Source organism: Jeongeupia sp. USM3 (genome assembly GCF_001808185.1).
In the GTDB taxonomy this organism is placed as follows: domain Bacteria; phylum Pseudomonadota; class Gammaproteobacteria; order Burkholderiales; family Chitinibacteraceae; genus Jeongeupia.
Genome location: NZ_CP017668.1, coordinates 1466526 through 1522550, shown reverse-complemented (window position 1 = coordinate 1522550; position 56025 = coordinate 1466526). Strand labels below are relative to the sequence as shown.

The following is a 56025-nucleotide window of genomic DNA, read 5'->3' as shown; positions in this document are numbered from 1 at the left end:
GGCCGGTGGCGTGCTTGAAGCCGGCGGCAAACGCGGCGCGGGACATTCCGGCCTTCGCGGCCATATGCGCCAGCGTCCAGTCGTCGCCGGGGCATTCGTGGAGGGCGACCAGCGCCCTTGCCAGCCGCGGATCGGCCATCCCGGTGAACAGCCCGGGGGCGAGGCCGGCAGCATCGGGATGATCGATCAGCCAGCGCAGCAACTGGATCAGCACGACCTCGAACAGCCGGTCGGCCAGCAGGCGCGAGCCGCAGCGCCGGGTATCGGTCTCGGCGAACAGCAGCGCCAGCGCCTGCTCGAGCCCGGCAACCTGCCGCAGCGGCAGCACGACCAGCGGCGGCAGCGCCCGGACCAGCGGATTGTGCTCGTCGCCGTCGAAGCGCAGCGTCGCGCAGGAGAAGTCCGAGCCCTCGGCCGGCGGGTTGTGGAAGGCATGGGTGACCGCACGCGGATAGAACAGCAGCGTCGGCTCGTTCACGACAAGGCGCGGCGGCAGACCGTCGTCACCGTGATGGATGACCTCCATTTCGCCGCGCCGCAGCACGTGCAGGAAAGCCCGGCCCGGCTGCCGCTCGAACAGGCTGACGCCGCAGAGCGCCCCGGTGTGGAACAGCTGCGCATGCACGCGGAAGCGGTCGAGCAGGGGCGACAGGCGATCGATGGCGGAAAGGTCATTCGGCATGTCTGGACGATAGGACATGTTTTGTCGACTGTAAAACATTCACCGTATCGGCGGATCGGGCACAGTGAATACAGCCGCGGTGCGCGGCGGCGTCTCCCCCCGACTTCCTGAAGGAGTGCAACCATGCGGTTGATGAAACCGATCCTGCCCGCGCTGACGCTGGGCGTGACACCGGCCGGGGCCGCGGTTCCCGGCTACACCTACGGCCAGCCGTCCGTGGCCCGGGCGCCGTACTCGCTCGACGATCTGGCGGCACTGCAGAAGGTGCTGCTGTTCGGCGACGACGACATCCGGGCATTGCGGCAAAGCGCCCCCATCCTGGCCGACCAGACCGATGCGATTCTCGACGTCTGGTACGGCTTCGTCGCATCGACGCCCGAGCTGCTGGTGTTCTTCGGCAATGCGCGGACCGGCGAACCCGATGCCGGCTACCTGGCCGCGGTTCGCCAGCGCTTTGCCCGCTGGATTCTCGACACCGCCGGCGCGCAGTACGACCAGGCCTGGCTCGACTACCAGTACGAAATCGGCCTCAGGCACAGCAGGATCAAGAAAAACCGGACCGACGGGGTGGACAGCACCGCGCAGGTCAATTTCCGCTATATCCCGGCGCTGACGATCCCGATCACCACGACGCTCAAGCCCTTCCTCGCCAGCAAGGGTGCTTCGGTGGCCGACGTCGAGAACATGCATGCTGCATGGGTCAAGTCGGTGCTGCTGCAGGCGATCCTGTGGAGCGAACCCTATGTCCGCGACGGGGCGTTCTGACATGGCGGCGAAGCTGTTCCACGACGGCTGCGCGATCTGCCTGTCGATTGCCGCGGTGTTCGAATCGCTCGGGGCCGGCGTCGAGATCGTCGATCTCGGCCTCGACCGGCGGCGTGCCGCCGAGGCGCTTGCGCTGGGCGTGACCCGGCTGCCGTCGCTCGTCGTCGACGGCAAGGTGATGAAGATCGACGACCACTCGCCGATCGGGCACGTACTCGCCTAGCGGCGTGCCGGCGCCGTACCCGCCGGGGCAGAAAAAAACGCGGCATCGGGCCGCGTTTTTTTCTGGTGCCGGGTAGAGCGTGGACACCCGCTGCACCCGGGCAGGCGGCAGCAGCACGGTCGTGCCGCTGCCTTGCCCGGACGATCAGTTCTCCCGGCGATACGCCCACCGGTACAGTGCCGGCAGCACCAGCAGCGTCAGCAGCGTCGACGACAGGATGCCGCCGATGACGACGGTCGCCAGCGGCCGCTGGACCTCGGCACCGGTACCGGTCGCCAGCGCCATCGGCACGAAGCCCAGCGAGGCCACCAGCGCCGTCATCAGCACCGGGCGCAGCCGCGTCAGCGCGCCTTGCCGGACCGCCGTCAGCACGTCGAGGCCGTCGTCCCGGAGCTTGTTGATGAAGGTGATCATCACCAGGCCGTTGAGCACCGCGACCCCGGAGAGCGCGATGAAGCCGACCCCGGCCGAGATCGACAAGGGAATGTCGCGCAGCCACAGCGCCATCACGCCACCGGTCAGCGCGAACGGCACGCCGGTAAACACCAAGAGGCCGTCGCGCACATTGCCGAAGGTGGCGAACAGCAGGCCGAACACGAGCAGGAGCGAGATCGGTACCACGATCTGCAGCCGCTGCGAGGCCGATTGCAGCTGTTCGAACTGCCCGCCCCAGCTGGTCCAGTAGCCGCTCGGCAACTTGACCTTCTGGTCGATGGCGCCCATCGCCTCGTTGACGAAGCCACCCAGATCCCGCCCGCGGACGTTCGCGGTCACGACGATGCGGCGCTTGCCGTTTTCGCGGCTGATCTGGTTCGGCCCCTGCGAGGTCACGACGCTGGCCACTTCCGACAGCGGGACGAAGCCGGCGCCGTCCGGCAGCGGAATCGGCAGCCGGCGTACCGCTTCAACGTCGCCGCGCAGGCTTTCGGGCAGCCGGACCATGATGTCGAAGCGCCGGTCGCCTTCGAACAGCACGCCGGCCGCCTTGCCGCCGACCGCGGCTTCGACCACGTCCTGCACGGCCTGCATCGACAGGCCGTAACGCGCCAGCCGGGCACGGTCGATGTCGACGGTCAGCAAGGGCAGGCCGGTGACCTGTTCGACCTTGACGTCGGCCGAGCCCGATACGCCGCGCAAGGCGCTTGCGATGTCATTGCCGGCTGCCAGCAGCTTGTCCATGTCGTCGCCGAACACCTTGACCGCGACATCGCCGCGCACGCCGGAAATCAGCTCGTTGAAGCGCATCTGGATCGGCTGGCTGAACTCGTAGTTGCTGCCGGGAATTTCCTCGACGACCTTTTCCAGCTCCTGCTTCACCTCGGCCAGGCTGCGCTTCGGCTTGGGCCATTCGCTTTCCGGCTTGAAGATCACGAAGGTGTCGGCCACCGACGGCGGCATCGGGTCGGTGGCCACTTCCGCGGTACCGATCTTGGCGTAGACGAGCTTGACTTCGGGCACCTGCCTGATGCGCTTTTCCAGCTGCGACTGGAGCAGCAGCGACTGCGCCAGGCTGGTGCCGGGGATGCGCATCGCGTGCAGCGCCACATCGCCCTCGGACAGGCTCGGTACGAACTCGCTGCCCATGCGGCTGGCGACGACGCCGGTGAGGACGATGGACGCGGCGGCAATGCCGAACACCACGTTGCGCTTGGCCAGACTCCAGTCCAGCAGCGGCAGGTAGCCGCGGCTGGCCGCACGCATGACCGGGTTCTCCTTCTCGGCGATCTTGCCGTTCAGCAGCAGCGCAACCGCGGCCGGGACGAAAGTGACGGACAGCAGCATGGCGCCGATCAGCGCAATCACCACGGTGAAGGCCATCGGGTGGAACATCTTGCCCTCGACACCGCTGAGCGCAAAGATCGGCAGGTAGACGACCATGATGATCAGCTGGCCGTACATCAGCGCCCGGCGAGCTTCCTTCGACGCATCGAACACCGTGTGGAAGCGTTCGCTGCGGGTCAGCACCCGGCCGTGGCGCTGCTGTTCCTCGGCGAGCCGGCGGATGCAGTTCTCGACGATCACCACCGCGCCGTCGACGATGATCCCGAAGTCGAGCGCCCCCAGGCTCATCAGGTTGGCGCTGACCCTGTTGGTGTACATCCCGGTGAGCGTAAAGAGCATGGACAAGGGGATGACCAGCGCCGTGATCAGTGCCGCGCGGATGTTGCCGAGAAAGAGGAACAGGATGACGATGACCAGCACCGCGCCTTCGAGCAGGTTCTTCTTGACCGTATCGATGGCCCGGTCGACGAGCTCGGTCCGGTCGTAGACGGTCTTGGCCTCGACGCCCGGCGGCAGCGTCCTGTTGATTTCCGCCATCTTGCTGCCGACCGCGGCGGCCACGGCGCGGCTGTTCTCGCCCATCAGCATGAACACCGTGCCCAGCACGACTTCCTCGCCGTTCTCGGTCGCCGCACCGGTGCGCAGCTCCTTGCCCAGACCCACCGCGGCCACGTCGCGGATGTAAACCGGCGTGCCGTCACGCGAGCCGATCACGATGCGCTCGACGTCGTCGAGCGTGGCGACCTGGCCGGGCGCGCGGACCAGGTACTGCTCACCGTTGCGCTCGATGTAGCCGGCGCCGACATTGCCGTTGTTCTCGGCCAGCGCGGCGACGATGTGCTGGAACGTCAGGCCGTAGGCCACCAGCTTCGCCGGATCGGGGGTAACGTGCACCTCCTTGGCGTAGCCGCCGATGGTGTTGACCTCGGTGACCCCGGCCACGTTGCGCAGCTGCGGCTTGATGATCCAGTCCTGGATCGTGCGCAAGTCGGTCGCGGTATAGGCCGAACCGTCCTCCTTTTTGGCGCCGGGCTTGGGCTCGACGGTCCACATGAAGATTTCGCCCAGACCCGTCGAGATCGGGCCGAGCGTCGGCGTCAGGCCGGGGGGCAGCTTTTCCTTGGCCTCCTGCAGCCGTTCGCTGATCAACTGCCGGGCAAAGTAGATGTCGGTGCCTTCCTTGAAGATCACCGTCACCTGCGACAGGCCGTAGCGGGACAGCGAACGGGTCTGCTCCAGATTCGGCAGCCCGGCCATCACGCTCTCGAGCGGAAAGGTGACGCGCTGCTCGGCTTCGAGCGGCGAATAGCCCGGCGCCTCGGTGTTGATCTGGACCTGAACGTTGGTGATGTCGGGAACGGCGTCGATCGGCAGCTTCTGGTAGCTGTAGACCCCGAGCAGGGCCATGGCGAACACGCCGATCAGCACCACCCAGCGATGCTCGATGGCAAATCGCAATATGCGGTCAAACATGGTCGGTCCCCTTAGTGGCTGTGCTCGGCCGTCGCCTTGCCGAGTTCGGCCTTGACGACGAAGCTGTTGGCTGCGGCATAGCGCTCGCCGGGCTTGATCCCGCTGCGGACCTCGACCAGCGCGCCGGTCTGGCGACCCAGTTCCACCGGGCGCGGTTCGAAGCGTTCCCCTTCGCGGACGAAGACGACGCGCTTGCCCTCGACGGACTGGATGGCATCCGCCTTGACCACGACAGGAATACTGACGCGGCCTTCGGCGACTTCGATGTTGACGAACATCCCCGGGCGCAGCCGGCCGTCGGGGTTCGGCAGTGTCACGCGGGCCGTTGCGGTGCGGGTCTTTTCGCCGACCAGCGCGCCGATGTAGGCGACCTTGCCGGTGGCGGCAACACCGTCTTCCCCGGCCCGGACGCTCACCTGCTGGCCCAGCCGGATCTGCTCGAGGTTCTTGGGGTAGACGGCGAACTCGGCCCAGACGTCGGAGAGGTCCGCAATCTGGAACAGCGTCGCGTCTTCCTTGACCGCCTCGCCCGCGGTCAGGTGTTTCTCGACAACCGTGCCGTTCTGCGGCGCGCGCAATTCATAGCGTGCCAGCGCACGGTTTTCGGTCGGCAGGGCGGCGCCGATCGAGCTCAACCGGTCCCTGCTGCCCTGCAGGGCGATTTCCGCGTCGGCGAGGTCCTTCCGGGCCGCGAGGTAGTCCTGCTCGGCGGTCACCTTGTCCTGCCACAGCTTCTGTTCGCGCTGATAGGTGGTCCGCGCCAACTGGGCCCGCTTCTGCTGGGCCAGATAGTCGCTGCGCCATTCGGCCAGGGTCTGGCTTTCCAGCACGGCCAGCAGCTCGCCACGCTTGACGGTATCGCCAAGATTCCTGTGCACGCTGACGGCGACCGCCGCCAGCCGCGGCGTCACTTCGGTGAGCCGGTCCTGGTTGAACCGCAGCTCGCCCGGCAGCGGAATGGCGTTGCTGAGCTCGGCGGGGCCGGCGGTCTCGAGGACGATGCCGGCCTGCTTGAGGCGGGCTTCCTTCATTTCGACGCCGCCTTCCTCGTGCTCGCTTTCGCCGCCCTCGGCACCATGCGCTTCATTGCCTTCCTTGTGCTCCTTCTTGCCTTCACCTGCAGGCTCGTCCGCATGGTCACCGTGGGCTTCTTCCCCGCTGGCGGCGTGCGACGGTTCGGCCGCCGTACCGCGGAGCACATAGCCGGCCCCGCCGGCAATCGCTGCGCTGAGCAGCGCGATCAATAGGGTTTGCTTGTGTTGCATCGTGTCATTCCTGTGGCACATCCGGCGCAGGCCCGTAGCCGAACCGGATTGCATGTCTGATGTCGTGTTTGAGCGGGCGGCCTACTTGCCGGGCGCGTTGCCGCCGAGTTCGCGCTCGAATTGCGCCGACCGGTCGAGGTATTGCTGCCAGAGCCCGGTGCGCTCCGAACGGGCCGACAGCAGGCTGCGCTGCGCATCGAGCACGTCGATGAAGGCGTAGCGGCCGTAGTCGTAGCCCGTTTGCGCCGCCCGGACGGACGCTTCGGCAGCGGGGATGATTTCGCTTTGGTAAAGGCGCAGCCGTTCGGACAGATCAAGCAGTTCGGCGTGAAGCGTCTGCACCAGCAGCGCCCGTTCCCGCTGCTGTGCCTGCTGTTCGGCCTGGGCCTGCCGCAGCCGGGCTTTGGCTGCGGAAACGCCGCCGCTGTTGCGGTTGAACAGCGGAATGTCGATCGAGACGCCAAACAGGCCGCCCCGCTCGCCGGTGTCCAGCGTTTCCTTGACCCCTGCGGAGAGCTGCAGGTCCGGCCAGCGCTGTGCCCGCTGCAGCCCGAGTTCCGCCGTCGACGCATCCACGCGCAACTGCGCCAGCCGGGTTTGCGGCGACAGCGCGAGCTGCTGCTGCACTTCCGGCCACTGCGGCGGGGCGGGCGGCAATTCGGGCAGTGCGTGCTTGTCCTCCGGCAAGGCTTCCCCGATCAGCAGCTCCAGCCGCCGCTGTGCCAGCAGGTGCTGGCGCTCGGCATGCTTCAGGTCGTTGGCGGCGGCAAGCGCGGGGAGCCTGGCCTTGGTCGCATCGATCGGCGGCACCTTGCCGGCGGCGAGCTTCTTGTCCAGCGCGCGGCTGAATTGCCCCGCGATCTCGTTGCTGGCCTTGGCCTCGCTCAATCTCAACTCGGCCAGCGCAAGTTCATAGAACGCCTTGACCGCCTCGCTGCGCACGTCAACGACGGCCTGACGCATCGCCGTTTCGGCGGTCAAATACTGTGCGGTCGCAACGCGTACGCGCTGGCCCGCCTTGCCACCGAGCTCGATACGCTGGGTCAGCTGGACCGAGCGCGACTCGTCCTCGGTGCCGGTGTCGTCGAAGGTGACGCCCAGTTCAGGGTTCGGCCAGACACCGGCCAGTTCACGCTGGGCCTGGGCATCGTCGATGCCTGCACGGGCGGCAGCGGCTTTTGCCGAATGCCGTTCCGCCTTGTCGGCGATCTCGCTGGCAGGGACCGATGCATTGACATAAAGCGGCGCGGCAAAGGCGGCAAGCGCCCAGCCGATGCCCGCCGCAGTAAAACGCGGGAATTTCATGGCTCTTCTCTGGTTTTTAACAGCCCCGGGAATTGCCCCGCAGGCCTGCGCCAAGTCTTATGGGCGAGCGCAGGCAACGGCCACTGGCGTGGTCGCGGGCAATTCGGCGAATGGGTGATCAGGAAACGAGAAGAGCGGGCCAGTTGGGCTTGTCAGGCCCGGGCAAATGGGGGGGGAGATAGGAGAGGGGAGCCAGTTCCGCCAGGCGGCCCTGTGCATTCAGGAGCTGGAAGGACGCATATGCCGTCGCCTCGAGGCCGGTGTGGCAGCTGGTATGACACGGCTCGAAGAGCTCGAACAGATCAACCGCCGCCGAGGATACCGCCGGCTCATCCGAACCGGCCGGCTCGTGATGCGCATGCACCCCGGTGAACGCCGGCGCTGCCATCGACGTGCCCAATACCTCGCCCCACACCAGATGCAGTGGCAGGATCAGGACGAGCAGCATCAGCAAGCGCCGCATGATTGGCGTGGACCACCTGAAATGAAAACCGGAAAAAGCCTGAAATGACTGCGCGTTCAGGCGCTGGAACGATACCAGAAATTGCCCGAATGCCGGCGCCTGCAATAAAGATTTTTCAATATGGGCATCGGCAGGGTCAGGCAGGGCAAGACCGACATCCCCACTGATTTACGTGGTGCCAATTATCACTTCGACGACATTGGCGCGGCCACTGGCAATGCCGCTCTCAATTGCTGCGGCGATGTCTCGCGACCGCGTTACGCGCCGCGCCGGCAGGCCGAACGATTCGGCCAAAGCCATGTAATCGATCGCAGGGTTGTCGATATCCATGGCAATGAAGCGATTGCTCCTGGCCGAGAGATAGTTCGTCTGGCTCTTCATGAAGTTCTTGAGGACGTTGTACTCGCGGTTGTTCATGACCACAAAGGTGACCGGCAGCATTTCATGCGCAGCGGTCCACATTGCTTGTGGCGAATAGAGCGCGGCACCGTCGCCCACCAGGCAAACGACCGGCTGGCGGCCGAGACCCAGTGAACATCCCACTGCGGCGGGCATGCCCCAGCCCAGCCCTCCGCCACGCAAGAAGGAGTACTGGTTGGGCGAGCTGGAATTGAGAAATTTGCGTACATGACTGGATGTGGCAATAGCTTCATCCACGATGGCTATGTCGGGCCCGATGGCACGCACGGCCTCACGCGCGGCGACGAGCGGGGAAATCACCGGCGCATCCATCGCGGCATCCGCTTCTGTATCCAGCGCTCTTTGTGCGGCTGACCTCTGCCGTGCCGCGTGGTGCAGCTGTGCGGCACGGATTGTGCGTTGGGGAGAAGTGGCTGTGTCCAGCAGCGATTGGAGCATTTGCAAGGATGCCTTGATCTCGCCAACGACAGAGAGTGGTGTCTCATAGGTGCGACCGAGATCGCGCACATCTGCCGATAACTGAAACACCTGGCAGCCGCTTGGAACGGCAGGCCCCTCTGTGTAGAGAATCGTGATCAGCGACTTGCCGCCCAGCGCGAAAATTGCGTCATACGCACCGAGGGTTTCTGCGATGGCGCTGGCTTTGGTGGGCAGGTTGCCGGCCCATAGCGGATGTGAGGTGGCAAAGGGAATGCGAGAAGGCCACGACGAGCCGTATACCGGGGCGCCAAGCGTCTCCGCCAGCCTTGCCACGTCGTCGGCCGCCTGGCTGGCATAGACTTCGTCACCGGCAATGATCGCCAGTTGGCCCGGCGTAATGGCCGCCAGGTAGCCAGCAAGCTCGGGGAGCGATCCGGCAATCGCGCTGCGGTCGATGGTAGAGCATCCGCCAATGCCGACCGCGCTCATTTCCTCCATTACATCCATGGGCAACGAAAGGAACACCGGCCCGCCTGGCGCTGCATTCGCATCATGGAAGGCGCGGCGTACGAGAACCGGCAACTGGTCGGCGCTAGTTGTGAAGAGTCAAGACGTTGTTTTTCGTTGCTGAGAGACGGGACATGGGCACGTGGCAGCCGATGCCGTGATGCGGACGGTGCCAGTTGTAATAATGACTCCAATACCTCAGGACTGCGCCGCGCTCATCCGAGTGTTGATAGGTTTGGCCGTAGGCCCATTCGCGCAGCGCGGACTGGATGAAGCGCTCGGCCTTGCCGTTGGTTTGCGGTCGGTAGGCGCGGGTGAACCTCTGCTTAATGCCCAGTTCAACGCAAACGCGGCCGAAGTCATGGGAGCGGAAGGCGGGCCCGTTATCGGTGATCAGGCGCTGGAGCGGTACGCCCAGCGTTTTGAAGTAGTCGTTGGCCGCACGCAGGAAGTCGATGGCGCTGGCGCGGCGCTCGTCGGGGTAGAGTCGGGTGAAGGCGATGCGACTATGGTCGTCGATCGCCACGAACAGATATTCCCAGCCGCTGTTTCGGCTGTTCTGGCGACGATCGCCGGTGATGCGATGGCCGACCTGCTCGAAGCGGGCGAGCTTCTTGATGTCGACGTGCAGCAGTTCGCCGGGCGTTTCGCGCTCGTAGCGCTGCACAGGCTCTGCGGGCTGCAGGTCGCTTAACCGCGATAGCCCTGCGTGTCGCAGCACGCGACTGACGGTTGCTTTGGACACGCCGATATAGCTTGCGATGCGAGCCTGCAGGAACAGCTTGCGACGCAATTCGATGATCGTCAGGGCAACGCTGGGCGCAATGGCACGTGGCGAGCGCTCGGGACGCGAGGATTTGTCGAGCAAGGCAGCCGCGCCGCCGACCAGATAGCGGCCCAGCCACTTGCGGGTGGTGACCGCGCTTACGCCATGGCGTGCCGCCGCCGCCGCGGTCGACAAACCATGCTCGGTGATGTCCTGAACCATTTCCAGGCGACGCAGATACGTCAGTCGGGCATTCTTATGTGTGTTCATCCGGTGTCTTGTTCTGTGACTGGGGGTTTGGCGATTTCCAGTCTCGCAGAACTTCTCCGGGTGAACACCCGAAACAACCTATTGAACCTTCACAGCTAGTGACTTCCTTGGCCCATTTCACCGCAGGCTCGGCGATCCGAACTAGATCGCCAAAGAGCAGGGGGTCGGTGACGGTATGACGGCTGTCCTGCTGGCCGGCGGTGACGACCAGCGGCGTTTGGGAGACGTAGGCATTGATGAGGTTGCCCATTCCATGACCCAGGCCGCCAGCGGTATGAAGATTCAGGAATGCTGGACGCCTTGCCGCTTGTGCGTAGCCATCGGCCATGGCAACCGCCGAGGCTTCCTGGAGTGCCAGCACATAGTGAATGTCAGGCGTTCGCAGTAGCGCATCCATCAGCGGCAGCTCGGTTGTCCCCGGATTGCCGAAAATGTATTCAACCCCTTCGCTTGCCAGAACCTCCAACAGAACTTCGGCACCACGGCGTACTGTTGTACTCTCTACCGGATGAAATAGTTTATTCATAAAATTATTTCCATGAAGGCAGGCTTTGGGAGGGGGCCCTGTTTCCGCATTCCGGAGGCTTTTGCAACTTCCGGTATGCCCGCCTTCCCGCAACTTGGGAAGGCGGGGTAGTTCTTGCGCCTTGTGAGCACAGCAGTCGTCTTCACGCCTTGTGAGCGTAGAATTACTTTAGCTTTCAATCGTAGAAATTATTCTCTTTGTTTTTTAAAATATTTAGTATTTTTAGAAGAAAATTCTTCAAAAATTCATTTTCATGGTCGATATTTCCTTCACTTTGTTGATTGCTCAGGAGGGGGGTCGATGAAAGATGGGCGGCTGGACGAGATCGACCGCAAGATCCTGCGACTGTTGGTCAACGACGGCCGTTTGAGTAATCAAAAGCTGGCCGAACAGGTCAATCTGTCGTCGACGCCATGCTGGAATCGCGTCAAAGCACTGGAGGAGGCAGGGGTCATCAGCAACTACACAGCCATCCTCGATCAGCGTGCGTTGGGGCTGCCGGACATCGTGATCATCGAGGTCACCCTCGAACGTCACGATGACGAAATCTTCAACCGTTTCGGGGAGGCCCTGGCCCAACTTCCGGAGGTGATGGAGGCTTATCTGGTCACCGGGGCGTACGACTACCTTATTAAGGTGGCGGTGGCTGGCACCGAGGGTTACGAGTGTTTCCTCCGCCAGAAGCTGTACAAGCTCCCTGGCATACGCCACAGCCGTTCAACGTTCGCCCTGCGTTGTCTCAAGCGGACGCACTCCGTCGTAATGTGAAAAGGATGACCTGAACGGAGGGATGATGCACGTGCCACAGTCGAACGCTGGCGAGCGGATTACAACGGATTCAGACAGCACAGTTCCCTGACCTGGCCCTGAGCGAGTTCCGGCTCGCCCCCTCCCCCTTGAAGCCGGAGTTCTCCGGCAACGATCGCTAGATGGGTTGGGAGGATGGTCATTCAGGAAACAAAAAAACCGCAAGCACTGTGGCTATGCGGGCTTGCTGGACACCGTTGGAACGGTCTGGAAGTCAAGGTGGTGCCCCGAGCCGGGGTCGAACCGGCACAGCTTACGCCGAGGGATTTTAAGTCCCTTGTGTCTACCAATTTCACCATCGGGGCAGGGCGCCGATTGTAGCATGCCGCAGCAGCGCCAGCAGTCGGCAGAAAAGCAAAAAGCCCTGAATAATCAGGGCTTTTGTACTGGAGGCGGGGGTCGGAATCGAACCGGCATAGACGGATTTGCAATCCGCTGCATAACCATTTTGCTACCCCGCCGCAACTGCGACAAAAAAGGGAAAGCGTCTAACTTTCCCTTTTTCTGGAATATGGAGCGGGATAAGAGGCTCGAACTCTCGACCTATACCTTGGCAAGGTATCGCTCTACCAACTGAGCTAATCCCGCATTTCAGCGGCAATACAATCCAACAAATACGGTGAATGGAGCGGGATAAGAGGCTCGAACTCTCGACCTATACCTTGGCAAGGTATCGCTCTACCAACTGAGCTAATCCCGCTTCGCCGTTTTCGCTGCTGTGTTCTGCAACTGAGGAACGCATTATGGTTTTGGGGTTGCCGTCTGTCAACACCTTTTTGCAAAAAAACCGGTGCGGATGCGGTTGTACGGGCGTGCAGGTGTAAGATGGCGCCACTGATGACCGTGCGGCGGGACGCGCCGTGCCGGTGAAAATCCGTTACGCATCAGCATCTTGTAGCTATTGATCGATCCGTCGCGGGGCGAGCCCGGGCGTTTTGCATGGGGGAAGACCATGAGCAAGAAAGTCGTGACGCTGGCGCACTACTACTGCCAGCCCGAGATCCAGCAGATGGCCGACAAGGTCGGCGACAGTCTGGAACTGTCTCTTTATGCCAAGGAGTGCGGCGCCGACACCATCGTGTTCGCCGGCGTGCGTTTCATGGCCGAGACCGCCAAGATACTGAATCCGCACGCCGAGGTGATCCTGCCCGACGCCGGTTCGACCTGTAGCCTCGTTACCCAGACCGACGTGACCGCGCTGAAGCAGTGGCGTGAGGAACACGCGGACTACGTGCACGTCAGCTACATCAACAGCTCGGCCGAGCACAAGGCCTTGAGCGACTGGATCGTCACCAGCCGCAACGTCGACGACATCATTGCCCATCTGTACGCCGACGGCAAAAAGGTGATCTTCTCGCCGGACCGCAATATGGGCGCCTACCTGAACTTCCAGTACGGCTACGATATGCCGCTGTGGTCGGCAGTGTGCGAAGTGCACGACAAGTTCAACCAGAACGCACTCGACGAGGCCTTTGCCGCCGTCGGCGGCGCCAAGTACCTGATCGCGCACCCGGAATCGCCGCTGCCGGTCTTGCAGCAGGCCGATTACGTCGGTTCGACCAGCGGCATGCTCAACTGGGTGAAATCGTTCGACAGGGACGCCGATGCGGTGATCTTTGTCGCGACCGAAGATGGCATCCTCTACAACATGGGGCTGGCGCGGCCGGATCTGGACATCCGCCAGGCGCCGATCTACGCCGGCTGCCAGTGCAATTCGTGCCCGTACATGAAGATGAACACCATCGAGGCGGTGAAGCGGGCGCAGGCCGGCGTCGGCACCCGGATCGACTACCTGAGCCCCGAGGCGATGGACGCGGCGCGGCTGCCGATCGAGCGCATGCTCGAGTTCTCCAAGCGGTACTACGCATAAGCGCAAAGGGCGGTCGAGACCGCCCTTTTTCATCCGGGAGAACCGATGACACAACGTTTCGACTACCTGGTGTTCATCGGCCGTTTCCAGCCGGTGCACATGGGCCATCTGAAGCTGATCCATGCCGCGCTCGAACACGCCGACAAGCTGATCGTGATCTGCGGTTCGGCGCGGCAGGCGGTGAGCCCGCGCAACCCGTTCACGCTGGCCGAGCGCGAGGCGATGCTGCGCGCGGCCTTGCCGGCCGAGCTGCAGCACCGGGTGTTCATGCTCGGCTGCTCGGACCGGATGTACAACGACCAGCAATGGGTGACCGAAATCCAGAGCCTGGTCGACAAGGTCATTGCCGTCGACACCGCCAGCCTCGGCCACCGGGCGGCCGAGTTCGGCATCGGCATCGTCGGCAGCCGCGGCAGCCGCAACGCGTGGTATCTGGAGCTGTTCCCGCAGTGGCAGCGGCTCGAGGTCGACGACGAGCCCGGCATCGACGCGCAGCGCGTCCGCGATGCGCTGTTCGACGCCGGCGGATCGCGTTTCGATACCTGCGCCCCCGGGCTGCCGCCGGCGGTGTTCGACTGGCTGCAGGTCTTCCGGCGTGGCGACGTCTACGCGAGGCTGGCCGCCGAGTACCGCTATCTGCAGGACTTCCGCCGTGCGTGGGCGGTGGCGCCGTATCCGCCGACCTTCGTTACCGTCGACGCGGTGGTGATCCACTCGGGCCACATCCTGCTGGTGCGGCGGCGCGGCATGCCCGGCAAGGGCTTGTGGGCGCTGCCCGGTGGCTTCATCGAGCAGGACGAACCGATCCGCGACGCGGTGATCCGCGAGCTGAAGGAAGAAACCCGGCTCAAGGTGCCGGCGCCGGTGCTGGCCGGCTCGATCCGCGCCAGCCGGGTGTTCGACCACCCGCAGCGCTCGCTGCGCGGCCGGACGATCACCCACGGCTTCCTGATCGAACTGACGCCGACCGGCGAAGGGCTGCCGAAGGTGCGTGGCGGCGACGATGCCGACCGGGCGCAGTGGGTGCCGCTGTTCGAGTTCAACCGGATGGAAACCGAGCTGTTCGAGGATCATTTCTATATCGTCAACTGGTTCCTCGGCCAGATTTAACCGCCACCGCCACCGCCACCGCCACCGCCACCGCCACCGCCACCGCCACCGCCACCGCCACCGCCACCGCCACCGCCACCAACACCTGACCGCGCCGGCGTCTCCTTGGACCAGTCGGCTTGGTAACTGATCAGCCCGCGGTCGAGCAGGTCGCGGGCGATCGTTTTCATCGCCAGTTCGGTCGCTTTGGCGCCGCCGAACATCCAGCCCAGTTTGCCGTACCAGCGGGCAACGTCGTCGAGCTTGGCGAGGCCGCGCTTGCTCAGCAGCTTGAAGCGCTTTTCCAGCTTTTGCGCGAGGATGACGAAGCGGTCGTTCTGGAAGTCGTCGATCGGCCAGGTTGCGAGCTCGACCTCTGGTCGCGCGCGGCCAAACAACGGAATCAGCGGCAGTTCGCCGTTGTCGATCGGGCTGGATCGAGGGCCGTCTACGTGCGGGTTGCCGGGCAGAACCGCCAGGTGCAGCTCCAGGAAGCGCTGGCAGTTGCGCCGGCCGAGCATGAAGTCATGGTGGCGGAACGATTCATGCAGGAAGCCGGCGAAGGCCGACAGTCCGGCCGAGGCGAGCTGGGTGCCTTTTTTCTTGGTTGGTGCGTGCGCCGGGCCCCGGCTGTCACTCGGTGCGACATAGAAACGGCTGTAGACGCTGGGGTCTTCGGCCAGCATCAGCGCTTCGGCGTTATAGCGGCACTGGTCCTTCATGCCGCTGAGCAGTGACGGCAGCACGTCGAACAGGTCTTCGCCGTGCTCGGGGGCTTGATACCTGGCCGGGTCGGGGAAGGGGTCGATCATGATGACCGCGCGGCAGGCGTCGTCGCCCTTGCGCGGATTGCTGCCGCCAAGGCCGGCGAGTTCGCGCCGGGCGAGCTCGAATGGTTCGTTGTCCATCACGCCGCCGTCGCTGCACAGGTAGCGGTAGCCGTCGCTGGCTTCGTTGTCGGGAATGCCCGAGTTCGGCTTGGGGCTGAGGCGATACAGGTCATTGCTGCCTTGCAGGAAACGCAGGTAGTAATCGCGGCCGCGGCGCGCCAGTTGCCGGTGCGGCAGGCCGCCGGGAAACGCGCCGGAACCCAGTGCGTGCTGGACGAAGTCCTGCCACGGCCCGGTGGCGCTTAGCTGCGCCGGGTCGAGCGGATATTCGTCCGGACAGGGGCGTGCTGTACCGAGGGCAAAGCGGATGTGGTCGGCGTGCAGTGTCATTTCGTGTTGCGCTTCGCCGCCGCGCATGTCGACGGCGTAGGGCACGCCGCTGAGATTGGTCTGGGTGAAGATCAGCTTGAGCGGGTGCTGCGGCTGGTCAGCGCCGGCGGCGAAGCCGAGATAGGGGCGCAGCCGGGCGCCGGGCGCCGGGCCCCACACTGCCGGCCACGGGCCAATCGCCCGCGTGGCGAGCTTGTCCAGCGCGCTGCCGTCGAGCAGCGAAGGCACGCGCAGGTCGGCACGGGCCAGGTCGTCGCTGCCGAGCATGCCAAAGGCGTAGGAGCGATCCCCGATCAGGTCGATGTTCTTGACCCAGACCTCGTACAGCGGGTTGCCGGCAACCGGGCCATGCGGGAAATCACGGTGCAGGCAGGTTGCGGCGATCGCGGCGACGACGCTGCCGGCCGATGCGCCGCTGATGGCTCCGAGGCGGACCTCGTGCTGCGGCACGGTTGCCGGGTCGACGCCGTCGAGCTGTCCGGCCTTGGCTTTCTGCCATTCGTCGAGTGCCTCGATCAGGAAGTCGAAGACGCCGGCGCTGTACGCGCCGGCCGACACCGCGCCGGCCATGGTGATCGCCAGCTCGAAGACCCGGGGCGGCGGGAGTGGCCGCTTGTAAGGCCGCCCGATCTGGTCTTCGTATTCTTCGATGCTGACTTTGCTGCTGGCCATCGCAGGTTCCTTCGCCGTCGTGGTCTCCCGGTATAGCAGCGCCGGCAATTCATCGGCAGAAAAAAAACGGCCCCGTGTAGGGGCCGTGAAAGTCTCTGCGGTGTACTCGGTTTACTGCGCGTTGTCCTTGGTGACGAGGTTCAGTGGCACTGGGATCGACTTCGGCACCTGCTTGCCGTCGATGATCTGCTTGGCGGTGTCGACGGCCATCTTGCCCATCAGGTCCGGCTTTTGCTGGACGGTGGCGGCGAGGGTGCCGGCCTTGACCGCGGCGATCGCGTCGCTGGTCGCGTCGAAGCCGACGACAACGACGTCCTTCAGCCCTGCGGCCTGGATCGCCTGCAGCGCGCCGAGGGCCATTTCGTCGTTCTGGGCGAACAGGCCCTTCACGTCCTTGTTGCCCTGCAGGATGTTCTCGGTCACGGTCAGGCCCTTGGCACGGTCGAAGTCGGCCGGCTGCTTGGCGACGACCTGTACGTCCTTGGCGTCCTTGATGCCCTCGCCGAAGCCCTGGCCGCGTTCACGCGCGGCCGACGAGCCCGGGATGCCTTCGAGCTCGATCACCTTGCCCTGATGCTTGATCTGCTCGAGCAGGTATTTCGCCGCCATGCGGCCACCCTCGATGTTGTCCGATGCGATGTGGGCGACGACTTCGCCGCCGTTGACCGCACGGTCGATGGTGATCACCGGGATCTTGGCATTGTTGGCTTCACGCACCGCGTTGGCGATCGCGTCCGAGTCGGTCGGGTTGATCAGGATGACGCTGACCTTTTTCTGGATCAGGTCTTCGATGCTGGAGATCTGCTTGGCGGCGTCGTCCTGCGCGTCGACGGCGATCAGCTTGATGCCCTGCGCCTTGGCCTCGGCCTCGGCGGCCTGGCGCAGCGTGACGAAGAACGGGTTGTTCTGTGTCGAGACGGCAAGGCCGATGGTCGGCTCGCCGCTACTGGCGGCTTCCGATGCGGCGCTGCTGTCCGGGCCCTGCTTCGAGCACGCGGCGAGACCGAGGGCGATGGCGCCGATCAGCAGGGGTTTGATCCACGGTTTCATGCGACTTCTCCTATTTGACTGCTTGGTGGCGGGCTCTGGACCCGTTTACTTCTTCCCGGCGCGGTCGATCAGCACCGCGAGCAGGATGATGATGCCCTTGATGACCTGCTGGTAGAACGACGAGACGCCGAGCAGGTTGAGGCCGTTGTTGAGCACGCCGAGCAGCACCGCGCCGATCAGCGTGCCGACGATCCAGCCGCGGCCGCCGGCCAGGCTGGTGCCGCCGATGACGACCGCGGCGATCGCGTCGAGCTCGTAGCCGGCGCCGGCGGTCGGCTGGGCCGAATTGAGCCGCGAGGTCAGGATCGCGCCGGCGAGCGCCGCCATCAGCCCCGACAGCGCGTACACCCAGAGCTGGACCCGGTCGACCTTCACACCGGAGAGCTTCGATGCTTCCGGATTGCCGCCGACGGCGTAGACGTGACGGCCGAACACGGTTTTCTTCAGCACGAACCACAGCGCACCGAACACGACCAGGGTGATCACGACCGGGACCGGGACGATGCCGAACACGTAGCCGCTGCCGAGCATGTAGATGAAGTCGCTGTTGAAGCCGGTCATCGGGCTGCCGTTGGTGTAGACCATGGTCAGGCCGCGGTACAGCGTCATCGTGCCCAGCGTGGCAATGAACGGCGCGACCTTGCCCTTGGTGACGATCACGCCGTTGACGAGGCCCATGGCGGCGCCGGCGGCCAGCGCGACGATGGTCGCGGCAACCGGGTTCATGCCACCGCCCATCAGCCCGGCCATCAGCGCTGCCGACAGCGCCAGCACCGAGCCGACCGAGAGGTCGATGCCGGCGAGCAGGATCACGAAGGTCATGCCGAAGGCGATCAGCGCGTTGATCGACACCTGGCGCAGCACGTTCAGCAGGTTGCCGACGGTGAGGAAGTCCGGGCTCATGATCGCCAGGATGATGGCCATGATGACCAGTGCGATCAGTGGCCCGAGTTTTTGCAGGGTGGCTTTGGTTTGCGGGCTCATCGTTATTGTCCTCCGGTTGCCGCGTGCATGATGGTTTCCTGGGTCGCGGTCTTCGCGTCGAAAATGCCGGCCTGCCGGCCCTGGTGCATCACGAGGATGCGGTCGCTCATCGACAGCACCTCGGGCAGCTCGGACGACACCATGACGATGGCGACACCGTTGGCGGCGAGTTCGTTGATGATCTGGTAGATCTCGGCCTTGCCGCCGACGTCGACGCCGCGGGTCGGCTCGTCAAGGAAGAGCACCTTGGGGGCGATCCCCAGCCATTTGGCAAACACGACCTTCTGCTGGTTGCCGCCCGACAGCGACTTGACGTCGAGTTCGGCGTCGCGGGTACGGATTTTCAGCCGCGCGATCAGCCCGGCGACTTCGGTGCTCTCGCTGCCGCCGTCGACGACGCCGCCGCGGGCGAGCTTGGCCAGATGGGTGAGGGTGATGTTCTCGCGCACCGACATCCCGAGCACCAGGCCCTGGGTCTTGCGGTCTTCGGTCACGAAGCCGATGCCGTGGCCGATGGCCGCGATCGGGTTGGTGATGTGGATGGCTTCGCCGTCGAGCCAGACATCGCCGCTCTTGCGCCGGCTGGCGCCGAACAGCGCGCGGACGATCTCGCTGCGCCCCGAGCCCATCAGCCCGGCGATGCCGAGCACCTCGCCGGCGTGGACTTCGAAATGGATGTCCGAAATCGCATGGCCGTCGTCGAGGTCGCTGACCTTGAGGCGGGGCTTGCCGATCGCGACGTCGCGCTTGGGAAAGCGGTCGCCGATTTCGCGGCCGACCATCAGCTTGACGATCTCGTCGAAGCCGGTGTCCCTGATCACGCGCTGGCCGACGAACTGGCCGTCGCGCAGCACCGAAATCCGGTCGCAGATCTCGAAGATTTCCTCCATCCGGTGCGAGACGTAAACGATGCCGACGCCGCGCGATTTCAGGTCGCGCATCAGGCCGAACAGCACCTCGATCTCGCGGTCGGTCAGCGCCGCGGTCGGTTCGTCCATGATCAGCACCTGGGCGTTCAGGCTCAGCGCCTTGGCGATCTCGACCATCTGCTGCTGGCCGATCGACAGCTTGCCGGCTTCCATCTCCGGGTCGATGTTCTTCACGCCCAGATGCGCCAGGTACTCGAGCGCCAGCTCGCGCATCCTGCGCGTATCGAGCACGCCGCCCTTGTGCTTCTCGCGGCCGAGGAACAGGTTGTCGATCACCGACAGTTGCGGGATCAGGTTCAGCTCCTGGTGGATGATCGCGATGCCGTGACGCTCGGCGTCCTTGGTGTCGCGGATCTCGACCGGGCGGCCCTCGATCTCGATCGTGCCGTAGTCGGCCTGATAGACGCCGCAGAGGATCTTCATCAGCGTCGACTTGCCGGCGCCGTTCTCGCCCATCAGCGCGTGGATCTCACCGCGCTCGAGCTCGAACTCGACGCCTTCGAGCACCTTGACCGGGCCGAAGGCTTTGCCGATGTCCTTCATTTTTACGACCATGACCGGCTCCTCAGAAGATCACGCCGGCGTACAGCACGACATTGGCGTAGGGCGTCGCTTCGCCGGTGCGGATGACGACCCTGGCGTCGTGCGACAGGCGCTTGAGGTCGTCGTGCGATAGGTAGTCGATCCCGATGCCGTCGCCGGCCATCTTGGTTGCGCGGGCCATCACGGCCTCGTTGCGGTCGAGCGCTTCGGTCGCGAACACCGCGCGTTCGACCTGCATGTCCTTGAGCACTTCGTCGAGCACGTCAAAGAAGCTCGGTGTGCCGATGCGCAGCGCCAGGTCGATCCGTTCGACGTGATCGGGAATCGGCAGGCCGCAATCGCCGATGACGATGCAGTCGGTGTGGCCGAGGCTCGCCAGGACGCGGGCGATGTCGCTGTTGAGGATGCCGTGCTTTTTCATGCTGCGTTGTCCAGGAAGGTATCGACTTCGACACGCGTCGGCATGCCGCCCTGTGCGCCGGCACGGGTCACCGACAGCGCGCCGGCGGCGCAGGCGTAGCGCGATGCGGCGGCGAGGCCGAGGTCCCAGAACGCGGCGATCGCGCCGTTGAACGTGTCGCCGGCGCCGGTCGAATCGACGGCCTCGACCGGGAACGAGGTCTGGTGCTGCAGCGCACCGCCGGCATCGGTGAAGTAGGCGCCGTCGCGGCCCTTGGTCATCACCACCTTGCCCGGCAGCATCGCCAAGAGCGCTTTCCAGTTCTCGGGCTTGCCGTCGAGCGCGACGGCAAGTTCGTATTCGTTCGGCGTGAACAGCGCGACCTTGCCGACCAGTTCGATCGGCAGCCGGGCCGCCGGCGCCGGGTTGAGGATGAAAGGCTTGCCGTGCTTGTGCGCCAGCGCGGCGGCGGCTTCGACGGTGGCCATCGGCACTTCGAGCTGTGCCAGCACGACGTCGGTGCCGGCAAAGGCCTGCTCGGAGGCGGCGATGTGCTCGGGAGAGAGTTCGCCATTGGCGCCGGGGACGACGAGGATGGCGTTGTCGCCGTCGCAGACGGTGATCGCGGCGATGCCGGTGGCGGCGGAGTCCGATACGCCGATCCAGCGGGTGTCGATGCCCTCGGTCGTCAGCGTGGCCAGCATCTGCTGGCCGAATGCGTCGTCGCCGACCCGGCCGACCATCGTCACCTGCGCGCCGAGGCGTGCCGCGGCAACCGCCTGGTTGGCGCCCTTGCCGCCGGGATGGGTCGCAAAGCGTTCGCCGAACAGTGTTTCGCCGAGACGCGGGAAGCGCGTCGTGCCGACGACGAGATCCATATTAATACTGCCGACTACCAGCACCTTGGTCATAGCAACTCCTTATGCACCCGTAGTACAGGCTAGACCGCTACCACGGATTCGGGCTCTTGATTCGAGCGATGTGCCGATGCTAAACCGTGTTAAGCAAAAAAAGTAGACCTGGATCAACTTTTTGTAGTGTTTCTGGAAAAACTACAGGAATCCCCTTATGCCGACGGCAAAGCGGGCCCGGCGCGGGCGCGGGCGCGGCGATGCCGGGGCCCAGCGTTGCGTGACGTTCGGGAAGAGGATTAACGCTGCCGGCGGCGAACGCTGGCGTCGATCCAGCGTTCGGGCTCGGCCGGCTGGCCGGCCAGCAGCGCCAGTACGGCGGCAAGGCTGTCGGCCGCCAGCGTATGGCTGTCCTGCGCGACCGATTGCACCGCCTGCGGCAGGCAGTCGAGCAGCGGGTGGTCGTCGAAGGTCAGCAGGAAGTCGGGGCCGGTGCCGCCGTGGGCATTGACGAAGGCCAGCACGCCTTCGAGCAGCGTGATCCCGCCGGTGAACACCGCCTGCGGGTAGCGGCCGTGCCGGTTCACCCAGTCGGCGAGCCGGGCCTGGCCCGATGTGCGCAGGTAGTCGCGCTCGCTGATCCAGTCGTCGCCAACGGCGATGCCGGCGCGATCGACTGCGGCGCGGTAGCCGGCGAGCCGGTCGGCGCTGGTCGACAGGCTGGCGCCACCGCCGATGTACAGGATCTCGCGTGCGCCGTCGGCGATCGCGCCGCCGACCAGTGCCTCGGTGGCGGCGGCGGCGGCGGTCACGACGAAGGGAACGCTGCTGCCGGGAACGCGGCGGTCGGCGAACACCAGCGGCAGGCGCCTGGCCCAGCCGGCATAGACGGCCGGGTCGGCGTTGCACGGCACGACGATCAGTCCGTCGACCTGGCGCGCGATGAGCTGGCCGATGCCGGCGGCTTCCTGTACCGGGTCGTCGCTGCTGCTGACGATCATCAACTGGTAGCCGGCTTCCCGCGCCAGCGGCTCGAGCGCTTCGGCGAGACTGGCGTGAGTGAAGTTGGTCAGTTGCGGCACGACGAGGCCGAGCGTGTGGCTGGCGCGTGCGCGCAGGGCCCGGGCCGATTGCGACGGCTGAAACTGGTGTTCGGCGGCAACCGCGAGCACGCGTTCCTGCGTGGTCTTGGAAATCCGGTAGGTTTCGGCGCGGCCGTTGAGCACCAGGCTGGCGGTGGTGCGCGAGACGCCGGCGAGCCGGGCGATGTCGTCGATGGTCAGGCGTGCAAAGGTAGCCACGGCGGTCTTCGGGGTTTGCTAAACCGCTTTAGCATAGCTTTTCTGTTGCTCCGCAACAAGACCGCTTCAGCGGGTCCGGCCGCCGCCGCTGTTGGGCCACCAGGCGAATTGCCAGTCGGCGAAGCTCTTCTTGTCGACGAAGTTGCCGTAGGGCTGCGGAAAGTTGCTCTGCTTCAGCGGCACCTTGGTCGACTTGCTGTAGACGCCCATGAAGCCGCCGCCCGGCGCGCCGATGTAGGCCCAGTCCTCGCCGGTCATCGGGTCCTTGTACGCGCGGCGCAGGAAGCGCCGGGCAAACGGCACGCGCGGATCCTGGACCAGATCCTGCAGCCGCTTCGGGTACTGCGAATCGATGGCGTTGTAGCCCTTGATCGCCAGGCGGATCTCGTCGCCGACCCGCAGCAGTTCCTGCTCGCGTTCGCGCTGCAGCTTGGTTTGCCAGGCGTCGCCGACGAGACCGAGATAGATGCCCATCACCAGCACCATCATCAGCACCCAGACGTAGGCGAAGCCGGCTTGGCGGCCAGGGCCGGTCGTCATGCGTTTCACGACTGCGTTCGGGGCAGTTCGGGTGGTGCGCAAGAAGCCGGTCGCGCCGCGGTACGCGTACCGCAAGCGGCCGACGACGCTGCGCGGCGCCCGAAATGCCCCGAATCCGAAGGGCTGGGCCGAAAAAGAACCATCCACTGCGTTGTGTTCCTTGGCAACAACTGGTTATTACCTGCGTCACGCGCCTTGTCGCTGGCCCTTTTTCGGCCCAGCGCAGCCGCGAAACGCATGACGACAGGCCCTAGAGGTCGCGGAACGGTTTGCCATCGCTGTCGTTGCCGTCGGCACTGCTCTTGACGTCGTAGACGCCGCTGCCGCCTTCGGGTGGGATCGTCCGCCAGGCATCGCGGCGGTTGGCGACCGGGTCGAGCGGCATCTCGCGCAGGTAGCGGCGCTGGACCAGTTCGTCCAGCGTGGCCGGATAGCGGCCGGTATCGGCGTAGAACTTGTCGATCGCGTCGCGCATCGCCACGAGATTGTGCTTGAGCACGGTCTCGGCGGCGCGGTCGGTCTGCTGGAAATAACGCGGCACGACCAGGGTCAGCAGGCTGGCCATGATGGCGAGCACGACCAGGAGTTCGATCAGGGTAAAGCCGCGGCGGCGGCGCGGGGAAGGCATCGTGGGAATCACCAATCGCGGTACGGCGTGCCGTTGAGGCCGACGCCGTTGGAGCGGGAATACACATCGTAGACGTCGCGGCCCTCCTGTGGCGAATCGGGCGGGCTTGCATAGCTGCGCAGACCCCAGGTCTGCACGTTGTTCATGCTCGGGCAGTCGCAGAACGGGTCGCGCGGAATGCGCCGGAGGAAGTAGATCTTCTTGCCGGTCGGGTCCTTGGCGTCCTTGACGCCGTCGGCGAGGAGGGCCAGTTCGGGCGGGTAACCGGTGTCCTCGAGCGACTTGCTGACCCGGCCGTCGTCGACCGCCAGCTTGTAGGCGTCGATCGCGCTGCGGATCTGCCATAACGCCTGCCGCAACTCGGACTCGCGGTTGCGGGTGGCGGCAACCTGCGACAGCGGCAGCGCGACGGTCGCAAGCACGGCGAGGATGGTCAGCGTGACCATCAGCTCGATCAGCGTGAAGCCCCGTGCGCGGCGCATGGCGGTCAGCGGCGGCCGAGGCCGCTGCGCGGTACCGGCGCGTCGGCCGCTGCCGTGGCGGGCGCCTGTGCCGGCGCGGCAGGCGCTGCAGCAGCCGGAGCCGGAGCCGGAGCCGGAGCCGGAGCCGGAGCCGGAGCCGGAGCCGGAGCGGGCGGTGGAACCGGAACCGGTGCCGGCGGCGGTGCCGGGACGCTGCCGCCCTGTGCCGAGTAGTTCATCGACGACGCCGGGCGCAGCCGCAGCGGGTCGGTCGAGATCGACGCGTCGGTGCCGCTGTCGAACTGCGTGACGTAGCCGCCCGGGATCGGCAGGTTGCGGACGATGCGCGGCGTGATCGACAGCACGAGTTCGGTCTTGGTCGCCGAGTCCTTCTTGCTGCCGAAGATCCGGTCGAGGATGGGCAGCTCGCCCAGGCCGGGGATCGCGTCGCCGGTGCTCTGGCTGTTGCGGCTCAACAGGCCGGCGAGGATCTGCGTTTCGCCGTCGCGGCCGCTCATATTGGTTTCGGCGCGGCGGGTGCCGATCTGGTAGGCGATCAGGCCGGTCTTGGTCTGGATTTCCTTGGTGACGTTCGACACTTCGAGCTGGACCTTGACGCCGACGTCGCCGTCGACGCCGATGATCGGCTCGACATTCAGCGTCAGGCCGACATCCTGATAGTTGATCGTTTCGCTGACCACGCCGTTCGAGTTGGTGGTCGTCACCACCGGCAGCCGGTCGCCGATCAGGATCTTGGCCTTGTCGCGGTTCTTGACGCGGATCTTCGGGTTGGCGAGCACCGTGCCGTTGCCCTTGCTGTGGACCATGTTCGCGGTGATCGTCGGCGTGCCCATGTTGACGAGCACGTTGCTCTTGTTCACGTCGTTCAGCTTGTCGAGCGTGATCAGCCCCGGCGTGAAGCCGCCGGCGGCGTCGAAGCCGCCGACCGTCGCGCTGACGCTGTCCGGGTAGCGGATGCCGAGGTTGAGAACGTCGCTGCTGTTGACCTCGAGCACCTCGACCTCGAACACGACCTCCGACTGCGGCAGGTCCTGCGCGGCGATCAGCCGCTCGGCGACGGCGATCGCTTCGGGCGTGTCGCGCATCACCAGCATGTTCAGCCGCTCGTCGATGTAGACGTCGCGCGTCTTGACCATCTGCTTGAGCATCGACAGCACCTGCTTGGGGTCGGCGTTGGAGAGGTAGAAGGTCCGCATCACCAGATCCTTGTAGTCGCGGTCCTTGTCGGGCCGCTTCGGGTAGATCAGGATCGTGTTGTCGTTGAGGATCTTCTTGTCGAGCTGGTTGGTCGCCAGGATCAGGTTGATCACGTCCTCGACCGTGGTGTCGCGGGCAAAGATCGTCGTGCGCAGGTTGGCCGGCACGTCGCGGTCGAAGATGAAATTGACCTTGCCGATGCGCGCGACGATGTCGAACACGCTCATCACCGGCTGGTCGCGGAACTGCAGCGAGATCGGGCTCTTGAGCGCCTGCGCCAGCGCCGGGCGCAGATTGGCCTCGCGGGACTTGCGGTTCTCGATGTCGTCCTTGAGCTTCACCGCCTGCGGGTTGCGCGGATTGTCGGCAAGCACCTGGCGCAGGATGTCGAGCGCCTCGTCCGGCCGCTTGTCCTTGATCTCGCCGGCGAACTTGAGCATCGAGTCGTTGCGCACCGTGCGTTCGAGCTGGCGCATGCCCTCGAGTGCGCGCACATTGCCCTGATCCCACGACAGCATCTGCTGGTAGCGTGCCAGCGCGGTCGGCATGTCGCCGCGGGCGCGGGCGGTTTCGGCCTCCTGCAGCAACTGGCCGAGCTGCTGGTCGAGCTGGCGGCGGTAGGCGGTGCGCAGCTTGATGTCGTCCGGATACTGCTGCACCGCGGTCTGCAGCGCTTTCAGGCCTTCCTGCGTGTTGCCCTGCTGGATCAGCGCTTCGCCTTGTTGGCGCGCACTGTCGGCGGCACAGCCGGCGAGCAGCGCGGTCAGAACGGTGATGGTCAACGCGCGCTTCACGGCGTTCCTCCTATCGGCAGCACCTGCTGCTGATTCAATGGCATGAATGTAAAGGCGACGACGTCGCGGCCGACCTTGTCGATCCGCCAGGTGCCGAGCAGGATTTCGCCCTGCTGGACCCGGCCGAGCGCATCGCAGCGGTTGCAGACGACGTACTGGTCGCCGCCGGCCTGCAGCACGACGTAATCGGTGCCGCGTTCGTGCCAGGTCGACACGATCTGGAACGGCAGCGGCGGCGCGACCGGCACCGGGGTCGGCGTCGGTTTGGCCGGCGGTGGCGGTGGCGGTGGCGGCGGGGCCCACGTCTGTCTCGGAAACAGGTTGACCGCGCTGGCGTTCGAGGCGGCCGATGCGCGAGCGACCACGGTACGGGCGACGGCACTCGCTTCGGACGCGATCTCGCGCACCGGCTGCGGCCGGCGCGCCGCGACACCGGTGTCCGCGGGTTGTTCGGCACTTTCCTGCCAGATCGTATAGACGGTCAGCAGCGCCGTGAGGCCGAGGATGATCTGCAGCGGGCGCGACAGCATCAGCGGCCCTCCTGCTTGAGCGGTTGCGGATCGGCGACTTCGGTCAGATAGGAGAGCTGCAGCTGGATCGCCAGCGACTCGTCGCCGATCTGATGGCGGCTCATGCTGACCGACTCGATCCGCACGCCGGGAATCTCGCCCAGCGCGTGCAAGAAGGCGCGCAGCGATGGGTAATTGCCGCCGGCGGGGAACTGCAGCCCGTAGCGCATCAGGTGGCCGTCGCCTTCGGTCACGCTCTTGTAGTCGCTCTGCACCACGCCGATGCCGTGCTTGGCGGCGAGTTCGGACAATTCGCCGAGAAAGGCGGTGAAGCTGGTGTCCGGACGCAGCCGGACGTAGGCCGGTGCGCTGGCGACATCGCTGGCGCGCGCGGTGTGCCGCAGCTCGCCGCGTTTGGCCGAGACGGCCAGCTCGCGCTTGTCGAGGTCGCGCTCGACCGGTTCGACCTGCTGCTTGAGCAGCAGGACGGCCATGATGATCAGCGCGAGGCCTGCCCAGCCGAGGGTGCCGGCGTAGCGCGGCCAGCGGCGCAGATGCCAGACGATCTGCTGGATCTTCATGGTGCCTCCGCCGCGCGCCAGCGCACTTCGACCGCCGCATTGGCCGGCTTGAACGGGTCGGCGGACTTGATCGACTGCCGCGCCAGCGAGACGCGGGCGACGTCCGGCTGGGCCGCCAGCGCGTCGATCCACGCGAGCAGGTCTTTCGGCGTCCTGGCCTCGAGCTCGAGCTTGAGGTCGCGTTCGGTCGTGCTCACGTCGATCTTGGTGTAGGCAATCGTCGGCCGCCACGCGGCTTCGAGCGCGCCGAGCCCCGTGTCGGGCGACGCGGCCTGCGCGCGCACGATCGCGGCGACCTTGTCATTGAGCGGCGCGTCCTTCTGCGCGTCGAGCTCCGACGCTTCCTGGCGCTTGATCAGCCACGACAGCTCGGCTTCCTGCGTGTCGACGAGCTTGCGGCGCTCGTCGGCGACGTCCTGGCGGGCCAGCACCCACAGCAGCAGCACGATGCCGGCGACGACCAGTGCCAGGCCGAGCCACGGCGTCGCCGTCGGCTTGCGATGGAAATCGAGGTGGATCGTCCTCACGCGGCGACCTCCGGCCGGGCCCATTCGCGCGTGGCGTCGAGCAGCGGATGCAGGCCGCCGAGCCAGTCGAGCTCGAAGCCGTCATTGTCGTACTCGGCCGGTTGCTGGGCCGAGGCGAGGTAGAGTTCGCGCGGAACGAAGTCGCTGGCAAGCATCGCGGCGTCGCGCACCAGTGCGGTCAGCGATGCGCCGTTGAGGCCGGCGGCCGGGGCCGGCAGTGTGACGACGCCGCGCCAGTGGCGCTGCTTGCGGAACAGGCAGCTGACGTGTTCGGCTTCGGCGACGATCAGCGCGAACTCGCGCGCCTTGAGCTCGCCGTGATAGCGGTTGGTGACGTCGGTCAGCAGCGGGGCGACCGCATGCAGCTTGCACTTGCGCGTCCGGGCCAGTTCGACCAGCGTCTGGAACAGCCCCTGGTCGAGCGCGGCGGCGAGCCGCGGCGCGCCATAGCGGCCGTCCTCGATGGCGATGCGCCAGCTGTCGGTCGCGACGTTGAACTGCGACGCCATCAGCACCCGCGCGTAACCCTGCCAGTCGGCCTCGCGCTTCAGGTTGTCCTGCCACGGCAGCACGCTGTAGCGCACCCACGGCGCGCCCAGATGCAGCGTCAGCGTGTCGAAACGGCCGGCCGGCGCGTCGGCGAGCAGCTGCTGCAAACGCAGCACCGCGGTGTCCATCGTGCCGTCGATGGTTTCGGCGCGGCGCGTGACCGGGCCGCGCGGCCAGCGGGGCCGGCTGGCGAGCAGGACCTGGCTGCGCAACAGCCAGCCGTGATGGTCAATCGACAAAGGTGACACGATTGATTTCCTGCAGGGTGGTTTCGCCGCGCGACACGGCCAGCAAGGCCATCTGCCGCATCGACGCAAAGCCGGTCCGGCTGGCGAGCGTTTTCATTTCGCCGGGCGGTGCACGGTTGACGATCGCGACCTTGAGGTCGTCGTTGAGCCGCAGCACTTCGGCAATCGCCTTGCGACCCAGATAGCCGGTATTGCGGCAGGCCTTGCAGCCCGTGCCCTTGCGGAAGCGCCATGCGGCGACGTGGTCGCGGGAAAGGCCCGAGGTTTCGAGCAGTTCGTCGTCGGGATTGTCGTCGGTGATGCAGTGCGGGCAGATCTTGCGGATCAGCCGCTGCGCGACGACGCCGATCAGTGCGTCGACGAAGCTGTGCGATTCGACGCCCATGTGCATGAAGCGGTCGAGCACCGAGAAGGCGTTGTTGGCGTGCACCGACGTCAGCACCAGGTGCCCGGTCAGCGCCGCCTGGACGGCGATGTTGGCGGTTTCGCCGTCGCGGATTTCGCCGACGAGGATCTTGTCCGGGTCGTGCCGGAGGATCGAGCGCAGCCCGCGCGCGAAGCTCAGGCCCTTCTTGTCATTGACCGGAATCTGCAGCACGCCGGGCAGTTGGTATTCGACCGGGTCCTCGATGGTAATGATCTTCTCTTCACCGGTATTGATCTCGGACAGCGTCGCGTACAGCGTCGTTGACTTGCCCGAACCGGTCGGCCCGGTCACCAGCAAGAGGCCGTACGGCTCGTTGGCGAGCGAGCGGATCGCCGCCATCGTCACTTCCTCGTGGCCGAGGATGTCGAGCCGCAACTGCTTGAACGAATCGCCGCCGCCCTGTTTGTCGAGCACCCGCAGCACGGCGTCCTCGCCGTAGATCGACGGCATGATCGACACGCGGAAGTCGATGTCGCGGCCGTTCATGATCACCTTGAAGCGGCCGTCCTGCGGAATCCGCCGCTCGGCGATGTCGAGGTCGGCGAGCACCTTGATCCGCGACACGGTCTGTTCGGCGGTTTCGATGCCGTTGGCGCCGCCGATGTGCAGCAGCACGCCGTCGATCCGGTACTTGATCGACAGGCCGGCCGGCGTGCTCTCGAGGTGGATGTCCGACGCCTTGGACTTGAGCGCGTCGTACAAGGTCGAGTTGACCAGCTTGACCACCGGGTTGCTGTCGGCGGCAATCGTCGCCAGCGAGATTTCCGGCACGCCGTCGTTGCTGGCCTCGCCGTCGCCGCCGCCGGCGAGCTGGTCCATCGCCCGGTGGCTGGTTTCGTACTTTTCCAGATAGCGGGCGACGTCGTCGTAATGACCGAGCGCATTGCGGAACGCGACCGAGACCCGCTGCAGCGCCCAGTTGCGCGTGGCCGCATCGAACGGATCGCCGTAGACCAGCGACAGGCTGCCGTCGGTGTCCTCGACCAGCACGCACTGGTGTGCGATGGCATCGGCGTACGGCAGCAGGTCGTAGCGCGGGAACAGCGCGTCGAGGTCGGACAGCGTCAGCGCTGGCAGGCCGAGGAAGGTGCTGACGTCGAAGCGGTAGTCGTCGTCGGAGGCACCGAGCGTCTGCTGCAGCAGCAAGGGCAGCGGCGTGTCACCGCGATTGGCACGCAGGTGCTGGATCAGGTCGAGCGTCAGCGCGGACATCAGTGGACACTCCCCGCGAGTTCGAAAATCGGCATGTAGAGCAGGAAGACGATGGTGCCGATCATCACGCCGATGAACAGCATCAGGATCGGCTCGAACAGCTTGGTGAACATTTCGATGCCGCGGTCGAGCTCTTCGTCGCAGAACTGCGCCGAGCGCTCGCACATCGTCGCCAGCTCGCCGCTCTGTTCGCCGACGCGCAGCAGCCGTTCGGACACCGGCGTCGTCAACTGGTAGCGCGGCAGGGTGGCTGACAGGCCCTGGCCGGCGCGGATGTCGACGATCGCACGGCCGAGTGCCAGACGCATCGGCGTCGGCAGCAGCTGCGCCGCCAGTTCCATGGCCGCGACGACCGACAGGCCGCCGGCGAGCAGCAGGCCGACGGTGCGGTAGAAGCGGGTGAGCGCGAACAGCCGGCGATAGTCGTCGAGCCGTGGAATCCGCCAGACGATTTCCATCAGCGCGCCCTGGACCGACGGCGTGCGCAAGAGCAGCACGATGCCGGCGATGGTCGCGGCGATACCGGCGAACAGCCAGTGGCCATGCTGGTGCACGAGGTCGCCCCACCACAGCATGATCTGCGCCGCGAACGGAATATTGCGCATCGACGCGTAGATCTGGCTGAACTTCGGGATCACATAGAACAGCAGGAACAGCATGATGCTGCCGCCGATGGTCAGGATCACCATCGGGTAGATCAGCGCGGCGACGACCTTCTTCTTCACCCCCGCGAGCCGGGTATCGTAGTGGTGGTAGCGCTTGAGCGCGTCGGCCAGGTGGCCGGTCTTTTCGGCCGAGCCGACGGTCGCGATATAGAGCGGCGGGAAGTGTTCGGGCATCTGCGCCAGCACTTTCGAGAACGGCAGGCCCTGGTAGAGCGTTTCGACCATCCGCGTCAGCACCACGCGGCTGCCGTCCTGCGCGCTTTTTTCCTTCAGCGTTTCGACGGCCTCGACCAGCGTCAGCCCGGCCTCGAGCAGCGCGATCAGCTCCTGCGTGAACAGCGACAGGCCGAACTCGCTCTTGCGGAACGCGAGCCGTTGCTGGGCCTGGAAGCTGACGAGCTGGGCGCCCTGCGCCGCCAGCCGACTGCGAAGCTCGGCTTCGTTGGCCGCGTCGAGCTCGAGTTCGGAGAGGCGGCCGGCCGCCAGCGCCTTGACCTTGTAGCGCATGGTGAACTACCGGGACCGGGTGATCAGTAACTGATGTCGGTGTCTTCGCCGCTGCCGCCCGGCTTGCCGTCGGCGCCGAAGGTCAGCAGGTCGAAGTCCTTGCCGTTCTCGCCGGGGCGGCGATAGACATAAGGGCGGTCCCACGGGTCGCTCGGGACATCCTTCATCAGGTAGGGGCCCTGCCAGCGGTTGCCGGCGTCGGCCGGCTTGGCGTTCAGCACCGCCAGCCCCTGCTCGGTGCTCGGGTAGCTGCCCATGTCGAGCCGGTAGTTGTTCAATGCGTCCGACAGCGATTTCATCTGCCCGGCGGCGGTCTTGGCCTTGGCTTCGCCGACCTTACCGAACAGCTTGGGTCCGACATAGCCGGCCAGCAGGGCGATGATCAGGATCACGACCAGCAGTTCGAGCAGGGTAAAGCCGCGCTGGCGGGCGTGGCGGAACCATGGGCGGGAGGTGCGGCCGGACTGCTTCATGGTGTGTCTCTTTCTAATTGGTATCGGTATCTAACGCCGCGGTGCCTGCCGACGGGCGTGAATAGTTGTCTTCCTTCCTGCGTGCCATCCTAACCGCGCCGGCTTGGCCGCGGCAAGCCTTTCGGAGCCGGCTTCGGCAATTGCGCCAACCCAGCCGGCATGCGGCTTTGCAGCATATTCCGCACGGCAGGAAAAACCGACCTCAGGTCAGTTCGTTTCTTGCATTGCGGCAAGAAAAAACCCCCGGTTTCCCGGGGGTCAAACAGCACGATTCGACGAGACTTATTCGCGAACCTTGGCCATGGCCTTGGTCAGTTCGGCATCGGCCGTATCGCCATCGAGCGACCAGCTGAATGCGCCTCCCAGCTGGTTGGCCTTGATGTAGTCGACCTTGGTCTGGATATCGGTCGGGGTATCGTAGCTCCACCAGGTGGTGCCGTCGTACTTGTACGACTGCTTGGTGACCGGGTGGTAACGCAGCGTGCCGGCGGCGTTCTTCAGGACCTTGTAGTCCTCGATGCCGGCTTCATACGTGCCCTTGGCCGCACCCGTTGCAGCCTGGTACAGGCCATCACCGTTCGGGCCGGCCTTCACGCCGGTCCAGCCGCGGCCGTAGTACGGCACGCCGACAACGAGCTTGTTGCGCGGAGCACCCTTGGCGATCAGCAGCTGGATCGACTCGTCGGTGTTGTAGTACGACACCAGGCTGCGCTGACCGGTCTTCGAGTCGATGTAGTTCGGATTGTTGACATCCTTGTACAGGTGCGACTGGAAGTCGGTCGGGCCTTGGGCTGCCCAGCCGCCGTTGTAGTCGTAGTTCATCACGTTCACCCAGTCGAGGTACTTGGTGTACTCGGCCGGATCGGTCATGTCGATCTTGTCCTTGCCGGCGCCGATGGCGACGGTGAGGGCGTAGCGCTTGCTGTTGGCTGCGCCGATCGCGTCGAGCTGGGTGCGGAACTCCTTGAGCAGCAAGGTGAAGTTCTCCTTGTCGGCCGCGCTGACGGTGTTGTACGGCTGGCCGATCACGCCCGGGAATTCCCAGTCGATGTCGATACCGTCGAACACACCGGCGCCGACGCCCGGACCACCGGCGTTCGAGCCGGCGTCAAACGGCAGGTTGCCCTTGATGTACACGTCGATGCACGAGCTGACCAACTGTTTGCGCAGTGCGTCGGTGCTGGCGGCTGCCGAGAACCACTTCGACCACGTCCAGCCGCCGAGCGAGATGAAGACCTTCAGGTTCGGGTGCTTGGCCTTCAGCTGCTTGATCTGGTTGAAGTTGCCCTTGAGCGGACCGGAGACGCCGTTGCGCGGATCATCCCATGCCGGCCAGCCCCAGGCGTCGCCCGGGAAGCCCTTCTGGTAGTCGGCCCAGGCGTCGCCACCGGTGCCGGCATCGGCGGCATTCGGATCGGTTGCACCCGGCTCGAGCTTGTTGATGATGCCGCACTCGTAACCGCCGTTCTTCTGGTACAGGTTGCCGAACGCGTAGTTGATGAAGGTGAGCTTGGCTGCCGCGCCGCTGTTGCTGATGTCGGCGACCTGGTAGTTGCGGCCGTAGATGCCCCACTGCGCGAAGTACGAACCGGCCTGGACCGTCGGGGTGCCGGTCGGGGTCGGGGTCGGCGTCGGCGTCGGAGTCGGAGTCGGAGTCGGAGTCGGAGTCGGAGTCGGAGTCGGAGTCGGAGTCGGAGTCGGAGTCGGAGTCGGAGTCGGCGTCGGCGTCGGAGTCGGCGTCGGCGTCGGCGTCGGAGTCGGCGTCACGCTGCCTTGGACTTCCCACGGGCCGTACTGCTCGGTACCCGGCACGTTGTTCTGCGTCCACCACTTGGCCTTGTAGGTCACGCCGTTATGGGTCACGCACTGGCCGGCGGTGTAGACGGCGGTGTTCGACCATGCAGCGCAGCCGCTCGGCGTCGGAGCCGGGGTCGGCGTGGCGGTCGGGGCGGGCGTCGGTGCCGGGGTCGGTGCAGGCGTGGGGGCCGGCGTCGGTGCCGGGCTCGGCGTACCGGTGCTGGCGCCGGCGGCTTTCCACAGTGTCGGGCTCGATGCCGGGTTCCAGTTGGCACCAACGTAGGCGGTGTGGGTCACCAGTGCCTGATAGTCGTTACCGCTGTACGACACATAGGTGCCGGCGGTATAGGTCTGGCCTTCCTGCCAGGCCGGGTAGGCAGCGTAGGCGTGCGCGGCAAACAGCGCAGCCGGCAGCACGGCCAGGGCGAAACGATTGTGTTGCGACATTCGGGAGTCTCTCCATCCTTTGAATCGTCGATAGACCCGGCTGGCTTTAATACCAGTCAGGTCCGTATTGCCACACAAATTTGCCTGCGTGGCGCGCATTCCGGCTTGTCATGATTTCGGAATGCCGACGGATTATGACCGACAGGTTATGGAAGTCAACTCATTGAAAAGTATGGATAAAACCGTACGGCTTCAATTAATTACTTGCGATGTAATTAAATGATTGGCGATCAAATTTGCGGCACAACGGCTGATTATTTGCCTATTTTGCTAATACCATTGGCCGAGTGGTATGAAGGGTGGGATCGACCTGCCGAGCGGCGCTTGCCGAGGCGTCTCGTTGCGGCGCGGATACAAAAAAGGACGGCGATTGCCGTCCTTTTCTTTTCAAGCTCCGGGCAGATTGCCAGGGCCGAATGCTCTTGTCGGGGGTGAAACTTACGCCGCGAGGCGTTGCGCAACCACATCCCAGTCGACCAGCTTCCAGAACGCCTCGAGGTAGTTCGGGCGGCTGTTGCGGTAATCGATGTAGTACGCGTGTTCCCACACGTCACAGGTCAGCAGTGCGGTGTCGGCGGTGGTCAGCGGTGTGCCGGCGGCACCGGTGTTGACGATGTCGAGGCTGCCGTCGGTCTTCTTGACCAGCCAGGTCCAGCCCGAGCCGAAGTTGCCGGCGGCCGAGGTATTGAACGCTTTCTTGAACTCGTCGAACGAACCCCACTTGGCGTTGATCGCGTCGGCGAGCGCGCCGGCCGGTGCGCGGTCGGCAGCGGTCGGGTTCGGCTTGAAGCCGAACCAGAAGAAGGTGTGGTTCCAGATCTGGGCCGCGTTGTTGTACAGGCCGCCTGCCGGGGCCGTTTTCACGATCTCTTCGAGCGACTTGCTCTCGTTCTCGGTGCCCTTGATCAGGTTGTTCAGATTGGTGATGTAGGTCTGATGGTGCTTGCCATAGTGGTACGACAGCGTTTCGGCCGACATGTACGGCGCGAGCGCATCCTGAGCGTAAGGCAGTTCCGGCAGTTTGTGTTCCATCGTTTTCTCTCCAATTGGGGGTGGTACGCTGGTCGATATGGGGGCGGTGGTCGGAAACCTCAAGCAGGGCGGCGCGCCTTGGGGGAGCTGCCGGGCCTGTGGTATCTTGCGCCGGGTGTATTGCAGCCTGTCTCGACCTAAGCTAGAGCCATGACCATTCTATCCCTGATCCTCGCCCTCGCGCTGGAACAACTGCGGCCGATCAGCAGCCGCAATTCGCTCTACCTGGCGTTCATCCGCTTCGCCAACCGGCTCGAGCGCGGCCTGAATGCCGGCGAGGTCCGCAATGGCGTCTACGCCTGGGGTATCGCGGTTCTGCCCATTCTCGCGGTCGTCGTGATCGCGTACTGCCTGCTGGCGCGAGCCAATCCGCTGTTCGGCCTGGTGTTCACCGTGCTGGTGCTGTACCTGACGATGGGATTTCGCCAGTTCAGCCACGCGTTTACCGCGGTATCCAAGGCGCTGCAGGCCGACGATCTGGCGACGGCACGAGCGATGCTGGCGGACTGGACCGGCCAGCACACGTCGGAAATGACACCGAACGAGATTTCGCGCCTGGCGATCGAGCAGGGGCTGATCGACTCCTACCGTTACGTGTTCGCACCGGTGTTCTGGTTTGCCGTACTGGGCTGGCTGGTCGGCCCGGCCGGCGCCTTGCTGTATCGCGCCGCCAGCCTGCTGGCAACCAAATGGGGCGGCCGCGACGACCCGTTCGGCCGCTGTGCCGAAACCGTGCTGGCGTGGCTCGATTACCTGCCGGTGCGCGTCACCGCGGCGGGATTTGCGGTGATGGGCGACTTCGAGGATGCCGTCTATTGCTGGCGCTCGCAGGCGCGGGCCTGGGTCGACCGGGCGCAAGGCATTCTGCTGGCGTCGGGTGCCGGTGCGATCGGCATCCGCCTTGGCGATGCGCTGCACATGGACCATACGGTCAAGTTTCGCCCCGAACTCGGGCTTGGCGACGCCGTTAGCCCGGATTACCTCGCCTGCGCGGTCGGGCTGATCTGGCGCGCCATCCTGCTCTGGCTGGTGCTGGTCCTCGGTTTGACCATCGCGATGCTGGTCGCCTGAAGACTGTCGTGAAGCCTGCACAGGATTGAATGGGGCCAAATTGATACAGCCGTATGAGGGTGGCTTTATTTTTGGGTGGGCCTGACATAACCTTGCCGGTACCGGCTTTACGCAAGTTTTGGTCGGCCGCCAGGCATGGCTGAATAATCTGCGCTTTGCCGAATGGCCCGAAATCACCCTCTCGTTGGAGATCCAATTATGAAAAAGACCCTCGCTACCCTTCTGACTGCTCTGTTCGCCTTCGCTTCGGTTGGCGCGTTCGCAGGTGCCGAAGGCCAGTCTGGCCAAGAACAAGCTGTTGAAGCTGGCAAGGCGCCGGCAACCAACAACGTCAAGAAGACCAAGAAGAAGAAGGCTTCGGCTGCTGCTTCGGGCGCTGCAGAAAGCGCGAACATCGCCAAGGAACGCAAGGAAGCCGGCCCGAAGTAATCGGGATTCGCTTCAGGAAAAAAGCGGGCTTCGGCCCGCTTTTTTCATGCCTGCCGTTCGCGTATCGTCGTGGGACTATCAATGGCAGGAGTGAACGATGGCAATGGTCGAGGTGGCGGGCAAGGCGTGGCAGGTCGGCAATATCTTCTGTGTCGCGCGCAATTACGTCGCACACGCCAGGGAAATGGGTAGCCGGATCTTGGCCGAGCCGGTGGTGTTCCTGAAGCCGACGTCGGCAGTCCTGCGCGAGGGCGAGGCGATCCGGCTGCCGTCGTGGTCGAGCGACGTCCATCACGAGGCCGAGCTCGTCGTACTGATTGGCGGCGGTGGCAAGGATATTCCGGCTGACGGTGCGCTGGCTCACGTGGCCGGTTACGCGCTGGGGCTCGATCTGACCGCGCGTGACGTCCAGGCCGAGGCCAAGAAGGCCGGTATGCCGTGGACGCTGGCCAAGGGTTTCGACGGCGCGGCCGTGCTGACGCGCTTCGTCGCGCCCGAGGCCTTGCCTGCGCTGGACGCGGTGAGTTTCGATTTCTACGTCGATGGCGAGCGCCGTCAGCATGCCGATGTGAGCGACATGGCGTTCGATGTGACGACGCTGATTGCGTGGATTTCCAGCCGGTTCACCCTGCAGCCGGGCGATCTGATCTACACCGGTACGCCCGAAGGTGTCGGCCCGATCAAGGCCGGCGAGCAGCTGCGGCTGGTGCTTGGCGAGTCGATCGACGCCCGTTTCGACGTCGTCTGACCGGTACCCGCCGGTGGGGAATCAGGCCGCCGGCAGCGCCGCCAGATCCCAGCGCGGCTTGACGCCAAAGCGGTAGTCGGCCGCGGCGTACTTGAGGCGCATCGCGCCGGCAAAGGCGATCATCGCGCCGTTGTCGGTGCACAGCGCCAGCGGCGGGTAGAAGACCTCGAAATGCCGTCGTCTTGCCGCATCGTCGAGGCCGGCACGCAGTTGCCGGTTGGCACCGACACCGCCGGCGATCACCAGCCGCTGCATGCCGGTCTGTTTCAGCGCGGCCAGGCATTTCTTTGCCAGTACCTCGACGATCGCCTCCTGGAAGGCGGCGCAGATGTCGGCGCGCGTCGCATCGTCGAGTGCGCCGTCTTCGCCCTGTTCCTTTTTGACCAGATTCAGCACTGCAGTCTTCAGTCCGGAAAAGCTGAAATCGAGGTCGCCCGAGTGCAGCATCGGCCGCGGCAGCTTGAAGCACGTCGCGTTGCCGCTGTCGGCCAGCTTCGAGACTTGCGGTCCGCCCGGATAGCTCAGGCCGAGCAACTTGGCCGATTTGTCGAAGGCTTCGCCGGCGGCGTCGTCGACGGTTTCGCCGAGTAGCTCATAACGGCCGATACCATGCACGGCCATCAACTGGGTATGGCCACCGGACACCAGCAGCGCGACGAACGGAAACTGCGGGGCCGGATCGGCGAGGAGCGGCGAGAGCAGGTGGCCTTCGAGGTGGTGGACGCCGACGACCGGCTTTTGCAGTGCGAAGCCGAGCGCGTTGGCGACCGATGCGCCGACGAGCAGCGCGCCGGCCAAGCCCGGGCCTTCGGTGTAGGCGATGGCGTCGACGTCGGCGATCGTCCGTCCGGCTTCGGCGAGGCAATCCTCGAGCAGCGGCAGTACGCGGCGGATGTGGTCGCGCGATGCGAGCTCGGGCACGACGCCGCCGTATTCGGTGTGCATGGCGATTTGCGAGTGCAGCCGGTGCGCGAGCAGGCCGGCATCGGTCTCGTAAAGGGCGATGCCGGTTTCGTCGCACGACGATTCGATTCCAAGGACGAGCATGGTGTTCTGTATGGCAACTGGAATGCGCGTATCGTACCGGCTTGATCCGCCACAGCAAAGCGGACGGTTTTGACATCGGTGCCGCGTTCTGGAATAATGCGAAACTTTCATCCAAGTGTCCCACACAGATTAACAGGATATCGCTCGATGCCTTCCGTACGTGTTAAAGAGAACGAGCCGTTTGAAGTAGCAATGCGCCGCTTCAAGCGCGCAGTTGAAAAGACCGGCCTGCTGACCGAACTGCGTTCGCGCGAGTTCTATGAAAAGCCGACCGCTGAGCGCAAGCGCAAGCTCGCTGCCGCAGTGAAGCGCCACTACAAGCGCCTGCGCAGCCAGACCCTGCCGCCGAAGCTGTACTGATCGGACTTCGTCCGAGCGCAAAAGGCCGCCTGAGAGCGGCCTTTTGGTGTTTTTGCCGTGCCTTGTGCATTCCCCATGAGAGAGTCCGCCGATGAGCCTGAAAGCCCAGATCCAGCAAGACATGAAGACCGCGATGAAGGAAAAGCAGGCGACCAGGCTTGGTACCATCCGCCTGCTGCTTGCGGCGATCAAGCAGCGCGAAGTCGACGAGCGCATCGAACTCGACGATGCGGCGATCACCGCGGTGATCGAAAGAATGCTCAAGCAGCGTCGTGACAGCATCGAGCAGTACGTTGCCGCCAGCCGCGAGGATCTGGCCGACGTCGAGCGCGCCGAAGTCGAGGTGCTGAAGGATTACATGCCGCAACAACTGTCGCACGACGAGATCGCTGCGGCGGTCGACGCCGCGATCGCAGCGCACGGCACCACGCCGGCGGCGATGGGCAAGATCATGGGCGAACTCAAGGCCGGGCTGGCCGGCCGTGCCGACATGGCCGAGGTCAACAAGCTGGTCAAGGCACGTCTGGCTTAATCCGGCGTTTCGATGGCCCGCATTCCCGAGTCCTTCATTCAGGACCTGCTCAACCGCGTCGACATTGTCGACGTGGTCGAGCGCTATCTGCCGCTGAAGAAGGCTGGGCAGAACTATCACGCCTGCTGCCCGTTCCATAAAGAGAAGACGCCGTCGTTCACCGTCAGCCAGAGCAAGCAGTTCTACCACTGCTTCGGCTGCGGCGTGCACGGCTCGGCGATCAGCTTCGTGATGGAGTACGAGGCCTTGCCGTTTCCCGATGCGGTGCGCAAGCTCGCCGAATCGGTCGGGCTGACTGTGCCGCAGGAGGCCGGCGGCGCCCCCGATGCGCCGCGTGCCGAGCCGGGCGTGTTCGATGTGCTCAAGGCGGCGTGCGACTTCTACCGCCAGCAGCTCAAGACCGCGCCGGCGGCGATCGCCTACCTCAAGGGGCGCGGGCTCGACGGCAAGACCGCGGCGCGCTATGGCCTCGGGTACTCGCCCGGCGGTGACGACTGGCAGGCGCTGAAGCAGGTCTTTGCCGATTACGACTGGAACAAGCTGGTCGCCGAAGCCGGGCTCGTGATCGACAAGGAAGACAGCAAGCGCCGTTACGACCGTTTCCGCGACCGGGTGATGTTTCCGATCCAGAACCAGCGCGGTTCGGTGATCGGTTTCGGCGGCCGCGTGATGGGGCAGGGCGAACCCAAATACCTGAACTCGCCCGAAACGCCGGTATTCGAAAAGGGGCGCGAGCTTTACGGCCTGGCCCAGGCGCGGGGCGCGATCCGCGATACCAATCGGGTGCTGGTGGTCGAAGGGTATATGGACGTCGTGATGCTGGCGCAGCACGGCGTCGAGTACGCGGTCGCGACGCTCGGTACCGCCTGCACGCCGGAGCACGTGAAGAAGCTGCTCAAGCTGGCCGACGACGTGGTGTTCTGCTTCGATGGCGACCGTGCCGGCCGCAAGGCGGCGTGGCGCGCGCTCGAGAACAGCCTCGAGCTGGTCGCCGACGGCAAGAAGCTGACCTTCCTGTTCCTGCCGGCCGAGCACGACCCGGATTCCTATGTGCGCGAATTCGGTCGTGAAGCGTTCGAATCCCGCATGGTGCAGGATGCGGTGCCGCTGGCGCAGTTCCTGTTGCGCGAGCTCTCGTCGCAGGTCGAACTCGAAAGCGAGGAAGGGCGGGCCAGGCTGATCCATCTGGCCAGGCCGCATCTGGTCAAGGTGAGGGCGCCGGCGTATGCGCTGATGCTGAAAAAGCGACTGGCGGAATTGTGCCGGCTGGAAATGGGCGAACTCGACCTCATCTTGGGTGGCGAGAGCGCTGCGCAGAATGCGTCCGTGCAGCCGGACTATCCGCCCGAGGGCGAGCGCCCGTATTACGGCAGGCGCGACGACGACGGTGATCGCTGGCGTGGGCGCGGCAAGGGGAAATGGCGCGACCGGGATCGCCCGTTGGCACCGTTGCCGCGGCCAAAATCGCGGCGCGACCCGTTGACCCAGGTGCTTCAGCTGGTGCTGACAGAGCCCGCGCTGGCCGTTCGCGCCGAGCCGCTCTGGCAGGACTGGCCGCGCGACGGCCGTGCCGGGCTGCTGGTCGAGTTGTTGCAGGCGGCGAGGGCGCATCCGCAGTTCGAGCGCGGCTCACAATTGCTGGAACTCTGGCGGGACGAGCTGTCGTACACCGAACTTGCCAGGGCATTGACGCAGGGCGCCGCCGAGTTCGAACGGATGGCGCCCGAGGAGCGCGAGGTGGAGTTCGCGGCAGTATTGGCAATGGCGGCGCAGGCGCTGAGCCGGCCGGCTACACTGGATCGTCGGGCCGAGCTGGAATACCGCGCAGCCCATGGTGGCCTGACCGAAGTCGAGAAGCAGGAGTACCTGGCATTGCTGGCTTCACGCTAGTAGTGCCGGTCCCGGCGCGGCTACGAGGCTGTTTTATCTGATATAATCCTCGGTTTTTCCGAATCTTTCCGAGTCCAACGAGTCATGGCGGCTGATCAAGAATTTGACAAAGAAGACCTCGATCGCAAGCAATCGCGCGATGCGAACGATGATGCTTCCGATATGCTCGACCCTGAAGTTCGCAAGGCGAAGTTCAAGTCGCTGATCGTTCAGGGCAAGGAGCGCGGCTACCTCACCTACGCCGAGATCAACGACCATCTGCCTGAAGACATGCTCGACGCCGAGCAGATCGAAGGCGTGATCAGCATGATCACCAATATGGGCATCCAGGTCTATGACGAGGCGCCCGACGCCGAAGACCTGCTGATGTCCGACGCGCCGGCCGCCGTCGCTGACGATGATGCGGCCGAAGAAGCCGAAGCGGCGCTGTCGTCGGTCGATGCCGAGTTCGGCCGCACCACCGACCCGGTGCGGATGTACATGCGTGAAATGGGTACGGTCGAACTGCTGACCCGCGAAGGCGAAATCGAAATCGCCAAGCGGATCGAGGAAGGCCTCAAGCACATGATCACCGCGATCTCGGCCTGCCCGACGACGATCGAGACGATTCTCGAGCTGGTCGACAAGGGCCTCAACGACGAGATCCGTATCGACGACGTCATCGACGGCTTCATCGACCCGAATGCGGTCGAAGAAGAGGCGCAGCCCGAGCCGCCGGTGACCGAGGATGATGCCGCCGACGAGGACGAAGACGGCGAAGAGGAAGAGGACGACGGCGGCGCCAGTGCTGCGGCGGCCAACCTCGAGCTGCTGAAGACGCAGGCCCGCGAGCATTTCGACATGATTCGCGGCCACTACGAGAAGATGCTCAAGGCGCTGGCCAAGGACGGCCCGCACGGCAAGGCCTACCTCGAACAGCAGCAGCACATCGCCGAAGCCTTCCAGGTCATCCGTTTCTCGGCCCGCCAGACCGAGAACCTGTGCGATCAGGTTCGCACCATGGTCGACGAGATCCGCAGCCACGAACGCGAGATCATGGACCTGTGCATCCAGCGCGTGCGGATGCCGCGCGACTATTTCATCAAGAACTTCCCGGGCCGTGAAACCGACCCGTCGTGGGTGCTTGAAGAGCTGGCCGCGAACAAGCCGTACGGCGAGATCCTGACGCGCTACCAGCATGCGATCATGGAAAAGCAGGAAAAGCTCGGCGAGCTGCAGACCCGCGCGATGCTGCCGATCAAGGACCTGAAGGAAATCAACCGGCAGATGTCGACCGGTGAGGCCAAGGCCCGACGCGCCAAGCGCGAAATGATCGAGGCCAACCTGCGTCTGGTGATCTCGATCGCCAAGAAGTACACCAACCGCGGCCTGCAGTTCCTCGACCTGATCCAGGAAGGCAATATCGGCCTGATGAAGGCGGTCGACAAGTTCGAATACCGCCGCGGCTACAAGTTCTCGACCTACGCGACGTGGTGGATCCGTCAGGCGATCACCCGTTCGATCGCCGACCAGGCGCGGACGATCCGGATTCCGGTGCACATGATCGAAACGATCAACAAGATGAACCGGATCCAGCGGCAGATCCTGCAGGAAACCGGCATCGAGCCGACGCCGGAAGAGCTGGCCGAGAAGATGGAGATGCCCGAGGACAAGATCCGCAAGATCCTCAAGATCGCCAAGGAACCGATCTCGATGGAAACGCCGATCGGCGACGACGACGATTCGCATCTGGGCGATTTCATCGAGGACTCGGTGACCGTGGCGCCGGCCGAGGCCGCCGTCTACGCCGGCCTGCGCGAAGCGACCAAGGAAATCCTCGACACACTGACCCCGCGCGAGGCCAAGGTGTTGCGGATGCGTTTCGGTATCGACATGAATACCGACCATACGCTCGAGGAAGTCGGCAAGCAGTTCGACGTCACCCGCGAGCGGATCCGGCAGATCGAGGCCAAGGCGCTGCGCAAGCTGCGTCACCCGACCCGGTCGGAGCGCTTGAAGAGCTTCCTTGAAAGTCTGGGCAACGAGCAATAAGATAGGGCCCCTTGTCAGTACACGGGCCTTTAGCTCAGTCGGTTAGAGCAGAGGACTCATAATCCTTTGGTCGTGGGTTCGAGCCCCACAGGGCCCACCAGAAATTCCAGCAATATCAAGCTGTCATCGAAAGGCCGGACGCCAAGCGTCCGGCCTTTTTTATGCCTGTACACATCGGGCGTCTTTGCGCGAGTTGCCGGATGCCCAGATGAAAGCCGGGGCTGCCGCGCATCTTCTCCGGCAATACCGAGTCGCCCATCTCCTCACGTACCGGGCTGCACCCACTACGACGCCCGGCAGTGCCGCAGCGCCAGCGGATGGCTCGGCTGCCCGTCCATGCTGCCAAGTGCCGGCGACAACCCGCCAAGCCGGCCGCAACTACAGCCGGCTTTCTGCGCCGATGCCAGAGTCATGCTCGTCTGATTGGCTTTGTGAACTTTTATTCGATTTTGGTGACAGAGATTTGTTGATCTGGTGACAGAAAGTAGTTGTCTTGTTGATGGATGTTCATCGCTGCATCTTTCTGATTACCCGATGCCAGCTCCGATGTGTCGGGGCTGTTTTCAATCGTATCTGCTGAATTGGAGGTTTTATGTCCCGTCTGCTTGTCATGATCGCCGCTGTCCTGTTGTCCGCATGTGCGCAGAATCCGCCGTCCGGTGCCGAAGGCGCACAGAGCAAGCCGGCAGTGAAGGCTGCGTCGGCCGAGGTCGCGAAGGCGGGCAGCACGCCGGGCGCAGCAGTGACTCGTGCCGATCCGTCGCTGGTCAGGTTCGCGACCCAGAGCGTCAAGCTCGACGAGCAGGCGCAGGCGCAACTTCCGCTGCTGCTGGATCAGGCTTCGGCGGCCAAGCGCATCGTCATTACCGGTTACTGCGACCGCAAGGACATCGGCAATGCCAAGGCCGCGGCGATTGCACGGGCCAACAACGTCAAGAATGCCCTGGTGAAACTGGGGGTGCCGGCCAAGAAGATTCGGGTGAAATACTCGACCGACGAGGCACAGCACGCCGCCAAGGTCGAGTTCTCGAACTGAGGCTGGGCGCCATGGGCAAATACACCCGCAAGGCCGACCGCCTGGCGCGGATGGGCCCGGACGAGCGCGAGGCGTTCGAGCTGGCGAATCGGGGTATCCGCCTCGGTGCCGAAGGCCGTCATGCCGAAAGTGTCGAGCAATGGCTGCTGGCGGCGGAAATGGCAGCGCAGTCCATGCCCGAGGAGGCGATCCGTTTCTGGATCGACAGTGGTCTGGCCGCGGCGCTGTACGAGGTCGGCCGCTATCGCGAGAGCATTGTTGCGGCCGAACGCGCCCGGCCGTTCTGCCTGTCGCTGCCGCAGCCGGCGGTGTCGGCGTCGTTGTCGCTGGCACGCTCGTGGCTGGCGCTCGGCGAAACCGCTGCCGCTTTGCCGTATCTGCGCGAGGTTCTGCAATGGGTGGGGGAGGAGCGGTTGCCCGAACTGTTCGACCCGGCGCTGCATCCGAAACTGCGCATGCTGCTGGGTGACTGAGCCGCTGCCGATTGGGGTTCCTGCTTATGGCGGGCCGTATGCAATATATGTTGCTATTCGCAACGTTGTATTGTTTACGGGGCCTTCGCATGAACCAGACGGATTTGAAGTTGCGCGGTTGCGCGCTCGGCGCTGTGTACAAGACCGGTGATCTTTGCCTGCAGGCCGGGCTGTGGAAGTGCCTGACGACCAAGCCGCAGGTGGTCGTGATCCAGCGGAACGAGCGATTTCCCGATGTCGGCGGTCGCGAGGTGTTCTGGCATCTGACCGGCTATATCGGCTGAGCCCGAGGGCTCGACAAGGGCGCCGCCGATGCGGCGCCCTTGCTTTGCTTATTGCGGCAAGGCGTCGAAGTAGGCGCGGTGCTGGGTCGAGAATTCAAAGTTGTTGAATTTGTCCCAGTTCACCGACCACGTCATCAGCCCGCGCAGGCCCGGGTAGGCGGCCGACGGCTTGTAGTTGCCGCAGCCGGCCGCTTTCATCAGGCAGTTCAGCGCCGTGTGGACGTCGGCGACGCTGGTGAAGCCGCCGCCGGCGTTGCCGTTGGCCGGCAGGCCGATGGCCACCTGTTCCGGCCGCAGCGCCGGGAACTGGAAGTTCGTCCCCGCAACCTTGAAGCCCTTGAGCAGCATGTCGGTCATCGCGACGTGGAAGTCGGCGTTGCCCATTGTGTGGTACTGGTTGTCGAGGCCGGTGATCGGGCCCGAGTTGTAGTCCTGCACGTGCAGCAGCGTCAGGTCGTTGCGCATGGCGTAGATCACCGGCAGATAGGCGCCGGCGCGGGTGTCGCAACCGGCGCAGGTGCCGCCGTAGAAGCTGTAGCCGAGCTGGACGAAGAACGTCTCCGGCGCCATGGTCAGCGTGAACTGGTCGCCGTAGCGCTGTTTCAGGCTCCTCAGCGCGCTGATCAGGTTGACGATCACCGGTGAGGTCGGCTTGGCGACATCGTTGTCGCCGGCGTTCAGCTGCAGCGAGTGGCCTTCGAAGTCGATGTCGAGGCCGTCCAGCCCGTACTTGTCGATGATGCTCGATACCGAATTGACGAAGTTGGTCGCGGCCGCCGGCGTCTCCAGCCGGACCTGGCCGTTGGCGCCGCCGATCGAGATCAGCACCTTCTTGCCCTTGGCCTGCTTGGCCTTGATCGCGGCGATGAATTCGGCTTCCGGTTCGACGTTCGGGCATTCGGTCGACGGGCATTGCCTGAACGCGACCTGGCCCGAGGTGGCCGATGTCGGCTCGGCGAACGACAGGTTGATGATGTCCCATTTGTCGGAGACGTCGTTCATCCGGATGTAGCCGGAACCGTTGGCGAAACTGGCGTGCAGATAGCCGACCAGCACGTGCTTGGGCAGGCCATCATTGCCCGGCGTTGGCGTTGGCGTTGGCGTTGGCGTTGGCGTTGGCGTTGGCGTTGGCGTTGGCGTTGGTGTCGGTGTCGGTGTCGGTGTCGGAGTCGGAGTCGGAGTCGGAGTCGGGGTCGGGGTCGGGGTCGGGCCGACCGGGCCGCAGGCGCCGAGATCGTTCCACGGCTTGCCATCGCCGACATTGCTCGAGGGTACGTCGCCCTGCGTCCACCACTTGGCCGAATAGCTGCGGCCGTTATGGCTGACCGTGGCGCCGCCGTTGTACGCCGTCGTCGACGACCAGGCCGCGGCGCTACAGTTGCCCGACGGCGTTGGCGTTGGCGTTGGTGTTGGTGTTGGTGTCGGCGTCGGCGTCGGCGTCGGCGTCGGCGTCGGCGTCGGCGTCGGGGTCGGCGTCGGGGTCGGGGTCGGGGTCGGGGTCGGGGTCGGGGTCGGGGTCGGGGTCGTGCCGCCGCTCGTGCCGAGGTCCTTCCACAGCGTCGGTGTCGACGCCGGATTCCAGCCGGCACCGGTGTAGGCGGTATGGGTGACCAGTGCCTGATAGTCGCGACCGGCGTAGCTCACCGTGGTGCCGGCGGAGTAGGTGCTGCCTTCCTGCCAGGCAGGGGCGGCGTGGGCGGCCATGATGCCGGCGGCAAAGACGACGCCTGCGAGCAGGCGGGTCAGAAGTTTCGATTGCATGGGTGGATTCCTGTGTTTGAACGCGCAAAAGCACCCCGGCAGGAAAACCGACCTCATTCGGCGGCTACGCCTGTGCATCGCGTCCCCGTCCGATGCCCGGAATCCTCATGGACTTCATGTCCATTCCGGTTCCTGTGCTTCGGGCGGGACCACGCTGCTTTGGCTCGCTCGCCGATTGAGGCCGGTTCTGGCCGGGGTGCGGGTGGCTAGCGGATTACTTGATGGCCTTGATCAGGTCCTGGCACTCGGCGGCACTGACGTTTTCGCCGCAGGTGGCGATCTGGTCCTGCGGCTTGCCGTCGGCGGTGTCGGTGATCAGCTTGTTGCCGAGCACGTGGTTGACGGCGTTGAGGTTGTAGCCGTTGTCCTGCTCGATCTGCCAGAAGAACACCCCGGCCAGCCCCTTGTCCTTGGCGTACTGCGCCTTCAGGCCGGCGGTGCGCGGGGTTTCGAGCGAGATGTACGACCAGCCGCTGGCGCCTACCGGGTTCACCGCGTAGTCGGCGTTGGCCGCCTTGTCGGTGTACAGGTGGTAGCCGTTGCGCGGCTTGAGTTCGCGGTCGAAGTAGTTCTGGTACAGGTCGTAGCCTTCGACCACGCCGGCTTCCCAGCTGCCGATGCCGGCGATGCCGGTGATGAACGCCGCACCGGTCCAGTTCGGATCGCCGAAGCGCGTGTCGCCCTTCAGACCGTTGCCGTACTCGGAGATGTCGCCCGGCAGAATGGCCTTGCTGCGGTGGTAGTTGGCCACGCCGATCATCATCTTGTCGAACGGCACGCCGTACTGGCGGTTCAGGTACTCGATCATCCAGCTGGCCGACGAACCCGTGGACGAGCCGTTGGCGTTCGGGTTGTTGTACAGCGGGGTGTGGTGGCTGATGTTGCGTTCCCACGCGCCGGTCAGGTCGTAGGTCATCACGTACAGCCGGTCGAGATACTGGTTGATCTCGGTCCACGCCAGCTTGTCGATCTTGCCCTGCGTCGCCGGAATCGCCGACGACAGCCGGTACTTCTTGCCGGTCTTGACCGTGAGCCAGTCCATCGCCGCACGCAGGTCCTTCAAGAGCTGCAGATAGGTCTGCGCATCGTCCGGCCGTGCCATGCCGGGCACTGCGCCGTCGCTCGCCGGGTACTCCCAGTCGATGTCGATGCCGTCGAAGTCGTAGCGCTCGAGGAAGGCGACGATCGAATCGACGAATACCTTGCGGCGGGTCGGATCGGACGCCATCCACGGGAAGCCTTCCGACAGCGTCCAGCCGCCGACCGACAGGTCGAGCTTCAGGTTCGGATTGGCCTTGCGGAGGTTGTACAGCACGCCGAACACGCCGCCGACGTCGTCCTTGCCGATCTCGTACATGCCCTCGATGCCCGAGATCTTGGCGGTCTGGCCGCCCGGCTGGTTGCGCAGGAACGCCGCCTCGTAATCGGCCATCGCCATCGCGCCGTCCGGCAGCTTGGTCGTGCCCAGGCCGCAAGTGCGGTTGACCGCCGCAGGTGCCGTGGTCGGGAAGCCCGGATCCTGGGTGTTCTTCGCCGCCGGGAAGCAGATGCCGGCAAAGCCGTAGACCAGACGGTCGAGGTTCTGCACCGGCAGCTTCGAGAAGTCGAAGCGGCGGCCGTAGATTGCCCAGTCACCGAGGTAGGCCACGCGTTCCTGACTGGCCTGCGTGCTGTAGACGTTGTGCTGCAGCGCCAGCGTGCCCGGGGCCAGCTTGGCGACGCGGGCGCCGGTATCGGCATCGAAGCCGGGGTGGTTGCCGCCCGGATCGGTGGCCGGGTTGACGCCGCCGCGCGTGCCGGCCGGCGCGGTCGAGGCGGTGTTGGCGATGCGGGCTGCGCCGATCGTGCCGGCCGGTTTGACGACGCCCGAATTCGGGTTGCCGGTCACCGGCTTGGCGGTGCCATAGTCGATGTTGTTCGGCACGCTGACCGGGCACAGGTCGGCCTTCGGCACGCCGACCAGTTTCCACTGGTTGGTGTAGACGGTGCTGTCCGGCGGAATCGCATAGGTATCGACCAGCGCTTCGTACGCTGCACCCTTGTAGCCGACGACCTTGCCCTTCGGATAGATCTTGTTCGATACCCAGTCCGGCGCGCAGAACGGCGCGGTTGGTGCCGGCGTCGGGCTGGGGCCGCCCGGGGTCGGGGCCGGCGTGGCGCAGACACTGTCCGGCTGCCACAGCGACGGCACACTGGCCGGCTCCCAGCCGGTCTGCGTCGTATGGGTGACCAGCGCCTTGTAGCTGCTGCCGTTGTACAGCACCGACTTGCCGGCGGTGACCGAGAGGCCGGCGGTCCAGACCGGGCAGCCCGACGGCGCAGGCGTCGGCGCGGGCGTCGGCGCGGGCGTCGGAGCAGGTGTCGGAGCAGGTGTCGGAGCAGGTGTCGGAGCAGGTGTCGGAGCGGGTGTCGGAGCAGGCGTCGGCGCGGGTGTCGGGCTGTCGCCGGTGACGCCGAGGTCTTTCCACAGCGTCGGCGTCGCCGCAGGGTTCCAGCCGGCGCCGGCGTAGGCGGTATGGGTGACCAGCGCCTGATAGTCGCGGCCGTTGTAGCTCACGGTGGTGCCGGCGCTGTAGGTGTTGCCCTCCTGCCAGGCCGGGGCGGCGTGGGCGATCATGACGCCGGCGGCCATCAGCAAGGCCGCGCAGAGCCGGGCGGCGTGTTGTTTTTTGTTCATCGATCTCCGTCCTACTGGTTGTTTATGGAATGTCTGCATTGCACGTATCAGCTACGTGAAATACACATTCATTTTTTCTGTCAATCAGCTTTGCCTCAATGGCCTGCACAGCCCGAATGTCACGCAGAAACAGCCGGTTATCCAATTGGTATTAAGGTGGCGACGGGAAAGGACCAGCAGGAAGGCGCGGCCGAGGCGGGGCTTGCGCGGTGCGCGATGCGGATCGGATAGAATCGGTGCCCGAATCAAATCAAGGGCCGACCGCCGAACGGCAAGAACCGATCGACGGCCAGTACGTCTACATCCAATGTATCTCCCGATTTCCTTCCCCTTGCCATGGATCGCCAAACCGCATTCGAACGACAGTCTCCGGGGCGTGTCGTGACGCCGCGCCGCTGGGACGTGTTCTGCAGGGTCGTCGACAACTTTGGCGACATCGGCGTCTGCTGGCGGCTGGCGCGGCAGTTGCACGACGAGTTCGGCCTGCACGTCGTGCTGTGGATCGACGATCCGGCCAGCCTGGCCAGGCTGTGCCCCGATGCGTCGGCGCATGCGCGCACCCAGTGGCTGGACGGCGTGACGGTCGAGCGCTGGGATGCCGATACCGTCGTCGACGAACTCGGCGAGGTCGTCGTCGAGGCTTTTGCCTGTGCCGTGCCGGCGTCGGCGGTATCGCTGATGCGCACGCTGGCGGTGCCGCCGGTGTGGCTGAATCTCGAATACCTGTCGGCCGAGGACTGGGTGAGCGGCTGCCACCGGCTCGCCAGCCCGCAGGGCCACGGGCTGCAGAAGTATTTCTTTTTCCCCGGTTTTACCGCACAGACCGGCGGGCTGATCGCCGAACGCGAAACGCTCGCCGCCCGCGCCGGCTGGGGCGCGCATGCACGTGCGCACCTGCTGGATACGCTCAGGGTGAAACCGCGGGAAGGCGCCCTGCTGGTCTCGCTGTTTGCCTACGAGAACGACGCGCTTGCCGGCCTGCTCGACGCCTGGGCGGGCGGCAGATCACCGGTGCATTGTCTGGTGCCCGAAGGACGCATCCTGCCGCAACTGAACGACTGGCTGGGCACGCCGCTGGCCGTCGGGGACACCGTCGTCCGCGGTGCACTGACGATCAGCGTGCTGCCCTTCGTGCGCCAGACCGATTACGACCGGCTGCTGTGGAGTTGCGACCTCAACTTCGTCCGCGGCGAGGACAGCTTCGTCCGTGGGCAATGGGCCAGGGCACCGCTGGTGTGGCACATCTACCGTCAGGCTGACGACGCACACCTGATCAAGCTCGACGCGTGGCTGGCGCTGTGGCTGGCCGGCTTGCCGCAGCCGGTGCAGGCCGCCGCGACGGATTTCATCCGCGCCTGGAATCTTGGCCAGGACGCCGCCGCGGCATGGCCGGGCTTTGCCGCTGTGCTGCCGCAACTGCGCGCGCACGCCGGGCCGTGGGCCGAACATCTGCTGGGTAACGGCAATTTGGCCGGCAATCTGGTCAACTTCACGCGGTCCAAGTTAAAATAGCGAGTTATTTCAAACTCCAACCGCCATTTTGCTGTTCAGGAATCCTGCATGAAAACCGCACAAGAAGTCCGCCCGGGTAATGTGATCATGGTCGACGGCCAGCCGCTCGTCGTCCAGAAAGCCGAATACAACAAGTCCGGCCGCAACTCCGCGGTCGTGAAGATGAAGATGAAGAACCTGCTGTCCGACGCCCCGTCGGAAGCGGTCTACAAGGCCGACGACAAGTTCGACGTCGTCGTGCTCGACAAGAAGGAATGTACCTATTCCTACTTCGCCGACCCGATGTACGTGTTCATGGACACCGAGTACAACCAGTACGAAGTCGAAGCGGAAAACGTCGGCGAAGCCGTCAACTTCATCGTCGACGGCATGGATGACGTCTGCGAAGTGACGTTCTACGAAGGCAAGGCCATCTCGGTCGAACTGCCGACGACCATCGTCCGCGAAATCGAATACACCGAGCCGGCCGTCCGTGGCGACACGTCGGGCAAGGTGATGAAGCCGGGCAAGCTCAAGGGCTCGGGTTACGAGCTGCCGGTGGCGGCCTTCATCGAAATCGGTGACCGCATCGAAATCGACACCCGCACCTACGAGTTCAAGAAGCGCGCTGCCTAAGCGCCTTTGCGCACACGACAAAACGGCCACCCTCGGGTGGCCGTTTTGCTTGGCGGCTTATTCCTTCGTCGCCGGCTGGCGGGCGGCGATTTCCTTCTGGATCGCTTCGAGCGCAGCACGTGCTTCGTCGGCCTGCTTTTCGGCGTGTGCCAGATCGTCGGCACCGCTGCTGTCCACTTCGGTGACGACCTGCTCGGCCTCGGTCGCCGCGGCGGCACCGAAGTCCTCGTGCGACAGGCCGAGCGAGCGCTCGGTCGCACGCTGCTGGTACTTCTGGTAGGAAGGGATTGCGACCGCGGCCATCACGCCGATCATCGCCACCAGAATCAGCGAACCGGCCGCGCCGGTACCGGCGTTCGGAACGAACAGCGCCAGCGCGAAGGCCAGCGGGTTGCGGCCCGGCATCACCGGCTCGCGGCCATCGGCGAGTTCCTGCACTGCGTACATGCGCTTGGTCAGCCACGGATAGCTGGATACCAGTTCGTGGAACGACATCCAGAAGCCGCGCGACCAGTCGATCTGGCTGCTGTAGCGCTGGACGTCGACCTTGCGGTAGCTGCCGCCGGCGGCGAGCGTGGCGATCGCGCGCTGGGCGTCGAGCGGGTTGCTGCAGCAGGCCAGGCCGTGGCGGTCGCAGGTGTATTCCTGCGCGCGGCGGTAGGCGGCGCCGAGGAAGGGAATCCAGCTGACGATCATCAGGAACGGCGCCCAGTTCAGATGGTTGCGGCGCAGGTGGCCGAGCTCGTGGCCGATGTAGAAGTCGATCGCGTCCGGATGGTCTTCGAGCGCGTCGAGCACCGACGAGAACAGCACGATGTAGCGGCGGCCGAGGAATTTGGTCGCCAGCGCGTTGAGCATGCCGTCGGCCTGCAGCACGAAGGCGTCCGGCACATCGCGGATCTGCAGCTTGCGCGCGCATTGCTCGATGCGCTGGTACAGCTGCGGCATCTGTTCGGCGGTGATGTGGACCGCGGTGCCGCGCAGATAGGAGATGAAGGCCGACTGCGTCAGCAGGTAGACCAGGAAGCCGATCAGCACATACAAGAGCGCAATGCCCAGCGTGCCGAGCACCAGCGCCAGCCAGACGATGCCGGCCAGCACCGCCATGACCACGAACAGCGTTTTCTCTTTTCCATAGACCAGACTCATGAACGGCATCCTTCCTTGTTGTTGATCGGGTAAACCGTCATGATGGCCAAACATTTCTTGGTGTGAAAGTATTTTGGCAGCTGGCGTTGGATGATGTCGCGTAAACGAAAAAACCCCGGCATGGCCGGGGCTGGGGGGAGAAGCTGCTTGTACCGCTGCCGGGTGTAGCGGCAATAAAAAACCCCGACCGGGGTCGGGGTTTCTTGTCTTCCTGTGTCTGCGCTTAGGCAGCCATTGCCTTCACGGCAGCGGACAGGCGGCTCTTGTGGCGAGCGGCCTTGTTCTTGTGGAAGATGTTCTTGTCGGCAATGCTGTCGATGATCGACACCGATGCCTGGTAGGTCGCTTGTGCGGCAGCCTTGTCACCTGCTTCGATCGCCTTCAGCACCTTCTTGATCGCGGTGCGGAACGCCGAACGCTGGCTGGCATTGTGTTGGCGGGCTTGTTCAGCCTGACGCGCACGCTTGCGAGCTTGGGCGCTGTTAGCCATATTCAGTCAACTCCAAAAAACGGATGGGATGGAAAATCGGGCGTGGCCCGAAGCCAGCCACTTGAAAACCCGCGATTTTATCGTTTCGTTCCCGTCGACGCAAGCCCGGATACAAATGCACACTGCCCGGGACGGGTGGACGGCGTATCATCCGCAGCGTTTCCAACGTTGCTGGCTGCCATGAATCTTCTCAAATCGCTCGCCGCGGTGAGCTCGATGACGCTGGTGTCGCGCGTCCTCGGATTTGCCCGCGATGCCATCGTTGCCCGCATCTTCGGCGCGGGGATGATGACCGACGCGTTCTTCGTCGCCTTCAAGCTGCCCAACCTGCTGCGGCGGATTTTTGCCGAGGGCGCGTTCTCGCAGGCTTTCGTGCCCATCCTCGCCGAATACAAGAAGCAGCAGGGCGACGAGGCGGCCAAGGTTTTCGTTGCCTACATCGCCGGCCTGTTGACGCTGGTGCTGGCGCTGGTGACCGCGATCGGCATGATCGCCGCGCCGTGGGTGATCTGGGTCTCGGCGCCGGGCTTTACCGATACGCCGGAGAAGTTCGCGCTGACGAGCTCGCTGCTGCGGATCACCTTCCCTTATATATTGCTGATCTCGCTCGGCTCGCTGGTCGGTGCGGTGCTCAATACCTGGAACCGCTTCTCGGTGCCGGCATTCGCGCCGACCTTCCTCAACATCAGCATGATCGTGTTTGCGCTGTGGCTGACGCCGTACTTCGACCCGCCGGTCATGGCGCTCGGATGGGCGGTGCTCGCCGGCGGCGTGCTGCAGCTCGGCTACCAGCTGCCGCACCTGAAGAAGATCGGCATGCTGGTGCTGCCGAGGCTGAACCTGAAGGACACCGGCGTCTGGCGCGTGCTCAGGCAGATGGGGCCGGCGGTGCTCGGCGTGTCAGTGACGCAGGTGTCGCTGATCATCAACACGATCTTCGCGTCCTTCCTCGTTTCCGGCTCGGTGTCGTGGATGTACTACGCCGACCGGCTGATGGAGTTCCCGTCCGGCGTGCTCGGCGTCGCGCTCGGCACGATCCTGCTGCCGTCGCTGTCGAAAACCCACGCCAGTAACGACAGCGCGGGCTACTCGGTGCTGCTCGACTGGGGGCTGCGGCTGTGCCTGCTGCTTGCTTTGCCGTCGGCGGTCGGGCTGGCGATCACCGCCGAGCCGCTGACCGCGTCGCTGTTCCAGTACGGCAAGTTCAGCGCCCACGATTCGCTGATGACCCAGTACGCGCTGATCGCGTATTCGGTCGGTCTGGTCGGGCTGATCCTGGTCAAGGTACTGGCGCCGGGTTTCTACGCGCGGCAGAACATCCGCACGCCGGTGAAGATTGCACTGCTGACGCTGGCGGTGACCCAGCTGATGAACCTGGCCTTCGTCTGGCACCTGAAGCACGCCGGGCTGGCGCTGGCGATCGGTCTTGGCGCGTGCTTCAACGCCGGGCTGCTGTTCTGGAAGCTGCGCAGCCAGCGCATCTATCAGCCGCAGCCGGGCTGGCGGATGTTCTTGATCAAGCTGCTGGTCGCCGTTGCCGTGATGGCCGCGACGCTGTGGGGCGTGATGATGCTGATGCCGGCCTGGGACAGCGGCCATATGGCGTCGCGGCTGCTGCGGCTGGCGCTGCTGATTTCGGCGGGGATGCTCGCCTATTTCGGTGCACTGGCGGCGCTCGGCTTCCGGCTCAGGGATTTTTCTCGCCGGGTCGCCTGACCGGCCTGCTTGACCACAAAAAAAACGCCGGCTTGCCGGCGTTTTTTTATGCCTCAGCGGCGAAGAATCAGCATCACCGCGGCGCCGAGCGCGAGCAGCGCGCCGCCGATCAGCCAGTGCGACGGCGACGGGTGAACGCCACCGCGAACGTCGAGCGCCAGATCGTGGACCGTCAGCGTCTGCGCGCCGATCGCGGTGACGCTGATCTCGAGCGCGCCGCCGCGTTCGAGTTCGATCGGCGCCAGCCCCAGCCGGGTCGGCGTGCGGTCCGGCACCGTATCGCCCGAAGTCTTGGCGTCGACGAAGACCAGGACGTCCTTGGCGAGCGGCAGGCCGTTCTGGCGGACCTCGACGACGAAGTCGGCACGGGTCTCGGGGCCGAAGCGCCGGCCGCCGACATCGCCCTTGAGCACGATGCCGACCGGCCCCTGATCGGCGCGTACATTCAGCGAAACCGATTGCGGCGCCGCGGACTGCTGCAGCGCATGGCTGCCGAGCAGCGTGCCCGAGAAGAAGCGCGCATAGACATACCAGCCGGGGCCGACGGCAAGCCCGGCGATCAGCAGCAGGCACCACATCCAGCGATTCGGGTCCATCGCCTCACCCCAGGGTCGCGTGCAGCGCGGCGAGCAGCGCGTCGCACTCGGCGTCGGTGCCGATCGAGATGCGCAGGTGCTGGTCGATGCGCGGTGCCTTGAAGTGGCGGACGATCACGCCGTGCTCGCGCAGGGCGGCGGCAAGCCGGCCGGCGTCATGCTGCGGGTGACGGGCGAAGATGAAGTTGGCCGCGCTCGGCAGCACGTCGAAGCCCAGCTCGGTCATCGCTGCGCTCAGCCGTTCGCGGCTGGCGATCACCTTGGCGCAACTGGCGCGGAAGTACGCATCGTCGGCGAACGATGCGCTGGCACCGGCGATGGCGAAGCGGTCGAGCGGATAGGAGTTGAAGCTGTTCTTGACGCGTTCGAGCGCGTCGATCAGCGCCGGGTGGCCGATCGCGAAGCCGACG

At 64.9% G+C, this 56025-nt stretch carries 53 protein-coding genes, 5 tRNA genes and 1 pseudogene (2 of these 59 running past the window's edge); 20 read left to right on the top strand and 39 right to left on the bottom strand.

All coding sequences use genetic code 11. From position 1 onward, the window contains the following. Positions 1 to 682, bottom strand: the 5' portion of a protein-coding gene (locus tag BJP62_RS07125; RefSeq protein WP_145927141.1) for an AraC family transcriptional regulator. It extends 191 nt beyond the left edge of the window; 682 of the gene's 873 nt are visible here — the first part of the coding sequence; the start codon lies at positions 680 to 682; its stop codon lies off the left edge, out of view. A gap of 123 nt (positions 683 to 805) precedes the next feature. Between BJP62_RS07125 and BJP62_RS07120 the strand changes: the two genes are divergently transcribed. Beyond that, positions 806 to 1447, top strand: coding sequence for a protoglobin domain-containing protein (locus BJP62_RS07120; RefSeq protein WP_205700978.1), 642 nt, complete (start codon positions 806 to 808; stop codon positions 1445 to 1447). Between the two features lies 1 nt (position 1448). Then, entirely contained in the window at positions 1449 to 1670 is a 222-nt protein-coding gene (locus BJP62_RS07115; RefSeq protein ID WP_070528292.1) for a hypothetical protein, read from the top strand. Between the two features lie 144 nt (positions 1671 to 1814). Here the strand turns inward: BJP62_RS07115 and BJP62_RS07110 are convergent, their stop codons facing one another. From BJP62_RS07110 to BJP62_RS17955, 7 genes are all read right to left on the bottom strand, one after another. Beyond that, positions 1815 to 4925, bottom strand: coding sequence for an efflux RND transporter permease subunit (locus BJP62_RS07110; RefSeq protein WP_070528291.1), 3111 nt, complete (start codon positions 4923 to 4925; stop codon positions 1815 to 1817). 11 nt (positions 4926 to 4936) lie between these two features. Continuing rightward, positions 4937 to 6190: an efflux RND transporter periplasmic adaptor subunit gene (locus tag BJP62_RS07105; protein ID WP_070528288.1), complete on the bottom strand. Its 1254-nt coding sequence runs from the start codon at positions 6188 to 6190 to the stop codon at positions 4937 to 4939. Positions 6191 to 6271: 81 nt separating this feature from the next. Next, entirely contained in the window at positions 6272 to 7549 is a 1278-nt protein-coding gene (locus BJP62_RS07100) for a TolC family protein (protein WP_145927140.1), read from the bottom strand. Between the two features lie 64 nt (positions 7550 to 7613). Then, on the bottom strand, positions 7614 to 7943 hold the full coding sequence (locus BJP62_RS07095; RefSeq protein ID WP_145927139.1) for a hypothetical protein: 330 nt from the start codon (positions 7941 to 7943) through the stop codon (positions 7614 to 7616). A gap of 183 nt (positions 7944 to 8126) precedes the next feature. Beyond that, positions 8127 to 9287 carry a thiamine pyrophosphate-dependent enzyme gene (locus tag BJP62_RS07090; protein ID WP_236943677.1) on the bottom strand — a complete coding sequence of 387 codons (1161 nt, stop codon included), beginning with the start codon at positions 9285 to 9287 and terminating at the stop codon, positions 8127 to 8129. 103 nt (positions 9288 to 9390) lie between these two features. Continuing rightward, positions 9391 to 10341, bottom strand: coding sequence for an IS481 family transposase (locus BJP62_RS07085; protein ID WP_070528277.1), 951 nt, complete (start codon positions 10339 to 10341; stop codon positions 9391 to 9393). Further along, complete coding sequence (locus BJP62_RS17955) at positions 10328 to 10867, bottom strand: thiamine pyrophosphate-binding protein (protein WP_083300764.1); 540 nt, start codon at positions 10865 to 10867, stop codon at positions 10328 to 10330. Before BJP62_RS17955 ends, BJP62_RS07085 begins: the two co-directional genes overlap by 14 nt. A 300-nt stretch (positions 10868 to 11167) precedes the next feature. Between BJP62_RS17955 and BJP62_RS07075 the strand changes: the two genes are divergently transcribed. Together BJP62_RS07075 and BJP62_RS19310 are read left to right on the top strand one after the other, a co-directional pair. Beyond that, positions 11168 to 11635, top strand: coding sequence for an Lrp/AsnC family transcriptional regulator (locus BJP62_RS07075; RefSeq protein ID WP_070528272.1), 468 nt, complete (start codon positions 11168 to 11170; stop codon positions 11633 to 11635). 30 nt (positions 11636 to 11665) lie between these two features. After that, positions 11666 to 11737, top strand: a pseudogene (locus BJP62_RS19310) (hypothetical protein); the annotation flags it as partial. 157 nt (positions 11738 to 11894) lie between these two features. Here BJP62_RS19310 and BJP62_RS07070 read toward each other — a convergent pair. From BJP62_RS07070 to BJP62_RS07055, 4 genes are all read right to left on the bottom strand, one after another. Further along, positions 11895 to 11979: transfer RNA gene (locus tag BJP62_RS07070), tRNA-Leu, on the bottom strand. 82 nt (positions 11980 to 12061) lie between these two features. Next, a tRNA-Cys gene (locus tag BJP62_RS07065) sits at positions 12062 to 12135 on the bottom strand. Between the two features lie 51 nt (positions 12136 to 12186). Beyond that, positions 12187 to 12262 (bottom strand) — tRNA-Gly (locus tag BJP62_RS07060). 36 nt (positions 12263 to 12298) lie between these two features. After that, positions 12299 to 12374, bottom strand: a tRNA-Gly gene (locus BJP62_RS07055). Positions 12375 to 12626: 252 nt separating this feature from the next. Here BJP62_RS07055 and nadA point away from each other — a divergent pair. Beyond that, a complete protein-coding gene (gene nadA, locus BJP62_RS07050) occupies positions 12627 to 13544 on the top strand; it encodes a quinolinate synthase NadA (RefSeq protein WP_070528269.1) in 918 nt (305 codons plus the stop codon). A 45-nt stretch (positions 13545 to 13589) separates the two neighbouring features. Next, positions 13590 to 14654: a bifunctional nicotinamide-nucleotide adenylyltransferase/Nudix hydroxylase gene (locus BJP62_RS07045; protein WP_070528268.1), complete on the top strand. Its 1065-nt coding sequence runs from the start codon at positions 13590 to 13592 to the stop codon at positions 14652 to 14654. On the opposite strand, the gene BJP62_RS18830 is transcribed toward BJP62_RS07045, so the two are convergent. From BJP62_RS18830 to BJP62_RS06945, 20 genes are all read right to left on the bottom strand, one after another. Next, positions 14651 to 16525 (bottom strand): patatin-like phospholipase family protein, encoded by a 1875-nt coding sequence (locus BJP62_RS18830; protein WP_070528266.1) that lies wholly within the window; start codon positions 16523 to 16525, stop codon positions 14651 to 14653. The genes BJP62_RS07045 and BJP62_RS18830 overlap by 4 nt on opposite strands. 111 nt (positions 16526 to 16636) lie before the next feature. After that, positions 16637 to 17575 (bottom strand): ribose ABC transporter substrate-binding protein RbsB, encoded by a 939-nt coding sequence (gene rbsB / locus BJP62_RS07035; RefSeq protein ID WP_070528263.1) that lies wholly within the window; start codon positions 17573 to 17575, stop codon positions 16637 to 16639. Positions 17576 to 17620: 45 nt separating this feature from the next. Further along, the gene (gene rbsC, locus BJP62_RS07030; protein ID WP_070528260.1) at positions 17621 to 18559 is read right to left on the bottom strand and encodes a ribose ABC transporter permease; all 939 of its coding nucleotides are present in this window, start codon (positions 18557 to 18559) and stop codon (positions 17621 to 17623) included. Between the two features lie 2 nt (positions 18560 to 18561). Then, positions 18562 to 20043, bottom strand: a complete 1482-nt coding sequence (locus BJP62_RS07025; protein ID WP_070528258.1) for a sugar ABC transporter ATP-binding protein — start codon at positions 20041 to 20043, stop codon at positions 18562 to 18564. Between the two features lie 10 nt (positions 20044 to 20053). Then, positions 20054 to 20452, bottom strand: a complete 399-nt coding sequence (gene rbsD, locus BJP62_RS07020) for a D-ribose pyranase (protein ID WP_070528256.1) — start codon at positions 20450 to 20452, stop codon at positions 20054 to 20056. Continuing rightward, positions 20449 to 21342 (bottom strand): ribokinase, encoded by an 894-nt coding sequence (gene rbsK, locus BJP62_RS07015; RefSeq protein WP_070528254.1) that lies wholly within the window; start codon positions 21340 to 21342, stop codon positions 20449 to 20451. Before rbsK ends, rbsD begins: the two co-directional genes overlap by 4 nt. A gap of 239 nt (positions 21343 to 21581) precedes the next feature. Next, entirely contained in the window at positions 21582 to 22583 is a 1002-nt protein-coding gene (locus BJP62_RS07010; RefSeq protein ID WP_070528251.1) for a LacI family DNA-binding transcriptional regulator, read from the bottom strand. A 66-nt stretch (positions 22584 to 22649) separates the two neighbouring features. Continuing rightward, positions 22650 to 23123, bottom strand: coding sequence for a type II secretion system protein (locus tag BJP62_RS07005; RefSeq protein WP_070532428.1), 474 nt, complete (start codon positions 23121 to 23123; stop codon positions 22650 to 22652). Between the two features lie 250 nt (positions 23124 to 23373). After that, a complete protein-coding gene (locus BJP62_RS07000; RefSeq protein ID WP_070528249.1) occupies positions 23374 to 23751 on the bottom strand; it encodes a type II secretion system protein in 378 nt (125 codons plus the stop codon). 8 nt (positions 23752 to 23759) lie between these two features. Next, on the bottom strand, positions 23760 to 24233 hold the full coding sequence (locus BJP62_RS06995) for a type II secretion system protein (protein WP_070528247.1): 474 nt from the start codon (positions 24231 to 24233) through the stop codon (positions 23760 to 23762). Between the two features lie 5 nt (positions 24234 to 24238). Beyond that, positions 24239 to 26224, bottom strand: a complete 1986-nt coding sequence (locus BJP62_RS06990; RefSeq protein ID WP_070528246.1) for a secretin N-terminal domain-containing protein — start codon at positions 26222 to 26224, stop codon at positions 24239 to 24241. Then, positions 26221 to 26754: a hypothetical protein gene (locus BJP62_RS06985; protein WP_070528240.1), complete on the bottom strand. Its 534-nt coding sequence runs from the start codon at positions 26752 to 26754 to the stop codon at positions 26221 to 26223. The genes BJP62_RS06990 and BJP62_RS06985 overlap by 4 nt, the downstream gene beginning before the upstream one ends. After that, a complete protein-coding gene (locus tag BJP62_RS06980; RefSeq protein ID WP_070528235.1) occupies positions 26754 to 27314 on the bottom strand; it encodes a hypothetical protein in 561 nt (186 codons plus the stop codon). The genes BJP62_RS06985 and BJP62_RS06980 overlap by 1 nt, the downstream gene beginning before the upstream one ends. Next, entirely contained in the window at positions 27311 to 27841 is a 531-nt protein-coding gene (locus BJP62_RS06975; protein ID WP_070528233.1) for a hypothetical protein, read from the bottom strand. Before BJP62_RS06975 ends, BJP62_RS06980 begins: the two co-directional genes overlap by 4 nt. After that, entirely contained in the window at positions 27838 to 28638 is an 801-nt protein-coding gene (locus BJP62_RS06970; RefSeq protein WP_145927138.1) for a hypothetical protein, read from the bottom strand. Before BJP62_RS06970 ends, BJP62_RS06975 begins: the two co-directional genes overlap by 4 nt. After that, positions 28619 to 30277 (bottom strand): GspE/PulE family protein, encoded by a 1659-nt coding sequence (locus BJP62_RS06965; protein ID WP_070528230.1) that lies wholly within the window; start codon positions 30275 to 30277, stop codon positions 28619 to 28621. Before BJP62_RS06965 ends, BJP62_RS06970 begins: the two co-directional genes overlap by 20 nt. Next, complete coding sequence (locus tag BJP62_RS06960; protein ID WP_070528228.1) at positions 30277 to 31449, bottom strand: type II secretion system F family protein; 1173 nt, start codon at positions 31447 to 31449, stop codon at positions 30277 to 30279. The genes BJP62_RS06965 and BJP62_RS06960 overlap by 1 nt, the downstream gene beginning before the upstream one ends. Before the next feature lie 23 nt (positions 31450 to 31472). Next, a complete protein-coding gene (gene gspG, locus BJP62_RS06955; RefSeq protein ID WP_070528227.1) occupies positions 31473 to 31922 on the bottom strand; it encodes a type II secretion system major pseudopilin GspG in 450 nt (149 codons plus the stop codon). Between the two features lie 282 nt (positions 31923 to 32204). After that, on the bottom strand, positions 32205 to 34166 hold the full coding sequence (locus BJP62_RS06950) for a glycosyl hydrolase family 18 protein (RefSeq protein WP_070528225.1): 1962 nt from the start codon (positions 34164 to 34166) through the stop codon (positions 32205 to 32207). Between the two features lie 438 nt (positions 34167 to 34604). Then, the gene (locus BJP62_RS06945; protein WP_070528223.1) at positions 34605 to 35198 is read right to left on the bottom strand and encodes a superoxide dismutase; all 594 of its coding nucleotides are present in this window, start codon (positions 35196 to 35198) and stop codon (positions 34605 to 34607) included. A 150-nt stretch (positions 35199 to 35348) separates the two neighbouring features. On the opposite strand from BJP62_RS06945, the gene BJP62_RS06940 reads away from it, so the two are divergent. The 3 genes from BJP62_RS06940 (at position 35349) to BJP62_RS06930 (ending at position 37446) form a co-directional block, all read left to right on the top strand. Next, complete coding sequence (locus tag BJP62_RS06940) at positions 35349 to 36269, top strand: CobD/CbiB family protein (RefSeq protein WP_070528221.1); 921 nt, start codon at positions 35349 to 35351, stop codon at positions 36267 to 36269. A 198-nt stretch (positions 36270 to 36467) separates the two neighbouring features. Further along, positions 36468 to 36698, top strand: coding sequence for a hypothetical protein (locus BJP62_RS06935; protein ID WP_070528218.1), 231 nt, complete (start codon positions 36468 to 36470; stop codon positions 36696 to 36698). Between the two features lie 97 nt (positions 36699 to 36795). Continuing rightward, entirely contained in the window at positions 36796 to 37446 is a 651-nt protein-coding gene (locus BJP62_RS06930; RefSeq protein ID WP_070528215.1) for a fumarylacetoacetate hydrolase family protein, read from the top strand. Between the two features lie 21 nt (positions 37447 to 37467). Here the strand turns inward: BJP62_RS06930 and tsaD are convergent, their stop codons facing one another. After that, positions 37468 to 38493, bottom strand: a complete 1026-nt coding sequence (gene tsaD, locus BJP62_RS06925) for a tRNA (adenosine(37)-N6)-threonylcarbamoyltransferase complex transferase subunit TsaD (RefSeq protein WP_070528212.1) — start codon at positions 38491 to 38493, stop codon at positions 37468 to 37470. A 147-nt stretch (positions 38494 to 38640) separates the two neighbouring features. Between tsaD and rpsU the strand changes: the two genes are divergently transcribed. The 8 genes from rpsU (at position 38641) to BJP62_RS06885 (ending at position 45099) form a co-directional block, all read left to right on the top strand. Then, on the top strand, positions 38641 to 38853 hold the full coding sequence (gene rpsU, locus BJP62_RS06920; protein ID WP_070528210.1) for a 30S ribosomal protein S21: 213 nt from the start codon (positions 38641 to 38643) through the stop codon (positions 38851 to 38853). Positions 38854 to 38944: 91 nt separating this feature from the next. Next, complete coding sequence (locus BJP62_RS06915) at positions 38945 to 39385, top strand: GatB/YqeY domain-containing protein (protein ID WP_070528208.1); 441 nt, start codon at positions 38945 to 38947, stop codon at positions 39383 to 39385. 12 nt (positions 39386 to 39397) lie between these two features. After that, complete coding sequence (gene dnaG / locus BJP62_RS06910; RefSeq protein ID WP_070528206.1) at positions 39398 to 41275, top strand: DNA primase; 1878 nt, start codon at positions 39398 to 39400, stop codon at positions 41273 to 41275. A 162-nt stretch (positions 41276 to 41437) separates the two neighbouring features. Beyond that, positions 41438 to 43306, top strand: coding sequence for an RNA polymerase sigma factor RpoD (gene rpoD, locus BJP62_RS06905; RefSeq protein WP_236943676.1), 1869 nt, complete (start codon positions 41438 to 41440; stop codon positions 43304 to 43306). A 23-nt stretch (positions 43307 to 43329) separates the two neighbouring features. Then, a tRNA-Ile gene (locus BJP62_RS06900) sits at positions 43330 to 43406 on the top strand. A gap of 510 nt (positions 43407 to 43916) precedes the next feature. Further along, complete coding sequence (locus tag BJP62_RS06895) at positions 43917 to 44342, top strand: OmpA family protein (protein WP_168163813.1); 426 nt, start codon at positions 43917 to 43919, stop codon at positions 44340 to 44342. A gap of 11 nt (positions 44343 to 44353) precedes the next feature. Beyond that, positions 44354 to 44815 carry a hypothetical protein gene (locus tag BJP62_RS06890; RefSeq protein ID WP_070528199.1) on the top strand — a complete coding sequence of 154 codons (462 nt, stop codon included), beginning with the start codon at positions 44354 to 44356 and terminating at the stop codon, positions 44813 to 44815. A gap of 89 nt (positions 44816 to 44904) precedes the next feature. Next, positions 44905 to 45099 (top strand): hypothetical protein, encoded by a 195-nt coding sequence (locus BJP62_RS06885; RefSeq protein ID WP_070528196.1) that lies wholly within the window; start codon positions 44905 to 44907, stop codon positions 45097 to 45099. Between the two features lie 48 nt (positions 45100 to 45147). Here BJP62_RS06885 and BJP62_RS17950 read toward each other — a convergent pair whose 3' ends face one another. Further along, positions 45148 to 46860 (bottom strand): chitinase, encoded by a 1713-nt coding sequence (locus BJP62_RS17950; RefSeq protein WP_168163812.1) that lies wholly within the window; start codon positions 46858 to 46860, stop codon positions 45148 to 45150. A gap of 214 nt (positions 46861 to 47074) precedes the next feature. Further along, complete coding sequence (locus BJP62_RS06875) at positions 47075 to 49537, bottom strand: glycosyl hydrolase family 18 protein (protein ID WP_070528194.1); 2463 nt, start codon at positions 49535 to 49537, stop codon at positions 47075 to 47077. 381 nt (positions 49538 to 49918) lie between these two features. Here BJP62_RS06875 and earP point away from each other — a divergent pair, with 381 nt between their 5' ends. Together earP and efp are read left to right on the top strand one after the other, a co-directional pair. Beyond that, entirely contained in the window at positions 49919 to 51049 is a 1131-nt protein-coding gene (gene earP, locus BJP62_RS06870) for an elongation factor P maturation arginine rhamnosyltransferase EarP (protein ID WP_236943675.1), read from the top strand. A 48-nt stretch (positions 51050 to 51097) separates the two neighbouring features. Beyond that, positions 51098 to 51664, top strand: a complete 567-nt coding sequence (gene efp, locus BJP62_RS06865) for an elongation factor P (RefSeq protein WP_070528190.1) — start codon at positions 51098 to 51100, stop codon at positions 51662 to 51664. Positions 51665 to 51721: 57 nt separating this feature from the next. Here the strand turns inward: efp and BJP62_RS06860 are convergent, their stop codons facing one another. After that, on the bottom strand, positions 51722 to 52813 hold the full coding sequence (locus BJP62_RS06860) for a M48 family metallopeptidase (protein WP_070528189.1): 1092 nt from the start codon (positions 52811 to 52813) through the stop codon (positions 51722 to 51724). A gap of 223 nt (positions 52814 to 53036) precedes the next feature. Then, the gene (gene rpsT / locus BJP62_RS06855) at positions 53037 to 53303 is read right to left on the bottom strand and encodes a 30S ribosomal protein S20 (RefSeq protein ID WP_070528187.1); all 267 of its coding nucleotides are present in this window, start codon (positions 53301 to 53303) and stop codon (positions 53037 to 53039) included. A 180-nt stretch (positions 53304 to 53483) separates the two neighbouring features. On the opposite strand from rpsT, the gene murJ reads away from it, so the two are divergent. Beyond that, positions 53484 to 55019: a murein biosynthesis integral membrane protein MurJ gene (gene murJ / locus BJP62_RS06850; RefSeq protein ID WP_070528185.1), complete on the top strand. Its 1536-nt coding sequence runs from the start codon at positions 53484 to 53486 to the stop codon at positions 55017 to 55019. A gap of 53 nt (positions 55020 to 55072) precedes the next feature. Here the strand turns inward: murJ and BJP62_RS06845 are convergent, their stop codons facing one another. After that, positions 55073 to 55615 (bottom strand): hypothetical protein, encoded by a 543-nt coding sequence (locus BJP62_RS06845; RefSeq protein ID WP_145927137.1) that lies wholly within the window; start codon positions 55613 to 55615, stop codon positions 55073 to 55075. Between the two features lie 4 nt (positions 55616 to 55619). Further along, on the bottom strand, positions 55620 to 56025 hold the 3' end of the coding sequence (hisC, locus tag BJP62_RS06840) for a histidinol-phosphate transaminase (protein ID WP_070528180.1). The gene runs 653 nt beyond the window's last position; only the last 406 of its 1059 coding nucleotides appear in the window; the start codon falls outside the window, past its right edge — the gene reads right to left on this strand; its stop codon occupies positions 55620 to 55622.

Bases quoted from the DNA above. Each gene is read 5' to 3' on its own strand.
- BJP62_RS07120 (WP_205700978.1), top strand. From the start codon at position 806: ATGCGGTTGATGAAACCGATCCTGCCCGCGCTGACGCTGGGCGTGACA.
- BJP62_RS07115 (WP_070528292.1), top strand. From the start codon at position 1,449: ATGGCGGCGAAGCTGTTCCACGACGGCTGCGCGATCTGCCTGTCGATT.
- BJP62_RS07110 (WP_070528291.1), bottom strand. From the start codon at position 4,925: ATGTTTGACCGCATATTGCGATTTGCCATCGAGCATCGCTGGGTGGTG.
- BJP62_RS07105 (WP_070528288.1), bottom strand. From the start codon at position 6,190: ATGCAACACAAGCAAACCCTATTGATCGCGCTGCTCAGCGCAGCGATT.
- BJP62_RS07095 (WP_145927139.1), bottom strand. From the start codon at position 7,943: ATGCTGCTCGTCCTGATCCTGCCACTGCATCTGGTGTGGGGCGAGGTA.
- BJP62_RS07090 (WP_236943677.1), bottom strand. From the start codon at position 9,287: ATGAGCGCGGTCGGCATTGGCGGATGCTCTACCATCGACCGCAGCGCG.
- BJP62_RS07085 (WP_070528277.1), bottom strand. From the start codon at position 10,341: ATGAACACACATAAGAATGCCCGACTGACGTATCTGCGTCGCCTGGAA.
- BJP62_RS17955 (WP_083300764.1), bottom strand. From the start codon at position 10,867: ATGAATAAACTATTTCATCCGGTAGAGAGTACAACAGTACGCCGTGGT.
- BJP62_RS07075 (WP_070528272.1), top strand. From the start codon at position 11,168: ATGAAAGATGGGCGGCTGGACGAGATCGACCGCAAGATCCTGCGACTG.
- nadA (WP_070528269.1), top strand. From the start codon at position 12,627: ATGAGCAAGAAAGTCGTGACGCTGGCGCACTACTACTGCCAGCCCGAG.
- BJP62_RS07045 (WP_070528268.1), top strand. From the start codon at position 13,590: ATGACACAACGTTTCGACTACCTGGTGTTCATCGGCCGTTTCCAGCCG.
- BJP62_RS18830 (WP_070528266.1), bottom strand. From the start codon at position 16,525: ATGGCCAGCAGCAAAGTCAGCATCGAAGAATACGAAGACCAGATCGGG.
- rbsB (WP_070528263.1), bottom strand. From the start codon at position 17,575: ATGAAACCGTGGATCAAACCCCTGCTGATCGGCGCCATCGCCCTCGGT.
- rbsC (WP_070528260.1), bottom strand. From the start codon at position 18,559: ATGAGCCCGCAAACCAAAGCCACCCTGCAAAAACTCGGGCCACTGATC.
- BJP62_RS07025 (WP_070528258.1), bottom strand. From the start codon at position 20,043: ATGGTCGTAAAAATGAAGGACATCGGCAAAGCCTTCGGCCCGGTCAAG.
- rbsD (WP_070528256.1), bottom strand. From the start codon at position 20,452: ATGAAAAAGCACGGCATCCTCAACAGCGACATCGCCCGCGTCCTGGCG.
- rbsK (WP_070528254.1), bottom strand. From the start codon at position 21,342: ATGACCAAGGTGCTGGTAGTCGGCAGTATTAATATGGATCTCGTCGTC.
- BJP62_RS07005 (WP_070532428.1), bottom strand. From the start codon at position 23,123: ATGACGACCGGCCCTGGCCGCCAAGCCGGCTTCGCCTACGTCTGGGTG.
- BJP62_RS07000 (WP_070528249.1), bottom strand. From the start codon at position 23,751: ATGCCTTCCCCGCGCCGCCGCCGCGGCTTTACCCTGATCGAACTCCTG.
- BJP62_RS06995 (WP_070528247.1), bottom strand. From the start codon at position 24,233: ATGCGCCGCGCACGGGGCTTCACGCTGATCGAGCTGATGGTCACGCTG.
- BJP62_RS06985 (WP_070528240.1), bottom strand. From the start codon at position 26,754: ATGCTGTCGCGCCCGCTGCAGATCATCCTCGGCCTCACGGCGCTGCTG.
- BJP62_RS06980 (WP_070528235.1), bottom strand. From the start codon at position 27,314: ATGAAGATCCAGCAGATCGTCTGGCATCTGCGCCGCTGGCCGCGCTAC.
- BJP62_RS06965 (WP_070528230.1), bottom strand. From the start codon at position 30,277: ATGTCCGCGCTGACGCTCGACCTGATCCAGCACCTGCGTGCCAATCGC.
- BJP62_RS06960 (WP_070528228.1), bottom strand. From the start codon at position 31,449: ATGCGCTACAAGGTCAAGGCGCTGGCGGCCGGCCGCCTCTCCGAACTC.
- gspG (WP_070528227.1), bottom strand. From the start codon at position 31,922: ATGAAGCAGTCCGGCCGCACCTCCCGCCCATGGTTCCGCCACGCCCGC.
- BJP62_RS06950 (WP_070528225.1), bottom strand. From the start codon at position 34,166: ATGTCGCAACACAATCGTTTCGCCCTGGCCGTGCTGCCGGCTGCGCTG.
- BJP62_RS06945 (WP_070528223.1), bottom strand. From the start codon at position 35,198: ATGGAACACAAACTGCCGGAACTGCCTTACGCTCAGGATGCGCTCGCG.
- BJP62_RS06940 (WP_070528221.1), top strand. From the start codon at position 35,349: ATGACCATTCTATCCCTGATCCTCGCCCTCGCGCTGGAACAACTGCGG.
- BJP62_RS06935 (WP_070528218.1), top strand. From the start codon at position 36,468: ATGAAAAAGACCCTCGCTACCCTTCTGACTGCTCTGTTCGCCTTCGCT.
- BJP62_RS06930 (WP_070528215.1), top strand. From the start codon at position 36,796: ATGGCAATGGTCGAGGTGGCGGGCAAGGCGTGGCAGGTCGGCAATATC.
- tsaD (WP_070528212.1), bottom strand. From the start codon at position 38,493: ATGCTCGTCCTTGGAATCGAATCGTCGTGCGACGAAACCGGCATCGCC.
- rpsU (WP_070528210.1), top strand. From the start codon at position 38,641: ATGCCTTCCGTACGTGTTAAAGAGAACGAGCCGTTTGAAGTAGCAATG.
- BJP62_RS06915 (WP_070528208.1), top strand. From the start codon at position 38,945: ATGAGCCTGAAAGCCCAGATCCAGCAAGACATGAAGACCGCGATGAAG.
- dnaG (WP_070528206.1), top strand. From the start codon at position 39,398: ATGGCCCGCATTCCCGAGTCCTTCATTCAGGACCTGCTCAACCGCGTC.
- rpoD (WP_236943676.1), top strand. From the start codon at position 41,438: ATGCTCGACCCTGAAGTTCGCAAGGCGAAGTTCAAGTCGCTGATCGTT.
- BJP62_RS06895 (WP_168163813.1), top strand. From the start codon at position 43,917: ATGATCGCCGCTGTCCTGTTGTCCGCATGTGCGCAGAATCCGCCGTCC.
- BJP62_RS06890 (WP_070528199.1), top strand. From the start codon at position 44,354: ATGGGCAAATACACCCGCAAGGCCGACCGCCTGGCGCGGATGGGCCCG.
- BJP62_RS06885 (WP_070528196.1), top strand. From the start codon at position 44,905: ATGAACCAGACGGATTTGAAGTTGCGCGGTTGCGCGCTCGGCGCTGTG.
- BJP62_RS17950 (WP_168163812.1), bottom strand. From the start codon at position 46,860: ATGCAATCGAAACTTCTGACCCGCCTGCTCGCAGGCGTCGTCTTTGCC.
- BJP62_RS06875 (WP_070528194.1), bottom strand. From the start codon at position 49,537: ATGAACAAAAAACAACACGCCGCCCGGCTCTGCGCGGCCTTGCTGATG.
- efp (WP_070528190.1), top strand. From the start codon at position 51,098: ATGAAAACCGCACAAGAAGTCCGCCCGGGTAATGTGATCATGGTCGAC.
- BJP62_RS06860 (WP_070528189.1), bottom strand. From the start codon at position 52,813: ATGAGTCTGGTCTATGGAAAAGAGAAAACGCTGTTCGTGGTCATGGCG.
- rpsT (WP_070528187.1), bottom strand. From the start codon at position 53,303: ATGGCTAACAGCGCCCAAGCTCGCAAGCGTGCGCGTCAGGCTGAACAA.
- murJ (WP_070528185.1), top strand. From the start codon at position 53,484: ATGAATCTTCTCAAATCGCTCGCCGCGGTGAGCTCGATGACGCTGGTG.
- BJP62_RS06845 (WP_145927137.1), bottom strand. From the start codon at position 55,615: ATGGACCCGAATCGCTGGATGTGGTGCCTGCTGCTGATCGCCGGGCTT.